Annotated in this window: 53 protein-coding genes and 1 riboswitch (2 of these 54 cut by a window edge); of the genes, 33 read left to right on the top strand and 20 right to left on the bottom strand. The window is 55.5% G+C overall.

Annotated features, from left to right (window positions below; translation table 11 throughout):
* Together thiB and sgrR are read right to left on the bottom strand one after the other, a co-directional pair.
* On the bottom strand, positions 1-59 hold the beginning of the coding sequence (gene thiB, locus IM299_RS11275; RefSeq protein WP_048960671.1) for a thiamine ABC transporter substrate binding subunit. 925 nt of this gene lie to the left of the window's left edge; the window shows 59 of its 984 coding nt (coding positions 1-59); its start codon is at positions 57-59; its stop codon lies beyond the left edge, outside the window.
* 31 nt (positions 60-90) lie between these two features.
* A riboswitch (TPP riboswitch) is annotated at positions 91-191 on the bottom strand.
* A 36-nt stretch (positions 192-227) separates the two neighbouring features.
* On the bottom strand, positions 228-1,883 hold the full coding sequence (sgrR, locus tag IM299_RS11270; RefSeq protein ID WP_048957875.1) for an HTH-type transcriptional regulator SgrR: 1,656 nt from the start codon (positions 1,881-1,883) through the stop codon (positions 228-230).
* Between the two features lie 88 nt (positions 1,884-1,971).
* On the opposite strand from sgrR, the gene sgrT reads away from it, so the two are divergent.
* The 3 genes from sgrT (at position 1,972) to IM299_RS11255 (ending at position 3,792) form a co-directional block, all read left to right on the top strand.
* Positions 1,972-2,124 carry a glucose uptake inhibitor SgrT gene (gene sgrT, locus IM299_RS11265; protein ID WP_045631150.1) on the top strand — a complete coding sequence of 51 codons (153 nt, stop codon included), beginning with the start codon at positions 1,972-1,974 and terminating at the stop codon, positions 2,122-2,124.
* A 120-nt stretch (positions 2,125-2,244) separates the two neighbouring features.
* Positions 2,245-3,423 carry a sugar efflux transporter gene (locus tag IM299_RS11260; protein WP_028015496.1) on the top strand — a complete coding sequence of 393 codons (1,179 nt, stop codon included), beginning with the start codon at positions 2,245-2,247 and terminating at the stop codon, positions 3,421-3,423.
* Between the two features lie 216 nt (positions 3,424-3,639).
* Positions 3,640-3,792, top strand: coding sequence for a Hok/Gef family protein (locus tag IM299_RS11255; RefSeq protein ID WP_010427008.1), 153 nt, complete (start codon positions 3,640-3,642; stop codon positions 3,790-3,792).
* 92 nt (positions 3,793-3,884) lie between these two features.
* On the opposite strand, the gene leuD is transcribed toward IM299_RS11255, so the two are convergent.
* The 5 genes from leuD to leuL form a co-directional block, all read right to left on the bottom strand.
* Complete coding sequence (leuD, locus tag IM299_RS11250) at positions 3,885-4,490, bottom strand: 3-isopropylmalate dehydratase small subunit (protein WP_028015497.1); 606 nt, start codon at positions 4,488-4,490, stop codon at positions 3,885-3,887.
* 10 nt (positions 4,491-4,500) lie between these two features.
* The gene (gene leuC, locus IM299_RS11245; RefSeq protein WP_028015498.1) at positions 4,501-5,901 is read right to left on the bottom strand and encodes a 3-isopropylmalate dehydratase large subunit; all 1,401 of its coding nucleotides are present in this window, start codon (positions 5,899-5,901) and stop codon (positions 4,501-4,503) included.
* A 2-nt stretch (positions 5,902-5,903) separates the two neighbouring features.
* Complete coding sequence (gene leuB, locus IM299_RS11240) at positions 5,904-6,995, bottom strand: 3-isopropylmalate dehydrogenase (protein WP_193357495.1); 1,092 nt, start codon at positions 6,993-6,995, stop codon at positions 5,904-5,906.
* Positions 6,995-8,566 carry a 2-isopropylmalate synthase gene (leuA, locus tag IM299_RS11235; protein WP_028015499.1) on the bottom strand — a complete coding sequence of 524 codons (1,572 nt, stop codon included), beginning with the start codon at positions 8,564-8,566 and terminating at the stop codon, positions 6,995-6,997. Before leuA ends, leuB begins: the two co-directional genes overlap by 1 nt.
* A 91-nt stretch (positions 8,567-8,657) precedes the next feature.
* Entirely contained in the window at positions 8,658-8,744 is an 87-nt protein-coding gene (leuL, locus tag IM299_RS23095) for a leu operon leader peptide (RefSeq protein WP_071993742.1), read from the bottom strand.
* Between the two features lie 609 nt (positions 8,745-9,353).
* Between leuL and leuO the strand changes: the two genes are divergently transcribed.
* The 23 genes from leuO (at position 9,354) to mutT (ending at position 36,532) form a co-directional block, all read left to right on the top strand.
* Positions 9,354-10,298 (top strand): transcriptional regulator LeuO, encoded by a 945-nt coding sequence (gene leuO / locus IM299_RS11225; protein WP_041911249.1) that lies wholly within the window; start codon positions 9,354-9,356, stop codon positions 10,296-10,298.
* 380 nt (positions 10,299-10,678) lie between these two features.
* Complete coding sequence (gene ilvI, locus IM299_RS11220; RefSeq protein WP_028015500.1) at positions 10,679-12,403, top strand: acetolactate synthase 3 large subunit; 1,725 nt, start codon at positions 10,679-10,681, stop codon at positions 12,401-12,403.
* Position 12,404: 1 nt separating this feature from the next.
* Positions 12,405-12,896, top strand: coding sequence for an acetolactate synthase small subunit (gene ilvN, locus IM299_RS11215; protein WP_045259452.1), 492 nt, complete (start codon positions 12,405-12,407; stop codon positions 12,894-12,896).
* 179 nt (positions 12,897-13,075) lie between these two features.
* A complete protein-coding gene (cra, locus tag IM299_RS11210) occupies positions 13,076-14,083 on the top strand; it encodes a catabolite repressor/activator (RefSeq protein WP_014168621.1) in 1,008 nt (335 codons plus the stop codon).
* A gap of 599 nt (positions 14,084-14,682) precedes the next feature.
* Positions 14,683-15,141, top strand: a complete 459-nt coding sequence (gene mraZ / locus IM299_RS11205; protein ID WP_014882537.1) for a division/cell wall cluster transcriptional repressor MraZ — start codon at positions 14,683-14,685, stop codon at positions 15,139-15,141.
* A gap of 2 nt (positions 15,142-15,143) precedes the next feature.
* Complete coding sequence (rsmH, locus tag IM299_RS11200; RefSeq protein ID WP_014882538.1) at positions 15,144-16,085, top strand: 16S rRNA (cytosine(1402)-N(4))-methyltransferase RsmH; 942 nt, start codon at positions 15,144-15,146, stop codon at positions 16,083-16,085.
* Positions 16,082-16,447, top strand: a complete 366-nt coding sequence (gene ftsL / locus IM299_RS11195; RefSeq protein WP_006173860.1) for a cell division protein FtsL — start codon at positions 16,082-16,084, stop codon at positions 16,445-16,447. Before rsmH ends, ftsL begins: the two co-directional genes overlap by 4 nt.
* Before the next feature lie 15 nt (positions 16,448-16,462).
* Complete coding sequence (locus IM299_RS11190) at positions 16,463-18,229, top strand: peptidoglycan glycosyltransferase FtsI (RefSeq protein ID WP_193357494.1); 1,767 nt, start codon at positions 16,463-16,465, stop codon at positions 18,227-18,229.
* Positions 18,216-19,703: a UDP-N-acetylmuramoyl-L-alanyl-D-glutamate--2,6-diaminopimelate ligase gene (murE, locus tag IM299_RS11185; RefSeq protein WP_048960679.1), complete on the top strand. Its 1,488-nt coding sequence runs from the start codon at positions 18,216-18,218 to the stop codon at positions 19,701-19,703. Before IM299_RS11190 ends, murE begins: the two co-directional genes overlap by 14 nt.
* Positions 19,700-21,058: a UDP-N-acetylmuramoyl-tripeptide--D-alanyl-D-alanine ligase gene (murF, locus tag IM299_RS11180; RefSeq protein ID WP_193357493.1), complete on the top strand. Its 1,359-nt coding sequence runs from the start codon at positions 19,700-19,702 to the stop codon at positions 21,056-21,058. Before murE ends, murF begins: the two co-directional genes overlap by 4 nt.
* Complete coding sequence (gene mraY, locus IM299_RS11175; protein ID WP_008501985.1) at positions 21,052-22,134, top strand: phospho-N-acetylmuramoyl-pentapeptide-transferase; 1,083 nt, start codon at positions 21,052-21,054, stop codon at positions 22,132-22,134. The genes murF and mraY overlap by 7 nt, the downstream gene beginning before the upstream one ends.
* A gap of 2 nt (positions 22,135-22,136) precedes the next feature.
* Positions 22,137-23,453 (top strand): UDP-N-acetylmuramoyl-L-alanine--D-glutamate ligase, encoded by a 1,317-nt coding sequence (gene murD, locus IM299_RS11170; protein ID WP_193357492.1) that lies wholly within the window; start codon positions 22,137-22,139, stop codon positions 23,451-23,453.
* Positions 23,453-24,697, top strand: a complete 1,245-nt coding sequence (ftsW, locus tag IM299_RS11165; protein ID WP_028015508.1) for a cell division protein FtsW — start codon at positions 23,453-23,455, stop codon at positions 24,695-24,697. Before murD ends, ftsW begins: the two co-directional genes overlap by 1 nt.
* Positions 24,694-25,758, top strand: coding sequence for an undecaprenyldiphospho-muramoylpentapeptide beta-N-acetylglucosaminyltransferase (gene murG / locus IM299_RS11160; RefSeq protein WP_028015509.1), 1,065 nt, complete (start codon positions 24,694-24,696; stop codon positions 25,756-25,758). The genes ftsW and murG overlap by 4 nt, the downstream gene beginning before the upstream one ends.
* Before the next feature lie 56 nt (positions 25,759-25,814).
* Entirely contained in the window at positions 25,815-27,290 is a 1,476-nt protein-coding gene (gene murC / locus IM299_RS11155) for a UDP-N-acetylmuramate--L-alanine ligase (RefSeq protein ID WP_047363459.1), read from the top strand.
* A complete protein-coding gene (locus tag IM299_RS11150; RefSeq protein ID WP_193357491.1) occupies positions 27,283-28,203 on the top strand; it encodes a D-alanine--D-alanine ligase in 921 nt (306 codons plus the stop codon). Before murC ends, IM299_RS11150 begins: the two co-directional genes overlap by 8 nt.
* A 1-nt stretch (position 28,204) precedes the next feature.
* On the top strand, positions 28,205-29,047 hold the full coding sequence (gene ftsQ, locus IM299_RS11145) for a cell division protein FtsQ (protein ID WP_045259458.1): 843 nt from the start codon (positions 28,205-28,207) through the stop codon (positions 29,045-29,047).
* Positions 29,044-30,300 carry a cell division protein FtsA gene (gene ftsA / locus IM299_RS11140; protein WP_006173845.1) on the top strand — a complete coding sequence of 419 codons (1,257 nt, stop codon included), beginning with the start codon at positions 29,044-29,046 and terminating at the stop codon, positions 30,298-30,300. Before ftsQ ends, ftsA begins: the two co-directional genes overlap by 4 nt.
* 63 nt (positions 30,301-30,363) lie before the next feature.
* Positions 30,364-31,515, top strand: coding sequence for a cell division protein FtsZ (ftsZ, locus tag IM299_RS11135; protein ID WP_008501978.1), 1,152 nt, complete (start codon positions 30,364-30,366; stop codon positions 31,513-31,515).
* A 101-nt stretch (positions 31,516-31,616) separates the two neighbouring features.
* A complete protein-coding gene (gene lpxC / locus IM299_RS11130) occupies positions 31,617-32,534 on the top strand; it encodes a UDP-3-O-acyl-N-acetylglucosamine deacetylase (RefSeq protein ID WP_006810110.1) in 918 nt (305 codons plus the stop codon).
* A gap of 280 nt (positions 32,535-32,814) precedes the next feature.
* Entirely contained in the window at positions 32,815-33,318 is a 504-nt protein-coding gene (gene secM, locus IM299_RS11125) for a secA translation cis-regulator SecM (RefSeq protein ID WP_041912065.1), read from the top strand.
* A gap of 58 nt (positions 33,319-33,376) precedes the next feature.
* Positions 33,377-36,082, top strand: a complete 2,706-nt coding sequence (gene secA, locus IM299_RS11120; protein ID WP_047367326.1) for a preprotein translocase subunit SecA — start codon at positions 33,377-33,379, stop codon at positions 36,080-36,082.
* Positions 36,083-36,139: 57 nt separating this feature from the next.
* Positions 36,140-36,532 (top strand): 8-oxo-dGTP diphosphatase MutT, encoded by a 393-nt coding sequence (gene mutT, locus IM299_RS11115; protein ID WP_047363465.1) that lies wholly within the window; start codon positions 36,140-36,142, stop codon positions 36,530-36,532.
* A 34-nt stretch (positions 36,533-36,566) separates the two neighbouring features.
* On the opposite strand, the gene yacG is transcribed toward mutT, so the two are convergent.
* Genes yacG through coaE form a run of 3 tightly spaced genes read right to left on the bottom strand, consistent with a single transcriptional unit; the run spans position 36,567 to position 38,134 of the window.
* Positions 36,567-36,761 (bottom strand): DNA gyrase inhibitor YacG, encoded by a 195-nt coding sequence (gene yacG / locus IM299_RS11110; RefSeq protein ID WP_028015516.1) that lies wholly within the window; start codon positions 36,759-36,761, stop codon positions 36,567-36,569.
* 9 nt (positions 36,762-36,770) lie between these two features.
* The gene (gene zapD / locus IM299_RS11105; RefSeq protein WP_193357490.1) at positions 36,771-37,514 is read right to left on the bottom strand and encodes a cell division protein ZapD; all 744 of its coding nucleotides are present in this window, start codon (positions 37,512-37,514) and stop codon (positions 36,771-36,773) included.
* Positions 37,514-38,134 carry a dephospho-CoA kinase gene (gene coaE / locus IM299_RS11100; RefSeq protein ID WP_028015518.1) on the bottom strand — a complete coding sequence of 207 codons (621 nt, stop codon included), beginning with the start codon at positions 38,132-38,134 and terminating at the stop codon, positions 37,514-37,516. The genes zapD and coaE overlap by 1 nt, the downstream gene beginning before the upstream one ends.
* 228 nt (positions 38,135-38,362) lie before the next feature.
* Here coaE and IM299_RS11095 point away from each other — a divergent pair, with 228 nt between their 5' ends.
* Positions 38,363-39,406: a GMP reductase gene (locus IM299_RS11095; RefSeq protein WP_193357489.1), complete on the top strand. Its 1,044-nt coding sequence runs from the start codon at positions 38,363-38,365 to the stop codon at positions 39,404-39,406.
* Between the two features lie 41 nt (positions 39,407-39,447).
* Here the strand turns inward: IM299_RS11095 and hofC are convergent, their stop codons facing one another.
* From hofC to nadC, 4 genes are all read right to left on the bottom strand, one after another.
* The gene (hofC, locus tag IM299_RS11090) at positions 39,448-40,632 is read right to left on the bottom strand and encodes a protein transport protein HofC (RefSeq protein WP_041911240.1); all 1,185 of its coding nucleotides are present in this window, start codon (positions 40,630-40,632) and stop codon (positions 39,448-39,450) included.
* The gene (gene gspE / locus IM299_RS11085; protein WP_041911239.1) at positions 40,622-42,004 is read right to left on the bottom strand and encodes a type II secretion system protein GspE; all 1,383 of its coding nucleotides are present in this window, start codon (positions 42,002-42,004) and stop codon (positions 40,622-40,624) included. Before gspE ends, hofC begins: the two co-directional genes overlap by 11 nt.
* Positions 42,005-42,014: 10 nt before the next feature.
* Positions 42,015-42,452 carry a prepilin peptidase-dependent pilin gene (ppdD, locus tag IM299_RS11080; RefSeq protein ID WP_045259464.1) on the bottom strand — a complete coding sequence of 146 codons (438 nt, stop codon included), beginning with the start codon at positions 42,450-42,452 and terminating at the stop codon, positions 42,015-42,017.
* 174 nt (positions 42,453-42,626) lie between these two features.
* Positions 42,627-43,520 (bottom strand): carboxylating nicotinate-nucleotide diphosphorylase, encoded by an 894-nt coding sequence (nadC, locus tag IM299_RS11075; RefSeq protein WP_045259465.1) that lies wholly within the window; start codon positions 43,518-43,520, stop codon positions 42,627-42,629.
* A gap of 87 nt (positions 43,521-43,607) precedes the next feature.
* On the opposite strand from nadC, the gene ampD reads away from it, so the two are divergent.
* A complete protein-coding gene (ampD, locus tag IM299_RS11070; RefSeq protein ID WP_193357488.1) occupies positions 43,608-44,159 on the top strand; it encodes a 1,6-anhydro-N-acetylmuramyl-L-alanine amidase AmpD in 552 nt (183 codons plus the stop codon).
* Between the two features lie 9 nt (positions 44,160-44,168).
* Positions 44,169-45,023 carry a beta-lactamase regulator AmpE gene (ampE, locus tag IM299_RS11065; protein WP_041911235.1) on the top strand — a complete coding sequence of 285 codons (855 nt, stop codon included), beginning with the start codon at positions 44,169-44,171 and terminating at the stop codon, positions 45,021-45,023.
* An 18-nt stretch (positions 45,024-45,041) separates the two neighbouring features.
* Here the strand turns inward: ampE and IM299_RS11060 are convergent, their stop codons facing one another.
* The 4 genes from IM299_RS11060 to IM299_RS11045 form a co-directional block, all read right to left on the bottom strand.
* The gene (locus tag IM299_RS11060; RefSeq protein ID WP_041911234.1) at positions 45,042-45,992 is read right to left on the bottom strand and encodes a family 43 glycosylhydrolase; all 951 of its coding nucleotides are present in this window, start codon (positions 45,990-45,992) and stop codon (positions 45,042-45,044) included.
* 10 nt (positions 45,993-46,002) lie between these two features.
* Positions 46,003-47,400 carry a glycoside-pentoside-hexuronide (GPH):cation symporter gene (locus IM299_RS11055; protein ID WP_045259469.1) on the bottom strand — a complete coding sequence of 466 codons (1,398 nt, stop codon included), beginning with the start codon at positions 47,398-47,400 and terminating at the stop codon, positions 46,003-46,005.
* 164 nt (positions 47,401-47,564) lie between these two features.
* Entirely contained in the window at positions 47,565-48,935 is a 1,371-nt protein-coding gene (gene aroP, locus IM299_RS11050) for an aromatic amino acid transporter AroP (RefSeq protein ID WP_028015528.1), read from the bottom strand.
* Positions 48,936-48,981: 46 nt separating this feature from the next.
* Positions 48,982-49,209, bottom strand: coding sequence for a hypothetical protein (locus tag IM299_RS11045; protein ID WP_071993741.1), 228 nt, complete (start codon positions 49,207-49,209; stop codon positions 48,982-48,984).
* Between the two features lie 263 nt (positions 49,210-49,472).
* On the opposite strand from IM299_RS11045, the gene pdhR reads away from it, so the two are divergent.
* From pdhR to lpdA, 4 genes are all read left to right on the top strand, one after another.
* Complete coding sequence (gene pdhR / locus IM299_RS11040) at positions 49,473-50,237, top strand: pyruvate dehydrogenase complex transcriptional repressor PdhR (protein ID WP_006173806.1); 765 nt, start codon at positions 49,473-49,475, stop codon at positions 50,235-50,237.
* Positions 50,238-50,360: 123 nt separating this feature from the next.
* Positions 50,361-53,024: a pyruvate dehydrogenase (acetyl-transferring), homodimeric type gene (aceE, locus tag IM299_RS11035; protein WP_193357487.1), complete on the top strand. Its 2,664-nt coding sequence runs from the start codon at positions 50,361-50,363 to the stop codon at positions 53,022-53,024.
* Between the two features lie 14 nt (positions 53,025-53,038).
* A complete protein-coding gene (gene aceF / locus IM299_RS11030) occupies positions 53,039-54,934 on the top strand; it encodes a pyruvate dehydrogenase complex dihydrolipoyllysine-residue acetyltransferase (protein ID WP_193357486.1) in 1,896 nt (631 codons plus the stop codon).
* Between the two features lie 175 nt (positions 54,935-55,109).
* Entirely contained in the window at positions 55,110-56,534 is a 1,425-nt protein-coding gene (gene lpdA / locus IM299_RS11025) for a dihydrolipoyl dehydrogenase (protein WP_023332094.1), read from the top strand.
* A 52-nt stretch (positions 56,535-56,586) separates the two neighbouring features.
* Here the strand turns inward: lpdA and IM299_RS11020 are convergent, their stop codons facing one another.
* Both IM299_RS11020 and IM299_RS11015 read right to left on the bottom strand, forming a co-directional pair.
* Positions 56,587-57,378 (bottom strand): DUF2950 family protein, encoded by a 792-nt coding sequence (locus IM299_RS11020; protein WP_193357485.1) that lies wholly within the window; start codon positions 57,376-57,378, stop codon positions 56,587-56,589.
* Positions 57,379-57,388: 10 nt separating this feature from the next.
* On the bottom strand, positions 57,389-57,671 hold the final stretch of the coding sequence (locus tag IM299_RS11015; protein ID WP_193357484.1) for a DUF3300 domain-containing protein. Its footprint extends 1,265 nt past the window's final position; only the last 283 of its 1,548 coding nucleotides appear in the window; its start codon lies beyond the right edge, outside the window — the gene reads right to left on this strand; it ends in the stop codon at positions 57,389-57,391.

Below are 57,671 nucleotides of genomic sequence, written 5' to 3'. Positions count from 1 at the left end.
GGCTTAGCAAAAACAGGCAGCGCAACCAGCGCCAGCAGAGGAAGAACGTTTTTTAACACTTTGCACCTCAGGGTTGAGTGGCAAAGGATTTTGAGAAACAGCCTCAAATCCCTTCGCCGGCGTTATCCGGATCAGGTTCGACGGGTATTATCTCAGCGCACATCTGTGATGCAGCACCCCGTTGAGAACGGCGCTATTGTAATGATTTGGTGAATATTACGAAAGCGTTATGGCTCCGGCGGCGCAAACCACGCGGATTTAAAATCAAACCAGCCCAGGGTGTTCATCCGCAGGCCGCGCATGCTGCGCTGTCCCTGGATCAGCAGCCAGTGGTGGATCAACGGTACGATCGTCTGCCCGGCCAGCAGCTCCTGGCACCACGCGGCCAGATCCATCTCTCCTGCCCGCCACTTCGCGGCGTCCTGCTGCCAGTCCCGGCTGATGCAGTGCTGAATGAGAGGCACTTCATACAGGTGTGAAAAGAGCGAGAAATCAAGCGGCAGCGTAAAGTTGGCGCTGTTGAGCCAGATATCGCTGACGACATCCCCCCGGTGCCATTCATCATAATCGACTTCCTGTATCGCCAGCGTCACGCCTTCGGCCGCGAGCAGCTTGCTCATGATCCTCGCGATAAACCGGTGCTCAATGTGATCGCGATAGTAGCTGAGGGTGATGGTTTCCAGCCCGGCGGGTTTTTCACTGCGCACCGGCTGTGCATGGTGCCAGCGCGGAAGCAGGCCATAGGCCGGGAACCACCAGGTCTGGTATTGTTCTTCAGCGTGATAAATCAGGTTAGCCGGGGCCAGAATATGGCTGATCCACTTGCGGACATCGTGATTCGCCCCGCGATGGCTGCGGCTGTCAAAAAGAAGATAGTAGCAGCCCTCCTCCAGGCGACTCTCGAACGCCTTTTCGCTGGTTGTGGGCCCCTCCAGGGTGAGGCCTGCGCTCAGCTCTTCGTTGAGATCCGGTAACACCCAGACGTTCACTTCGTCGATCAGCGCCCGATAGCCAAAATAGTCATCAAAGGCGCGGATCTTCAGCTGATTGCTGTTATTGCGCGTAACGGAGTAGGGGCCTGTACCGATCGGCTGGCTGGAAAAATTGTTCAGGGATCGCCACTCGGCAGGCAGGATCATCGAGGGCACGTAGCCCAGAAGCCACGGCAGCCAGTTGTCTGGCTGGGACAGTTCAATATCCAGCGTCCAGGCCGTTGGGGAGTGGATCCGCGTGATATGCGAATAGAGCGGCAGCGTGCGGGCGCGCTCTAAAGAGGCGATAACGTCACGCATCTCCAGCTCGCGGCCATGGTGGAAGTGAATGCCCGGGCGTAAAAAGAAACGCCAGTGCAGGGGGGAAAGCTGCTGCCAGTGGTGGGCGATATCCGCTTCCAGTTCCCCGTTTTCCTCATTTATTTTCGTCAAGCCGCTGAATATCTGCCGTGCCATATGAGTTTCTGAGCGACGCAGCGCCGTACCGGGCAGCAGATTTTTCATTGGGCGGTAGTAAAGCACCCGCAGAATGTGGCGGCCCTGGCGAAAGCTGCGTCCCAGGTGCGAGACCAGCATCTGGCGCACGGCGGCTTTGTCGCCCACCAGCTGGACCAGCTGATCGATGCGGTCCTGCTCCAGCAGATCCTCCGCCCGCTGCTGCTGCAACGCCAGGCCGGTATACAGGAAGGTCAAGCGTGAGCGCTTGCCGCGTCCCGCCTCGGCCTCCCAGCTTAGCCAGCCCTGCTGCTGCATAGTGTTGAGTAACGTGCGCATATGGCGGCGAGAGCAGTTGAGGAGTTCTGCCAGCTCGTTAAGCGTGGTCTCCTGCGATTGACCCTCGCAGCACTGCCACAGACGAATGAATTGTTGTTGCAGTCGACCGGATGGCATAAAAGAGGAACTCCTGACAAAAAATCAGCAATTTATTAATCCCTATATTAAGCCAATAATGCTTCCCGATGAAGTGAGGAGGTAAATTATGAAGAGGTCTACCGCACGTCAGTTTTATCAGCAGTACTTTTCAGCGACAAAGGGAGTGTCCTGGCTGGCCCGCCAGTGTGCAGAGCAGCGGCTGAGAATCCTGGAAGATCTGATGCAGTGGGACGTTACGAAACCGACCTCTTCTCGCTAACTCGCCTCGATCATGTGTGACTGAGTATTGGTGTTTATCACCCGCCAGCAAAATGTTTTTGCTGGCTTTTTTCGTTTATTCTTTCACCCAATTTCGATTCGCTTTCACAAGGACTTGCGCATGCTGTGGTTGATGACGATGGGGCGCCGCCTGAATGGCGTGTACGCTGCTTTTATGCTGGTGGCCTTCATGATGGGCGTGGCCGGTGCGCTACAGGCACCGACGCTGAGCCTGTTTCTCAGCCGCGAGGTGGGGGCGCAGCCGTTTTGGGTGGGCCTGTTTTATACCGTTAACGCGATTGCCGGGATCCTCGTTAGCCTGGGTCTGGCGAAACGATCCGACAGCCAGGGCGATCGCCGCAGGCTGATCCTCTTTTGCTGCGCCATGGCCGTGGGCAACGCGCTGCTTTTTGCCTTTAACCGTCATTACCTGACACTCATCACCTGCGGCGTGCTGCTGGCCTCTCTGGCGAACACCGCCATGCCGCAGCTGTTCGCGCTGGCCCGTGAATACGCCGACAGCTCGGCGCGAGAGGTGGTGATGTTCAGCTCGGTGATGCGCGCACAGCTCTCGCTGGCGTGGGTCATCGGCCCGCCGCTGGCCTTCATGCTGGCGCTGAACTATGGCTTTACGGTCATGTTTTCTATCGCGGCAGGCATTTTTATTATCAGTCTGGCTCTGATTGCCTTTGCGCTGCCGTCTGTCGCCCGGGTTGAGCAGACGACGGATAAGCCCATCACTCAGGTGAGCGGCTGGCAGGATAAAAACGTGCGGATGCTGTTTATCGCCTCCACGCTGATGTGGACCTGCAACACCATGTACATTATTGATATGCCGCTGTGGATCAGCAGCGATCTAGGCCTACCGGACAAGCTTGCGGGGATCTTAATGGGGACTGCCGCCGGGCTGGAAATTCCGGCGATGATTCTGGCGGGGTATTACGTTAAGCGCTTCGGAAAGCGTCGGATGATGATCGTTGCCGTGGCGGCTGGGGTGCTGTTCTACGCGGGGCTGCTCCTTTTCCATTCGCGTGAAGCGTTGCTGGCGCTGCAGCTGTTTAATGCCGTGTTTATTGGCATCGTTGCCGGGATCGGCATGCTCTGGTTCCAGGATCTCATGCCCGGCCGCGCCGGCTCTGCGACTACGCTTTTTACCAACAGTATTTCGACGGGCGTTATTCTGGCGGGAGTGATTCAGGGCGCGCTGGCGCAAAGTTATGGTCATGCCTCGGTTTACTGGATGATTGCGGCGATTTCGGTGGTAACGCTTGGGCTGACCTGCCGGGTCAAGGATGTTTGATTCTGGAAGGCGGCTTCACGAAATGAAACGATTTTCTGACAGATACAGAGAAGGCGCATAGAGTGCGTGACGGGTGCTTGAGGCTGTTTGCCTCAGGCTTTCGCAAGAGGCAAACAGTGGAGAGTCCCACATCAAAAAACTGATGGGGGGACCAACTTCACAACCAACATTGCGAGGTTAGTCTCTTCATTGCCGAAAAGCAATAAGGAGGCTGGAATGCCAAAACGTACTCTGCTGTTAGGTTTGTTTCTGATCTGTACGACGCTATTGATCTTCACCTGGATGGTGCGTGATTCGCTGTGTGAGTTGCACTTCAGACAGGAGAAAACAGAGCTGGCGGCAGTGTTGGCTTACGAAGCAAAACGTTAGCGGTATTGGCGGGGGAAGTGTCCCCGCCTCTCCAGAGTGGTTGAGCCTCAACGCACCCTTATCAATGGCCCGCGCCCTGCGGGCCATTGCCTTTAGCCCATAAATGCAGGCTGTTTTTTCTCGTACGCTGAGATGGCGTCCTCGTGCTGGAGCGTCAGGCCAATGCTGTCCAGACCGTTCAACATGCAGTGGCGACGGAAGGCATCAATGCTGAAGCTGTAGGTCTTATCCCCGGCTTTCACCACTTCCGCTTCCAGATCCACCTCAAACGCCATCCCCGGATTTGCCTTAACCAGCGCGAACAGTTCATCGACCTGCTCGTCGCTCAGCGTCACCGGCAGCAACTGGTTGTTGAAGCTGTTGCCGTAGAAGATATCCGCGAAGCTCGGGGCGATAACCACCTTAAAGCCGTAGTCGGTCAGCGCCCAGGGCGCATGCTCACGCGAGGAGCCGCAGCCGAAGTTTTCCCGCGCCAGAAGAATGGATGCACCTTTGTATTCCGGGAAGTTCAGGACGAACTCCGGGTTTGGCACTTCGCCTTTGTCGTCCAGAAAACGCCAGTCGTTGAACAGGTGTGCGCCAAAACCGGTGCGGGTTACTTTCTGCAAAAACTGCTTCGGAATGATCGCGTCCGTATCGACGTTAGCGGCGTCCAGCGGGACAACACGGCCCGTATGTTGGGTAAATTTCTCTGCCATGATTGTCTCCTTATTTCAGGCTGCGAATATCGGCGAAATGGCCGGTGACTGCCGCAGCGGCGGCCATTGCCGGGCTGACCAGGTGGGTGCGTCCACCCCGGCCCTGACGGCCTTCAAAGTTACGGTTGCTGGTGGAGGCGCAGCGCTCACCCGGATTCAGGCGGTCGTTGTTCATCGCCAGACACATGGAGCAGCCCGGCAGGCGCCATTCGAAGCCTGCTTCGATAAAGATCTTATCCAGTCCTTCCGCTTCCGCCTGGGCTTTCACCGGACCGGAGCCTGGAACCACCAGCGCCTGCACGCCCGGCGCCACTTTGCGACCTTTGGCAATCTCTGCCGCCGCGCGTAAATCCTCGATACGGGAGTTGGTGCAGGAGCCGATAAACACCTTATCAATGTTCACGTCGGTCAGCGGTACGCCGGGTTTCAGCCCCATATAGGCCAGCGCTTTTTCCGCGCTGGCGCGTTCGACCGGATCGGCGAAGGAAGCCGGGTCAGGAATGCTGTCGTTGACGGAGATGACCTGGCCAGGATTGGTACCCCAGGTGACTTGCGGCGCAATCTCTTCTGCCTGCAGCGTGACAACGGTATCAAAGGTGGCACCGTCGTCAGTTTTCAGGGTTTTCCAGTACGCGACCGCGTCGTCAAAATCCTGACCTTTCGGCGCGTGCAGACGGCCTTTCACATAGTTGAAGGTGGTTTCGTCCGGTGCGACCAGGCCTGCTTTAGCACCCATCTCAATCGCCATGTTGCACAGGGTCATACGGCCTTCCATGCTCAGCGCCTGAATGGCTTCACCGCAGAACTCCACCACGTGACCGGTACCGCCTGCACTGCCGGTTTTGCCGATAATCGCCAGCACGATATCTTTCGCAGTGATACCCGGCGCGGCTTTGCCCTTCACCTCAATCTTCATGGTTTTGGCGCGGCCCTGTTTCAGAGTTTGCGTCGCCAGAACGTGCTCAACTTCCGATGTGCCGATGCCGAACGCCAGCGCGCCAAACGCGCCGTGGGTCGCGGTATGGGAGTCGCCGCAGACGATGGTCATGCCCGGCAGCGTAATACCCTGCTCAGGTCCCATCACGTGGACGATGCCCTGATACGGGTGGTTCAGGTCGTACAGCTCCACGCCAAATTCGTTGCAGTTCTTGATCAGCTCCTGCATCTGGATGCGCGCCATCTCGCCGGAAGCATTGATGTCTTTGGTCTGGGTGGAGACGTTGTGATCCATCGTGGCAAAGGTTTTACCCGGCTGGCGCACCGGACGTTTGTGCGCGCGCAGGCCGTCGAAGGCCTGTGGAGAGGTCACTTCGTGCACCAGGTGGCGGTCAATGTACAGCAGCGGGGTTTCGTTTGGCGCCTCGTAGACAACGTGCGCATCAAACAATTTTTCATATAACGTCTTGGCCATGATTACACCCCTTCAGCGACATAGCGGGCAATGATGTCGCCCATTTCATCAGTACTGACTGCTGCCGTGCCGCGCGCTAAGTCACCGGTACGGACGCCTTCTTCTAACGCCCGGTTAATGGCGTTTTCAATTGCGGTTGCTGCGTCGCCTGCATCGAGGCTGTAGCGCAGCAGCAGGGCCAGGGAGAGGATCTGCGCAATCGGGTTCGCTATGTTCTTGCCTGCGATATCCGGCGCGGAACCGCCCGCCGGTTCGTACAGGCCAAAGCCTTCTTCATTCAGGCTGGCGGATGGCAGCATGCCCATAGAGCCGGTGATCATCGCGCACTCGTCAGACAAAATATCGCCGAACAGGTTGGAGCAGAGCAGCACGTCAAACTGGGACGGATCCTTAATCAGCTGCATGGTCGCGTTGTCGATGTACATATGCGACAGCTCAATGTCCGGGTACTGCTTAGCGACTTCATTGACGATCTCGCGCCACAAAATGGACGACTGCAGCACGTTCGCTTTATCAATGGAGGTCACCTTATGGCGGCGCTTGCGTGCAGATTCAAAGGCGATATGGGCGATACGTTCAATTTCGAAACGGTGGTACACCTCGGTATCAAACGCTTTCTCGTGCTGACCGCTGCCTTCGCGACCTTTTGGCTGGCCGAAGTAGATCCCGCCCGTCAGCTCACGCACGCACAGGATGTCGAAACCGTTGGCCGCGATATCCGCGCGCAGCGGACAAAACTCTTCCAGCCCCTGATACAGCTTAGCCGGACGCAGGTTACTGAACAGTTTAAAATGTTTACGCAGCGGCAGCAGCGCGCCGCGCTCTGGCTGCTCTGCCGGCGGCAGGTGTTCCCATTTTGGGCCACCGACGGAGCCAAACAGCACGGCATCGGCATTTTCGCAGCCTTCAACGGTGGTTTTCGGCAATGGCGTTCCGTGATTATCAATCGCAATACCGCCCACGTCGTAGTGGCTGGTGGTAATTTTCATCGCAAAACGCGAGCGAACGGCTTCCAGTACTTTCAGCGCCTGTGCCATCACTTCCGGACCAATACCGTCACCCGGCAACACAGCAATATGGTAGTTCTTCGACATTACACGGTTTCCTTGTTGTTCTCTTTATTCTGAGCTTTGCGTTGCAACTCTTTTTCGACTTCAGCGGCGCGCCAGATGTTGTTCAGGACGTGCACCATCGCTTTCGCGGAGGATTCGACAATATCCGTCGCCAGGCCCACACCGTGGAAACGGCGGCCATTATAGTTGACGACGATATCCACCTGACCCAGCGCGTCTTTACCGTGCCCTTTCGCCGTCAGGTCGTATTTCACCAGCTCTACGTCGTACTCGGTAACGCGGTTGATCGCCTGATAGATGGCATCCACAGGGCCGTTACCGTTGGCGGCTTCCGCTTTGATTTCATCACCGCAGGCCAACTTGACCGAGGCGGTAGCGATGTCGCTGGAGCCGGATTGCACGTTGAAGTAGTCCAGACGGAAGTGCTCTGGCTCTTCCTGCTGTTTGTTGATGAAGGCCAGCGCTTCCAGGTCGTAATCGAATACCTGGCCTTTCTTGTCGGCCAGCTTCAGGAACGCGTCGTACAGCTGATCCATGTTGTAATCGCTGTCCTGATAGCCCATCTCTTCCATCCGGTGTTTCACTGCCGCACGACCGGAACGGGAGGTCAGGTTTAGCTGAACCTGGTTCAGGCCGATGGATTCCGGAGTCATGATTTCGTAGTTTTCACGGTTTTTCAGCACGCCGTCCTGGTGAATACCGGAGGAGTGGGCGAACGCGCCGGTTCCAACAATCGCCTTGTTAGCCGGGATCGGCATGTTGCAAATCTGGCTGACGGTCTGACTGGTGCGCCAGATTTCATTGTGATTGATGCGGGTGTGCACGTTCATGATGTCTTTGCGCACCTTGATCGCCATGATCACTTCTTCCAGTGAACAGTTGCCCGCGCGTTCACCGATACCGTTCATTGCACCTTCTACCTGACGTGCACCGGCGTGCACCGCAGCGATGGCATTGCCTACGGCCAGGCCCAAATCATCATGGGTATGTACGGAGATGATTGCTTTATCAATGTTAGGTACGCGCTCATACAGGCCGGTAATGATGTTGGAGAACTCAAACGGCATGGTATAGCCGACGGTGTCCGGGATGTTGATGGTTTTAGCGCCCGCGTTGATGGCGGCTTCGACTACGCGCGCCAGGTCTTCAATCGGCGTACGGCCCGCATCTTCACAGGAGAATTCAACGTCATCGGTGTAGTTGCGTGCGCGCTTAACCATGTATACCGCGCGTTCAATGACCTCATCCAGCGTGCTGCGCAACTTGGTTGCGATGTGCATTGGTGAGGTTGCAATAAAGGTATGAATACGGAAGGCTTCGGCCACCTTCAGCGACTCAGCCGCAACGTCGATGTCTTTCTCTACGCAGCGCGCCAGACCGCACACGCGGCTGTTTTTAATGGTGCGGGCGATAGTCTGTACGGATTCAAAATCACCCGGAGAGGAGACGGGGAAACCGACCTCCATCACGTCGACGCCCATACGCTCGAGAGCCAGCGCAATCTGCAGTTTCTCTTTTACACTCAGGCTTGCCTGTAATGCCTGTTCACCGTCACGTAAAGTAGTATCGAAAATAATGACTTGCTGGCTCATGGGTTAGGTCCTTGTCAGTCTTAGGGCGCCTTGCTACGAGCATAAAAAAACCCGCGCAGTGGCGCGGGTTTTTAGTCTTACTGGTGACGATTCAACGCTGAATTTCGCCCGCCAGTCTACCGCGCACAGTGGATGCGTTTAGTAGTAGTAGACCGATGAAACGAATGGTGCGTGTCATGAATCGTGCTCCGTTAAATTCAATATGCTTTTAGTGGTACTGGATACAGCTGGGCATGTCAACCCCTGATGGTAAAAACGGCCCCAGAAGGCTAAACAGAGAGGGTGTGTTGTTTAGCTTATTGTGCTGGGTTTTTGATTTTTAACTTAACTAATTGTCTATTTTTGGACTTAAAAAACATTTGCAGAAACGAATAAACATAACGGGTATTTTTCAGGTGACGCAGTCCTCACAAATGCTTTCTCTTTAAACCGTTTTACTATCATCGAGTTATTTTTTTTTGAGAGAACTTTTTCTCCCTTCAAATAGAATCATTGATAACAGATTGTTAACTTAATTCTGCTCAATGTCGATAACAGTTTAATTATACTTAAGTCATCCTTAACTGGATGGTTATTGTATATTGATTTGGTTTATGGTTTCATTCAAACACTAAAGTTAAGCATATCCTTTGTGCCGTTTTGTATTATAGCATTATTAGATAATCTTTATATATTCCGATTTTTAAACAATTTTCTTTCGCTGGTCGTATCTGCATGGTAAATCATATTTTCCGAAATTATTACAGTGCGTTGGCGAAGGGAGTGTAGCGTGACAGTGGAGTCAGAAGTGCCAGAAAATAATATTAAACAACCACAGATTACTGATGGAATTAAACCACAGTTACGCACGGTGGATCTTAATCTACTGACGGTGTTTGATGCTGTCATGCAGGAGCAGAATATCACGCGTGCGGCACAAGCCCTGGGGATGTCACAGCCTGCCGTAAGTAATGCCGTTGCCAGGCTTAAGGTTATGTTCAACGACGAATTGTTTGTTCGTTATGGAAGAGGGATCCAGCCTACAGCGCGGGCTTTCCAGCTTTTCGGCTCCATCCGCCAGGCGCTGCAGCTGGTGCAAAATGAGCTGCCGGGCTCGGGTTTTGAACCCTTAAGCAGTGAGCGAGTATTCCATCTCTGCGTCTGCAGTCCATTAGATAATTATCTGACATCAATTATTTATAATAAAGTTGAAGAGATCGCACCTAATATTAATCTCGTCTTTAAATCGTCCTTAAATCAAAACACCGAACACCAGTTACGTTACCAGGAAATCGAATTCGTCCTGGGTTATGAAGAATTCCGCCGTCCTGAATTTTCCTGTGTACCGCTGTTTAAAGATGAAATGGTGCTGGTTGCCAGCAAAAAACATCCACGACTGAATGCGCCGTTACGTGAAAGTGACGTTTATAGCGAACAGCATGCCGTTGTTGCGCTCGACAGATATGCCTCCTTTAGCCTGCCCTGGTACGACACTGCGGAGAAACAGGCGAGCGTGGCTTATCAGGGGATGGCCATGGTCAGCGTATTAAACGTCGTTTCCCAGACGCAGCTGGTGGCAATTGCCCCACGCTGGCTGGCAGAAGAGTTCTCTGGCGCGTTAAATCTGCAAATTTTGCCTCTGCCGCTCAAGCTAAATAGCCGCACCTGCTATCTCTCCTGGCATGAAGCTGCTGGACGGGATAAAGGACATCAGTGGATGGAAGAGCTACTTATTAGCATCTGCCGTCGGTAATCGAGTCAGGATAAATTGCATCTTTGCATGTGATTTATCCTGGTTTTGTTTCTTTTATTAATATTTTGTTCTGTTGTGTATTTTATCTGGTGGCTGCCAGGCCCGTAAAAATAGATGATTTTCTACATCGCCGCGCTTTTCAGCGATGATTTATCATCTCATCCCCTAATTTCAGATGAATTAACCATATCCTCTGACAATGTCTGTTTTTTCTGCTTTCGCGGCCTCTTCTCTCTCCTGGTTTGCGAATTGCCTGCCTCATAACGAGCGGTTAAGGTAAGTATCACTCTGCAAAATAGAAGACGGGTTCATCCCGATCGCAAGACGGTGCGGAAATGAATTCGGCGGTCCGTCTATAACAAAATGCCTGGAGGCAAAGCATGGAGATGTTGTCTGGCGCGGAAATGGTCGTCCGGTCGCTGATCGATCAGGGCGTAAAGCAAGTGTTCGGCTATCCTGGCGGCGCGGTCCTCGATATTTATGACGCATTGCATACGGTAGGGGGTATTGACCATGTGCTGGTACGCCATGAGCAGGCGGCGGTACATATGGCCGATGGCCTGGCGCGTGCGACGGGTGAAGTGGGCGTGGTCCTGGTCACGTCGGGGCCCGGTGCGACAAACGCCATTACCGGCATTGCGACCGCGTACATGGACTCTATTCCGCTGGTGATCCTTTCCGGACAGGTCGCGACATCACTGATTGGCTATGATGCGTTTCAGGAGTGCGACATGGTCGGGATTTCGCGTCCCGTCGTGAAGCACAGCTTCCTGGTCAAGCAAACCGAAGACATTCCGGGCATTCTGAAGAAGGCGTTCTGGCTGGCGGCAAGCGGGCGCCCGGGGCCGGTGGTGGTCGATCTCCCTAAAGATATCCTGAACCCGGCAAACAAGCTGCCCTATGTCTGGCCGGAATCGGTGAGCATGCGCTCTTACAACCCAACAACGCAGGGTCACAAAGGTCAGATCAAACGCGCGCTGCAAACGCTGCTGGCCGCTAAAAAACCGGTGGTCTATGTCGGTGGCGGGGCCGTCAATTCAGCGTGTGAGGCACAGCTTCGTGAACTGGTTGAAAAGCTCAATCTTCCTGTTGCGTCATCGCTGATGGGACTCGGAGCGTTTCCCGCCACCCACCGTCAGGCGCTCGGCATGTTGGGTATGCACGGTACCTATGAAGCCAACATGACGATGCATCATTCTGACGTCATCTTTGCCGTCGGCGTGCGTTTTGACGATCGTACGACCAACAATCTGGCGAAGTATTGCCCGAATGCCACCGTGCTGCACATTGATATCGATCCGACGTCAATTTCAAAAACGGTGTCTGCTGATGTACCTATCGTCGGCGACGCGCGACAGGTCCTTGAACAAATGCTGGATCTGCTGGCGCTGGAAAACACAGCGCAACCGCTGGATGAAATCCGTGACTGGTGGCAGCAAATTGAGCAATGGCGCGCGCGGCAGTGTCTGAAATATGACACCCAAAGCGAGCATATTAAGCCGCAGGCGGTCATCGAAACGGTATGGCGACTGACGAAAGGCGACGCGTATGTGACCTCTGACGTGGGCCAGCATCAAATGTTTGCCGCCCTCTATTATCCGTTTGATAAACCGCGTCACTGGATCAACTCGGGAGGTTTAGGCACGATGGGCTTTGGCCTGCCTGCCGCGCTGGGCGTGAAGCTGGCGCTGCCAAATGAAACCGTCGTCTGCGTGACCGGAGACGGCAGTATTCAGATGAACATTCAGGAACTTTCCACCGCGCTGCAATATGAGCTGCCGGTACTGGTGCTCAACCTTAATAACGGCTATCTCGGTATGGTGAAGCAGTGGCAGGATATGATCTACTCGGGCCGCCACTCTCAGTCATATATGAAATCGCTGCCGGATTTTGTTCGTCTTGCTGAAGCTTACGGTCATATAGGGATGCGGGTGACCGATCCGGCTGAACTGGAAACGAAGCTCGCCGAAGCGCTTGAGCACGTTAAAAACAACCGCCTCGTCTTTATGGATGTCATCGTTGATGGAACCGAGCACGTTTATCCGATGCATATTCGCGGCGGCGGTATGGACGAGATGTGGTTAAGCAAAACGGAGAGAACCTGATATGCGCCGGATATTATCGGTATTACTGGAAAACGAGTCTGGCGCACTGTCGCGCGTCATTGGGCTTTTTGCGCAGCGTGGCTATAACATTGAAAGCCTGACCGTGGCGCCAACGGACGATCCGACGCTGTCGCGTATGACGATTCAGACCGTTGGCGATGCCAAGGTAATTGAGCAGATCGAGAAACAGCTGCATAAGCTGGTCGATGTGCTGCGCGTAAGCGAGCTGGGGCAGGGCGCTTACGTTGAGCGTGAGGTCATGCTGGTAAAAATACAGGCCAGCGGTTACGGGCGCGAAGAGGTCAAACGCAATGCGGATATCTTCCGCGGGCAGATCATCGACGTCACGCCTTCTCTTTATACGGTTCAACTGGTCGGAACCAGTGACAAGCTGGACGCTTTCCTGGCATCCGTGCGGGATGTAGCAAAAATTGTTGAGGTGGCGAGATCGGGGATCGTTGGTCTGTCACGCGGCGAGAAAATCATGCGGTAGTTGTTAAAAAGGTTCGCCTCTTTCAGCCCGGTCACCAAAGCCGGGCTTTTTTTTGCGTAATCAGCCGACAACGCAGATAAAAGCGGTTGCCGCGAAGGCTTTTCTGCGTTTAGATGTTAAAAGATTTAACCATAACCTTGACAGGGCCATGGACTCTTTTCTTTTTTTAAGGGGCAATTGTGAAACTGGATGAAATCGCCCGGCTAGCCGGCGTGTCACGAACAACGGCCAGCTATGTGATTAACGGCAAAGCAAAGCAGTACCGCGTCAGCGATAAGACCGTTGAAAAAGTTATGGCGGTGGTTCGTGAGCATAACTACCATCCGAATGCTGTCGCTGCCGGCCTGCGTGCCGGGCGCACCCGCTCTATTGGTCTGGTGATCCCGGATCTGGAAAACACCAGCTATACCCGTATCGCCAACTATCTCGAACGTCAGGCCCGCCAGCGCGGTTACCAGCTGCTGATAGCCTGTTCTGAAGACCAGCCCGATAACGAGATGCGCTGCATTGAACATCTGCTCCAGCGTCAGGTCGATGCCATCATCGTCTCGACCTCCTTACCGCCGGAGCATCCGTTTTACCAGCGCTGGGCGAACGATCCGTTCCCCATCGTGGCGCTGGACCGCGCGCTCGATCGTGAGCATTTCACAAGCGTAGTGGGTGCCGATCAGGATGACGCGGAAATGCTGGCCGCTGAGCTGAGAACCTTCCCCGCTGAAACGGTGCTGTATCTTGGCGCGCTGCCCGAGCTTTCCGTAAGCTTCCTGCGTGAGCAAGGGTTCAGAACCGCCTGGAAAGACGATCCACGTGAAGTCCACTATCTCTATGCCAACAGCTATGAACGCGAAGCCGCTGCGCAGCTGTTCGAAAAATGGCTGGAGACGCACCCGATGCCCCAGGCGCTGTTCACCACGTCATTTGCCCTTCTGCAGGGGGTAATGGATGTCACCTTGCGTCGTGAAGGCAAGCTTCCCTCTGACCTGGCGATCGCCACGTTTGGGGATAACGAGCTTCTCGATTTCCTTCAGTGCCCGGTGCTGGCGGTGGCCCAGCGTCACCGAGATGTAGCGGAACGCGTCCTGGAGATTGTTCTGGCGAGCCTGGATGAGCCGCGCAAACCGAAGCCGGGTCTGACGCGTATCAAACGTAATCTCTATCATCGCGGAATTTTGAGCCGCCATAAATGAAATGACGGGGCGGCGAAAAACCGCCCCTTTTTACTGGAATAAATCGCCGAGTTAATTCCCGCAGTGAAATTAGGATAATTCTTGAGAGTTCCTAATCTACTATTTTTCTTAATTCATTTTGCCGTTTAAAAGGGTCCTTAAAGAATCATGAAGCGATTTTTAAAACCCTCTCTTTGTATTACTTTGTTACAAACCCTCTTCGGTCGATGAATATTCAGACGTTTTTCCTTCCCCTCGACCGGCCAGCAACGCAACCGCCGCTTCCACCGACCGATTGAGTGAATCTGGCGCTGTTATCCCCTGACAATCTGTCATAAAATGCTGCCCGCGTCGCAAACTGACACTTTATATTTATCTGCGATGATATTGAGTGAGCCTTAACGCTAGTGTGCATATTCGGTTTTTTTCTTACAAATATTCATAACGTTAATTTGCCTCGCCAGTTGTGCAGTTATTAACCAGGACTGTTTATCTCTGTAAATAGAGGGCTTTCGGGTCTCTACAGGGAGAGTCCTGGCTTGACAAGCTTTTCCCTCGCTCCGTAAACTCCTTTAGGTGGGAATTTGTGGGTTAAAGTGGTGAGGAGGGGTGAGACTGGCATGTTCCGTGGAGCTACGTTAGTCAATCTCGACAGCAAAGGGCGTTTATCGGTCCCAACCCGATACCGCGACCAGCTGATTGAGAATGCTTCGGGTCAAATGGTTTGCACCATTGACATCAACTCCCCCTGCCTGCTGCTTTACCCCTTACCTGAATGGGAAATCATTGAGCAAAAGCTGTCGCGACTGTCGAGCATGAACCCGCAAGAGCGCCGCGTGCAGCGGCTGTTATTGGGACATGCCAGTGAGTGTCAGATGGATAGCGCCGGGCGATTACTGATTGCGCCCGTGCTGCGGCAACATGCCGGTCTGACCAAAGAAGTGATGCTGGTCGGGCAGTTCAACAAGTTTGAACTGTGGGACGAAACGACCTGGTATCAACAGGTCAAGGAAGATATCGACGCTGAGCAGTCTGATTCCGCAACTTTATCGGAACGGCTGCAGGACTTGTCTCTATAAATATGATGGAAAATTATAAACATAAAACGGTGTTACTGGACGAGGCCGTGAACGGCCTGAATATTCGTCCGGATGGCATCTACATTGATGGCACGTTTGGTCGCGGTGGTCACTCGCGTTTGATCCTCTCCCAGCTTGGAGAGGAAGGGCGACTGCTGGCAATCGATCGCGATCCGCAGGCGATTGCCGTGGCACAGACCATCAATGACCCACGCTTTTCCATCGTGCATGGACCTTTTTCTGCGCTCGCGGATTACGTGGCCGAGCGCGGTCTCACGGGCAAGATCGACGGGATTCTTCTCGATCTTGGCGTATCTTCACCCCAGCTTGATGATGCAGAACGCGGCTTCTCCTTTATGCGCGACGGTCCGCTGGACATGCGTATGGACCCGACGCGCGGACAGTCGGCCGCCGAATGGCTGCAGACCGCTGACGAAGCAGATATTGCCTGGGTGATCAAAACCTTCGGCGAAGAACGCTTTGGCAAGCGCATTGCGCGCGCCATCGTTGAGCGCAACCGCGTTGAGCCAATGACCCGCACCAAAGAGCTGGCGGAAGTGATTGCGGCGGCGACGCCGGTGAAGGATAAGCACAAACATCCCGCGACCCGTACCTTCCAGGCGGTTCGCATCTGGGTAAACAGTGAACTGGAGGAAATAGAGCTGGCGCTAAAAAGCTCGCTCGACGTGCTGGCCCCGGGTGGGCGGTTATCCATCATCAGCTTCCATTCGCTGGAAGACCGCATTGTAAAACGCTTCATGCGTGAACAGAGCCGCGGTCCTCAGGTTCCAGCGGGGCTGCCGATGACGGAAGAACAACTCAGGAAGCTGGGGGGCCGTCAGTTGCGAGCATTAGGCAAGTTGATGCCGGGCGAAGAAGAGGTGGCAGAGAATCCACGTGCCCGTAGTTCAGTGCTGCGAGTTGCAGAGAGGACGAACGCATGATCGGCAGAGTGACAGAAACCCTAAGCAAAGTTAAGGGATCGTTAGGAAGCAACGAGCGCCATGCCTTGCCTGGCGTGATCGGCGACGATCTTTTGCGATTCGGGAAACTGCCACTCTGCCTGTTCATTTGCATCATTGTTACGGCAGTTACGGTGGTGACCACAGCTCACCATACACGTTTATTGACTGCGCAACGCGAGCAGCTGGTGCTGGAACGCGATGCGCTGGATATTGAATGGCGAAATCTGATCCTTGAAGAAAACGCGCTCGGCGATCACAGCCGGGTTGAACGGATCGCAACGGAAAAGCTGCAACTGCAGCATGTTGATCCTTCCCAGGAAAATATCGTAGTACAAAAATAAGGGAACACGCGACGCATGAAAGCAGCGGCAAAAACGCTTAAACCAAAACGTCACGAAGAACAGGCCAACTTCATCAGTTGGCGTTTTGCGTTGCTTTGCGGCTGCATTTTACTGGCGCTGGGTTTCCTGCTGGGACGCGTGGCGTGGTTGCAAATCATCGCCCCTGACATGCTGGTACGCCAGGGAGATATGCGCTCCCTTCGCGTTCAGGAAGTGTCGACTTCTCGCGGAATGATCACTGACCGTTCAGGTCGCCCGCTGGCGGTGAGCGTGCCGGTGAAAGCGATTTGGGCCGACCCGAAAGAGCTGCACGACGCTGGTGGCATCACGCTTGATAACCGCTGGAAAGCGCTTTCAGATGCGCTCAAAATGCCGCTGGATCAGCTAGCCTCCCGCGTCAACGCGAACCCGAAAGGGCGTTTTATCTATCTGGCGCGCCAGGTTAACCCTGACATGGCGGACTACATTCGAAAATTGAAGCTGCCGGGCATTCATCTGCGCGAAGAATCCCGTCGTTACTATCCGTCCGGCGAAGTAACCGCTCACCTCATCGGCTTCACCAACGTCGACAGCCAGGGGATTGAAGGCGTTGAAAAAAGCTTCGATAAGTGGCTCACCGGCCAGCCTGGCGAGCGAATTGTGCGTAAGGACCGCTACGGGCGCGTCATTGAAGATATCTCCTCTACAGACAGCCAGGCGGCGCACAACCTGGCTCTGAGTATCGACGAGCGCCTGCAGGCGCTGGTCTACCGCGAGCTGAACAACGCCGTGGCGTTTAACAAGGCAGAATCCGGCAGCGCCGTGCTGGTGGATGTCAGCACCGGAGAAGTGCTGGCTATGGCCAACAGTCCTTCCTACAACCCGAACAACTTTACCGGCACCGCAAAAGATGCGATGCGTAACCGGGCGATTACCGACGTGTTCGAACCCGGCTCCACGGTGAAGCCGATGGTGGTGATGACGGCGCTTCAGCGCGGTATCGTCAATGAAAACACGGTCCTGAACACGATCCCTTACCGTATTAACGGCCACGAGATTAAAGACGTGGCGCGCTACAGCGAATTGACCCTGACCGGGGTGTTACAGAAGTCGAGTAACGTCGGTGTTTCAAAGCTGGCGTTAGCGATGCCGTCCTCAGCGTTAGTAGAGACTTACTCACGTTTTGGACTTGGAAAGGCGACCAATTTGGGGTTGGTCGGAGAACGCAGTGGCTTATATCCTCAAAAACAACGGTGGTCTGACATAGAGAGGGCCACCTTCTCTTTCGGCTACGGGCTAATGGTAACCCCGTTACAGTTAGCGCGAGTCTACGCAACGATTGGCAGCTACGGCGTCTATCGCCCTCTGTCCATCACCAAAGTTGATCCACCGGTTCCGGGCGAGCGTATCTTCCCGGAATCCATCGTTCGTACCGTTGTGCACATGATGGAAAGCGTGGCGCTGCCGGGCGGCGGCGGCGTGAAGGCGGCCATCAAAGGCTATCGCATCGCCATTAAAACCGGTACGGCGAAAAAGGTGGGGCCAGACGGCCGCTACATCAACAAATACATTGCCTATACCGCAGGCGTTGCGCCTGCTAGCAATCCGCGTTTTGCGCTGGTGGTCGTGATTAACGATCCACAGGCGGGTAAATACTACGGCGGCGCCGTTTCCGCGCCTGTGTTTGGCGCCATCATGGGTGGCGTGTTACGCACCATGAACGTTGAACCAGATGCGCTGGCGACGGGCGAAAAAAGTGAATTTGTAATTAATCAAGGCGAGGGTACAGGTGGCAGATCGTAATTTGCGCGACCTTCTCGCTCCGTGGGTGCCAAATGCACCGGAGCGAGCACTGCGAGAGATGGTACTGGACAGCCGCGTGGCTGCTTCTGGCGATCTTTTTGTGGCAGTGGTTGGTCATCAGGCGGACGGGCGTCGTTATATCCCGCAGGCGATTGCGCAAGGTGTGGCTGCCATTATTGCTGAGGCAAAAGACGAGGCAACCGACGGTGAGATCCGTGAAATGCACGGGGTGCCGGTTATCTATCTCAGCCAGTTGAATGAGCGTCTCTCTGCACTGGCAGGACGCTTTTATCACGAACCTTCCGACCAACTGCGTCTGGTTGGCGTGACGGGCACGAACGGAAAAACCACCACCACGCAGCTGATGGCGCAGTGGGCTCAGCTGCTGGGTGAAACCGGCGCGGTGATGGGGACCGTGGGTAACGGCCTGCTGGGCAAAGTGAGCCCGACGGAAAACACCACCGGTTCGGCGGTTGACGTACAGCACGTGCTTGCCGGTCTGGCAGGGCAGGGGGCAACCTTTGCCGCGATGGAGGTTTCTTCGCACGGCCTGGTACAGCACCGCGTCGCGGCACTGAAGTTTGCTGCTTCAGTGTTCACCAACCTGAGCCGCGATCACCTTGATTATCATGGTGATATGGAACACTACGAAGCCGCCAAATGGCTGCTGTTCTCTACTCACCATTATGGCCAGGCCATCATCAACGCCGACGACGAAGTGGGCCGCCGCTGGCTTGCGAAGCTGCCAGACGCGGTAGCGGTGTCGATGGAAGACCATATCAATCCGAACTGCCATGGCCGCTGGCTGAAGGCCGTTGACGTTAACTATCACGACAGTGGCGCGACGATCCGCTTTGCCTCTTCCTGGGGTGACGGTGAAATTGAAAGCCGCCTGATGGGGGCGTTCAACGTCAGCAACCTGCTGCTGGCGCTGGCAACGCTACTGGCGCTGGGTTATCCGATGGCGGAACTGCTGAAAACGTCAGCGCGTCTACAGCCGGTTTGCGGCCGTATGGAAGTGTTTAGCGCGCCGGGCAAACCGACCGTGGTTGTCGATTATGCCCACACGCCGGATGCGCTGGAAAAAGCGCTGGAAGCGGCACGCCTGCACTGCACCGGTAAACTCTGGTGCGTCTTCGGCTGCGGTGGCGATCGCGACAAAGGTAAACGTCCCCTGATGGGCGCCATTGCGGAGCAGTTCGCGGACATTCCTGTGGTCACCGATGACAATCCGCGTACCGAAGAGCCGCGCGCCATCATTAACGACATTCTGGCGGGTATGCTGGACGCCGGTCGCGCCCGTGTGGTGGAAGGCCGCGCGGAAGCCGTGACAAACACCATCATGCAGGCAAAAGAAAATGATGTCGTTCTGCTGGCCGGTAAAGGCCATGAAGACTATCAGATTGTTGGCAATCGTCGTCTGGACTACTCCGACCGCGTAACGGCAGCGCGTCTGCTGGGAGTCGTCGCATGATTAGCATCACCTTAAGCCAGGCCGCTGCGGTACTGCACGGCGAGCTGCTGGGCCAGGATCTGACCATTGACGCGGTCACCACCGACACCCGCAAAGTGACCGCGGGCTGTCTGTTTGTGGCGCTGAAAGGCGAACGTTTTGACGCGCATGATTTTGCCGGACAGGCCAAAGAAAACGGCGCTGGCGCGCTGCTGGTCAGCCGCAGGCTGGATATCGATTTACCGCAGATTGTGGTGAACGATACGCGTCTCGCGTTCGGTGAACTGGCCGCCTGGGTTCGTCATCAGGTGCCTGCTCGCGTTGTCGCGCTGACCGGGTCATCGGGCAAAACGTCAGTGAAAGAGATGACGGCGGCCATCCTCAGCCAGTGCGGTAATACGCTTTATACCGCAGGCAACCTCAATAATGACATCGGCGTGCCGATGACATTACTTCGCCTGACCAAAGAGCATGAATTTGCGGTGATCGAGTTAGGGGCAAACCACCAGGGCGAAATCGCCTGGACCGTGAGCCTGACTCGCCCGGAAGCGGCGCTGGTGAATAACCTTGCGGCAGCGCATCTGGAAGGTTTTGGCTCGCTGGAAGGCGTGGCGAAAGCGAAAGGCGAAATCTACACCGGTCTGCCTGCTGACGGCATTGCCATTCTCAATGCCGACAACAACGACTGGCTGAACTGGCAGAGCATCATTGGCTCGCGTAAAACCTGGCGCTTCTCGCCGAACGCGGCCAACAGTGACTTTACCGCGACCAATATCCATGTGACGTCGCACGGTACAGAATTCACGCTTGCTACCCCAACGGGTGACGTAGACGTGCTGTTACCGCTGCCGGGACGCCATAACATCGCCAATGCGCTGGCGGCAGCGGCCTTGTCGACGGCGGTGGGAGCGTCACACGAGGCGATTAAAACCGGGCTGGCGAATTTGAAAGCCGTGCCGGGACGCCTGTACCCGATCCCGCTTGCAGAAAACAAATTGCTGCTTGATGACTCCTACAACGCGAACGTCGGCTCAATGACGGCGGCAGTGCAGGTGCTATCTGAAATGCCGGGCTACCGCGTCATGGTGGTTGGCGACATGGCGGAGCTGGGCGATGAAAGCGAAGCCTGTCATACCCAGGTGGGTGAAGCGGCGAAAGCGGCGGGACTGGACTGCGTGCTGAGCGCAGGAAAACTGAGCCAGGCGATTAGCCATGCCAGCGGCGTTGGCGAACATTTTGCCGACAAAGCCGCGTTGATTGAGCGCCTTAAGGCATTAATTACAGAAAAAAAAATTGTGACAGTGTTAGTGAAAGGTTCACGTAGTGCCGCCATGGAAGAGGTTGTGCACGCATTACAGGAGAACGGGACATGTTAGTTTGGCTGGCCGAACATTTGGTCAAATATTATTCAGGCTTTAACGTCTTTTCTTATCTGACGTTTCGCGCCATCGTCAGCCTGCTGACTGCGCTGTTCATCTCGTTGTGGATGGGCCCGCGCATGATTGCCCGTCTGCAAAAACTCTCTTTCGGCCAGGTCGTACGTAACGACGGTCCGGAGTCGCACTTCAGCAAGCGCGGTACGCCGACGATGGGCGGGATCATGATCCTGACCGCGATCGTCGTTTCCGTACTGCTGTGGGCCTATCCGTCTAACCCGTACGTCTGGTGCGTGCTGACCGTACTGGTGGGCTACGGCATTATCGGGTTTGTGGATGATTACCGTAAAGTCGTCCGCAAAGACACGAAGGGCCTGATTGCCCGCTGGAAGTATTTCTGGATGTCAGTGATCGCGCTGGGCGTGGCCTTCGCACTGTATCTTGCCGGGAAAGACACGCCAGCGACCGAGCTGGTCGTGCCGTTCTTTAAAGACGTGATGCCGCAGCTGGGTCTGTTCTACATTCTGCTGGCGTACTTTGTGATTGTCGGCACCGGTAACGCCGTTAACCTGACCGACGGTCTGGATGGCCTGGCAATCATGCCTACCGTCTTCGTGGCGGCCGGTTTTGCGCTGGTGGCCTGGGCGACCGGTAACATGAACTTTGCGAACTACCTGCACATTCCTTATCTGCGTCACGCGGGTGAGCTGGTGATCGTCTGTACGGCGATAGTCGGCGCGGGGCTGGGCTTCCTCTGGTTCAACACCTATCCGGCGCAGGTCTTTATGGGTGACGTCGGTTCTCTGGCGCTGGGCGGCGCGCTCGGCATTATCGCCGTGCTGCTGCGTCAGGAGTTCCTGCTGGTGATCATGGGCGGCGTGTTTGTGGTTGAAACCCTGTCGGTGATTTTGCAGGTCGGCTCCTTCAAGCTGCGCGGTCAGCGCATCTTCCGTATGGCGCCGATCCACCACCACTATGAACTGAAAGGCTGGCCGGAGCCGCGCGTGATTGTGCGCTTCTGGATTATTTCGCTGATGCTGGTGCTGATTGGCCTGGCAACGCTGAAGGTACGTTAATCATGGCAGATTACCAGGGTAAAAAAGTCGTTATCATCGGGTTAGGCCTCACTGGCCTCTCCTGCGTGGACTTTTTCCTTGCGCGCGGCGTGACGCCGCGCGTGATGGATACGCGTGTCTCTCCGCCGGGTCTGGACAAGCTGCCGGAACAGGTTGAACGCCACCTTGGTGGTCTGAATGATGACTGGCTGCTGGCAGCCGATCTGATTGTCGCCAGCCCGGGTATCGCGCTGGCGCACCCTTCACTGAGCGCTGCTGCGGATGCGGGCGTTGAGATTGTCGGCGATATTGAACTGTTCTGCCGCGAAGTGCAGGCGCCGGTTATCGCGATCACCGGTTCTAACGGCAAAAGCACCGTCACTACCCTGGTGGGTGAAATGGCGAAAGCCGCAGGCATGAACGTAGGGGTAGGCGGCAATATCGGTCTGCCCGCGCTGATGCTGCTGGACAAAGGCTGCGAGCTGTACGTTCTGGAACTTTCCAGCTTCCAGCTTGAAACCACCTCCAGCCTGCATGCGGCGGCGGCAACGATCCTCAACGTGACGGAAGATCATATGGATCGGTACCCATTTGGTCTGCAGCAGTATCGCGCGGCCAAGCTGCGTGTTTACGAAAATGCCAAAGTTTGCGTGGTTAACGCCGACGACGCGCTGACCATGCCGGTGCGCGGCGCGGACGAGCGCTGCATCAGCTTTGGTATCACCATGGGTGATTATCATCTGAACCGCCAACTGGGCGAAACCTGGCTGCGCGTGAAAGGTGAAAAAGTGCTGAACGTGAAGGAGATGAAGCTTTCCGGCCAGCACAACTACACCAATGCCCTGGCGGCGCTGGCGCTGGCAGATGCCGTAGGGCTGCCGCGCTCTTCCAGCCTGAAAGCGTTGACCACATTTTCCGGCCTGGCACACCGTTTCCAGCTGGCGCTGGAGCATAACGGCGTGCGCTGGATTAACGACTCCAAAGCGACCAACGTGGGAAGCACAGAGGCCGCGCTGAACGGTCTGCACGTTGACGGCACCCTGCATCTTCTGTTGGGTGGCGACGGCAAATCTGCTGATTTCTCCTCCCTGAAACAGTACCTCACCGGCGATAACATCCGCCTGTACTGCTTTGGCCGTGACGGCAGCGAGCTGGCTGAACTACGCCCGGAAGTTGCTGAGCAAACTGAAACGATGGAACAGGCGATGCGCCTGATTGCCCCGCGCGTGCAGCCTGGCGACATGGTTCTGCTCTCCCCGGCGTGCGCCAGCCTCGATCAGTTTAAGAATTTCGAACAGCGTGGCGATGTCTTTACCCGCCTTGCGAAGGAGTTAGGCTGATGCGTTTATCTCTCCCTCGCCTGAAAATGCCGCGCCTGCCAGGATTTGGAATTCTGGTGTGGCTGTTTGCGGCGCTGAAAGGCTGGGTGATGGCTTCCCGGGATAAAGATTCCGATAGCCTGATTATGTACGACCGCACCCTGTTCTGGCTGACGCTGGGGCTGGCGGCGATCGGCTTTATCATGGTGACCTCAGCCTCCATGCCTGTCGGACAACGCCTGGCAAACGATCCCTTCCTGTTCGCCAAGCGTGACGGGCTGTACATCATTCTGGCGTTCTGCCTGGCGCTGGTAACGCTTCGTCTGCCGATGGCGTTCTGGCAGCGCCACAGTACCGCGATGCTGATCGCCTCCATTATCATGCTGCTGATCGTGCTGGTTGTCGGGAGCTCCGTTAACGGGGCATCACGCTGGATCGCCTTCGGCCCGCTGCGTATTCAGCCTGCGGAGTTCACCAAGCTTTCGTTATTCTGCTACCTGGCAAACTACCTGGTGCGAAAAGTCGATGAGGTGCGTAACAACCTTCGCGGCTTCTTAAAGCCGATGGGCGTCATTCTGGTGCTGGCGATCCTGCTGCTGGCGCAGCCTGACCTCGGGACCGTTGTCGTACTGTTTGTCACCACGCTGGCGATGCTGTTTCTGGCAGGGGCCAAGCTGTGGCAGTTCATCGCCATTATCGGAATGGGAATATCAGCAGTGGTGCTGCTGATCCTCGCCGAGCCTTACCGTATCCGCCGCGTGACCTCGTTCTGGAACCCATGGGAAGATCCGTTCGGTAGCGGTTACCAGCTGACGCAGTCGCTGATGGCGTTTGGCCGCGGTGAAGTCTGGGGGCAAGGTCTGGGCAACTCGGTACAGAAACTGGAGTATTTACCGGAGGCGCACACCGACTTCATCTTCTCCATTATTGGGGAAGAACTGGGTTATATCGGTGTGGTATTAGCGCTTTTAATGGTATTCTTCGTCGCTTTCCGCGCCATGTCGATTGGCCGAAAAGCGCTGGAGATCGATCACCGCTTCTCAGGCTTCTTAGCCTGCTCAATTGGTATCTGGTTTAGCTTCCAGGCGCTGGTTAACGTCGGGGCCGCAGCGGGTATGCTGCCGACCAAAGGTCTGACGTTGCCGCTGATCAGCTATGGTGGTTCGAGCCTGTTGATCATGTCGACGGCCATTATGTTTTTGTTACGCATAGATTATGAGACGCGTCTGGAGAAAGCCCAGGCGTTTACACGAGGTTCACGATGAATCAACCGAAGCGGTTAATGGTGATGGCAGGCGGTACCGGTGGACACGTGTTCCCGGGGCTGGCGGTTGCGCACCATTTAATGGAGCAGGGCTGGCAGGTACGCTGGCTGGGAACCGCAGACCGCATGGAAGCCGACCTGGTACCGAAGCACGGTATTGAGATCGACTTTATTCGTATTTCCGGCCTGCGAGGCAAAGGCCTCAAGGCCATGCTGCTTGCGCCGGTGCGTATTTTTAATGCCTGGCGTCAGGCGCGCACCATCATGAAGCGCTTTAAGCCCGATGTGGTGCTGGGTATGGGCGGCTATGTTTCTGGTCCCGGCGGGCTGGCCGCGTGGTCGTTAGGCATTCCCGTTGTTCTGCACGAGCAGAACGGTATTGCCGGTCTGACCAACAAGTGGCTGGCGAAAATCGCCACCAAAGTGATGCAGGCGTTTCCCGGCGCGTTTCCGAAAGCGGACGTGGTGGGTAACCCGGTGCGCGTCGACGTGCTGGCGCTGCCTCTACCGGATGCCCGCCTGGCGGGACGCGAAGGCCCGGTTCGTGTTTTGGTCGTTGGTGGTTCTCAGGGTGCGCGCATTCTGAATCAGACAATGCCGCAGGTGGCGGCAAAGCTGGGTGATGCCGTGACTATCTGGCACCAAAGCGGTAAAGGCGCTCAGCAGACCGTTGAGCAGGCGTACGCTGATGAAGGCCAGCCGCAGCATAAAGTGACGGAATTTATTGACGATATGGCCGCAGCCTATGCCTGGGCCGATGTCGTGGTCTGCCGCTCTGGCGCGCTGACGGTGAGCGAAATCGCCGCCGCCGGCTTGCCAGCGCTGTTCGTGCCGTTCCAGCACAAAGACCGACAGCAGTACTGGAACGCGCTGCCGCTTGAGAAAGCCGGCGCGGCGAAAATTTTTGAGCAGCCACACTTTACCGCCGATGCGGTCGCCACCACCCTGGCGGGCTGGAACAGAGACGCACTGCTGGAGATGGCACAGCGCGCGCGCGCTGCCGCTATCCCGGATGCGACAGAACGGGTGGCAAAAGAAGTGAGCCTGGCAGCCCAGGCTTAACCCTCGCAGCGCGTGTTGCGCTGCACGAATTTTAAGTAGTCGATGGCGTTTAGAGAATGAATACACAACAACTGGCAAAACTGCGTTCAATCGTGCCCGAGATGCGTCGCGTCCGGCACATTCACTTTGTTGGCATCGGTGGTGCCGGCATGGGCGGTATTGCCGAAGTGTTAGCTAACGAAGGCTATCAGATCAGCGGGTCTGACCTGGCGCCAAACCCTGTCACGCAGCAGCTGGCGTCGCTTGGGGCGACTATCTATTTCAACCATCGCCCGGAAAACGTGCGCGATGCAAGCGTGGTGGTGGTATCGAGCGCCATCTCCTCTGACAATCCGGAAATCGTTGCCGCGCACGAAGCGCGCATTCCGGTGATCCGCCGCGCAGAAATGCTGGCGGAACTGATGCGGTTCCGTCACGGCATTGCGATTGCCGGTACCCACGGTAAAACCACGACCACGGCGATGGTTTCCAGCATTTATGCGGAAGCGGGTCTCGATCCGACGTTTGTCAACGGCGGTCTGGTGAAAGCCGCAGGCGTCCATGCGCGTCTGGGCCACAGCCGTTATCTGATTGCGGAAGCGGATGAGAGCGACGCGTCGTTCCTGCACCTGCAGCCGATGGTGGCGATTGTCACCAATATCGAAGCTGACCATATGGATACCTACCAGGGCGACTTCGAAAACTTAAAGCAGACCTTCATCAACTTCCTGCACAACCTGCCGTTTTATGGCCGCGCGGTGATGTGCGTGGACGACCCGGTGATCCGCGAGCTGCTGCCGCGCGTCGGTCGTCAAATCACCACCTACGGCTTCAGCGAAGACGCTGACGTCCGCGTGGAAGAGTACAAACAGATTGGTGCGCAGGGGCATTTCACTCTGGCGCGTCAGGACAAAGAGCTGCTGCACGTCACGCTGAATGCGCCAGGGCGCCATAACGCACTTAACGCCGCAGCGGCAGTGGCTGTTGCGACGGAAGAAGGTATTGATGACGAGGCGATCCTGCGCGCGCTGGAAAGCTTCCAGGGGACGGGGCGTCGCTTCGACTTCCTCGGCGAGTTCCCGCTGGAAGCGGTGAATGGTAAGCCAGGTACCGCGATGCTGGTGGACGACTACGGTCACCATCCGACGGAAGTGGACGCGACCATCAAAGCCGCACGCGCGGGCTGGCCGGAGAAGAATCTGGTGATGATTTTCCAGCCGCACCGCTTCACGCGTACCCGCGATCTTTATGACGATTTCGCCAGTGTGCTGTCACAGGTAGATACCCTGCTGATGCTGGATGTTTACGCCGCCGGCGAAACGCCAATTCCAGGCGCAGACAGCCGTTCCCTGTGTCGTACCATCCGCGGGCGCGGTAAAGTTGACCCTATTCTGGTTTCTGACCCGGCACAGGTGGCGGAAATTCTGGCACCGGTCCTGACCGGTAACGATCTCATCCTGATTCAGGGTGCGGGAAATATCGGCAAGATCGCCCGTACCTTAGCTGAAATCAAACTGAAGCCGCAAACCCAGGAGGATGAGCATCATGGCTGATAAGATTGCAGTCCTCTCTGGCGGCAACTCCGCCGAGCGCGAGGTTTCTCTGAATTCCGGCGTTGCCGTGCTGGCGGGCCTGCGTGAAGGTGGCGTAAACGCACATATTGTCGATCCAAAAGAGGTCGACGTGACGCAATTAAAAGCGATGGGCTTCGATAAGGTCTTTATCGCGTTACATGGTCGTGGCGGTGAAGACGGAACCCTGCAAGGGCTTCTGGAGCTGATCGGCCTGCCTTACACCGGCAGCGGCGTGATGGCATCCGCCATCTCTATGGATAAACTGCGCAGTAAGTTACTCTGGCAGGGAGCGGGTTTACCCGTTGCGCCGTGGGTGGCGCTGACGCGCGGCGAATTTGAATTGGGCCTGTCGGACAGCGTTAATACACGCATTGCGTCACTGGGCTTACCGGTTATTGTAAAGCCGAGCAGGGAAGGGTCGAGCGTCGGGATGTCAAAGGTCGATAAAGCTGAAGATTTAACATCTGCTTTAACGCTGGCATTTCAACACGATGAAGAAGTTCTGATTGAAAAATGGCTCAGCGGGCCGGAATTTACCGTCGCGATGCTTGGCGAAGAAATTTTACCGTCAATTCGCATCCAACCCGCCGGAGTCTTCTATGATTATGAGGCGAAGTATCTCTCTGATGAGACGCAATATTTCTGCCCTTGTGGTCTTGAAGCAGAGCGCGAAGCCGAATTACAGTCCCTGGTGCTTAAAGCCTGGAATGTTTTGGGCTGCAGCGGCTGGGGACGCATTGATGTGATGCAGGACAATGACGGGCAGTTTTATCTGCTGGAAGCCAATACCTCACCGGGAATGACCAGCCACAGCCTTGTGCCGATGGCGGCGCGTCAGGCGGGAATGAGCTTCTCGCAGTTAGTCGTACGTATTCTGGACCAGGCGGGCTGATATGTCTCAGGCTGCATTGAACACGCGCAACCGCGATGACGAAGAAGAATACACTTCTTCACGCCGGAGTAATGGAACGCGTCTTGCAGGAATAATTTTCCTGCTCGGGGTGCTGTGCACCGTGTTTATCAGCGGCTGGATGGTGCTGGGCTGGATGGAAGACGCACAGCGGTTGCCGCTGTCAAAGCTGGTGGTGACCGGTGAGCGTCACTACACGCGTAACGATGATATTCGCCAGTCTATTCTGGCGCTGGGATCGCCCGGCACCTTTATGACGCAGGACGTCAATATTATCCAGAGCCAGATTGAACGTCTGCCCTGGATAAAACAGGCGAGTGTCAGAAAACAATGGCCTGATGAATTGAAGATTCATCTGGTTGAATATGTGCCCATTGCGCGTTGGAATGATCAGCACATGGTTGACGTAGATGGAAATTCCTTCAGCGTCCCGAGCGATCGTGTCAACAAGCAAAATTTACCGATGTTGTATGGCCCTGAAGGCAGCGAAAACGAAGTATTGCAGGGTTTTCGTGAAATGGGGCAGGTGCTGGCGAAGGACAGGTTTACGTTAAAAGATGCTGCGATGACGGCGCGCCGCTCCTGGCAGCTGACGTTGACGAACGGCATTAAGCTCAACCTGGGACGCGGCGACACAATGAAACGTCTTGCGCGTTTTGTAGAACTTTACCCGGTTTTACAACAGCAGGCGCAGGCGGACGGCAAACGGATAAGCTACGTTGATTTGCGCTATGACTCAGGCGCAGCAGTCGGTTGGGAGCCGGCTCCGGTCGAGGAACCTAATCAGCAACAGAATCAGGCACAGGTACAGGCAGAACAACAATGATCAAGGCGACGGACAGAAAACTGGTAGTTGGACTGGAGATTGGCACCGCGAAGGTTGCCGCTTTAGTAGGGGAAGTTCTGCCCGACGGTATGGTCAATATCATTGGCGTGGGCAGTTGCCCGTCCCGTGGTATGGATAAAGGTGGGGTAAACGACCTTGAGTCGGTGGTGAAATGCGTACAGCGCGCCATCGACCAGGCTGAATTAATGGCAGATTGCCAGATTTCTTCTGTCTATCTGGCCCTTTCTGGCAAGCACATTAGCTGCCAGAACGAAATCGGTATGGTGCCGATTTCTGAAGAAGAAGTGACGCAGGAAGACGTTGAAAACGTTGTGCATACGGCGAAGTCCGTGCGCGTTCGCGATGAGCATCGCGTGCTGCACGTGATCCCGCAGGAATATGCGATTGACTATCAGGAAGGGATCAAGAACCCGGTTGGTCTGTCTGGCGTTCGTATGCAGGCAAAAGTGCACCTGATCACATGTCACAACGATATGGCGAAGAACATCGTAAAAGCCGTTGAACGTTGTGGCCTGAAAGTTGACCAACTTATTTTCGCCGGTCTGGCGGCAAGTTATTCCGTGCTGACCGAAGACGAACGTGAACTGGGTGTCTGTGTGGTGGATATCGGTGGTGGTACAATGGACATGGCCGTGTATACCGGCGGTGCGCTGCGCCACACCAAAGTGATCCCTTACGCAGGGAACGTTGTGACCAGCGATATTGCTTACGCTTTTGGTACGCCACCGAGCGATGCAGAAGCGATTAAAGTACGCCACGGCTGTGCGCTGGGGTCTATCGTTGGTAAAGATGAGAGCGTTGAGGTGCCGAGCGTGGGCGGCCGTCCGCCGCGTAGCCTGCAGCGCCAGACGTTGGCAGAGGTAATTGAGCCGCGCTATACCGAGCTGCTCAACCTGGTCAACGAAGAGATTTTACAGCTTCAGGAACAGCTTCGTCAGCAGGGTGTTAAGCATCATCTTGCGGCGGGGATTGTATTAACCGGCGGTGCAGCGCAAATTGAAGGTCTTGCGGCCTGCGCTCAGCGCGTGTTCCATACGCAGGTGCGTATTGGTGCGCCGCTGAATATTACCGGTTTAACGGATTATGCTCAGGAGCCGTACTATTCAACGGCTGTGGGCCTGCTCCACTACGGGAAGGAATCTCATCTCAGTGGTGAAGCAGAAGTGGAAAAACGCGTCTCAGTGGGGTCCTGGGTCAAACGACTGAACAACTGGCTGCGAAAAGAGTTTTAATTTTTTAAAGAGACCGGAGAGAATTAGCGGTCTCGGGCGACAGGCACAACGGAGAGAGAAATTATGTTTGAACCTATGGAACTGACCAACGACGCGGTGATTAAAGTCATCGGCGTCGGTGGCGGCGGCGGTAACGCCGTAGAGCATATGGTGCGTGAACGCATTGAAGGTGTTGAATTCTTCGCAGTTAACACCGATGCGCAGGCACTGCGTAAAACGGCAGTTGGCCAGACTATCCAGATCGGCGGTGGCATCACCAAAGGGCTGGGCGCTGGGGCTAACCCGGAAGTCGGTCGCAACGCGGCTGAAGAAGATCGTGAAGCCCTGCGTGCTGCACTGGAAGGTGCGGACATGGTCTTCATCGCAGCAGGCATGGGCGGCGGTACCGGTACCGGTGCAGCACCTGTTGTCGCTGAAGTAGCTAAAGATTTAGGTATCCTGACCGTTGCTGTCGTGACCAAGCCTTTCAACTTCGAAGGCAAAAAGCGTATGGCCTTCGCGGAACAGGGTATCACCGAGCTGTCCAAGCATGTGGACTCGCTGATCACCATCCCGAACGACAAGCTGCTGAAAGTTCTGGGTCGTGGTATCTCCCTGCTTGACGCCTTCGGCGCAGCAAACGACGTGCTGAAAGGCGCGGTCCAGGGTATCGCAGAACTGATTACCCGTCCTGGCCTGATGAACGTTGACTTTGCAGACGTTCGCACCGTGATGTCCGAAATGGGCTACGCGATGATGGGCTCTGGCGTGGCGAGCGGCGAAGACCGTGCGGAAGAAGCGGCTGAAATGGCTATCTCTTCTCCACTGCTGGAAGATATCGATCTGTCCGGTGCGCGCGGCGTGCTGGTCAACATTACCGCTGGCTTTGACCTGCGTCTGGATGAGTTCGAAACCGTGGGTAATACCATCCGCGCGTTCGCTTCTGACAACGCGACCGTGGTAATTGGTACTTCCCTTGACCCGGAAATGAACGACGAGCTGCGTGTTACCGTTGTTGCGACCGGTATCGGTATGGACAAGCGTCCTGAGATCACCCTCGTGACCAACAAGCAGACTCAGCAACCGGTAATGGATCGTTACCAGCAGCACGGTATGTCTCCTCTGACTCAGGAGCAAAAACCGGCCGCGAAAGTGGTGAACGACCCAACGCCGCAAACGGCAAAAGAGCCAGATTATCTGGACATCCCGGCGTTCCTGCGTAAGCAAGCTGACTAAGAATTGGCTGGAATTTGGGGATTTGCGCTCTTTGTGCTAAACTGGCCCACCGTTAGTGATATACACTCTCGGTTGGATAGTTAATTTGGCGAGATTATACGATGATCAAACAAAGGACACTTAAACGTATCGTTCAGGCGACGGGTGTCGGTTTACATACCGGCAAGAAAGTCACACTGACGTTACGCCCTGCGCCGGCCAATACCGGGGTCATCTATCGTCGCACCGACTTGAATCCACCGGTAGATTTTCCGGCCGATGCCAAATCTGTGCGTGATACAATGCTCTGTACTTGTCTGGTGAACGAGCATGACGTGCGGATTTCTACCGTAGAGCACCTGAACGCCGCCCTGGCGGGGCTGGGTATCGACAACATTATTGTTGAAGTCGATGCGCCAGAAATCCCGATTATGGATGGTAGTGCTGCGCCGTTCGTTTATCTGTTGCTGGATGCCGGCATCGAAGAGCTGAACTGTGCGAAGAAATTTGTTCGCATCAAAGAGACCGTTCGCGTCGAAGATGGCGACAAGTGGGCTGAATTCAAACCGTACAATGGTTTCTCGCTGGACTTTACCATCGACTTTAACCATCCGGCGATTGACTCCAGCACTCAGCGCTACGCGATGAACTTCTCTGCTGATGCGTTTATGCGCCAGATCAGCCGCGCTCGTACGTTTGGCTTCATGCGTGATATCGAATATCTGCAGTCCCGCGGCCTGTGCCTGGGCGGCAGCTTCGATTGTGCCATCGTTGTTGACGATTATCGCGTACTGAACGAAGACGGCCTGCGTTTTGAAGATGAATTCGTTCGTCACAAAATGCTGGATGCGATCGGCGACCTGTTCATGTGTGGTCACAACATCATTGGTGCATTTACCGCGTTCAAATCCGGTCATGCACTGAACAACAAATTGTTGCAGGCCGTCCTGGCAAAACAGGAAGCCTGGGAATATGTGACCTTTGAAGACGAAGCGGAACTGCCGCTGGCGTTCAAAGCACCGACTATGGTCCTGGCGTAACGGTTAACGCCGTTTCGTAAGAAAAGCGACTGGTTCACCTGGTACTCTCTCCGACCAGGGAAGCCAGTCGTTTTTATTTCTGCCCTTCTTTGATTTGCCCCTCTACTCCCTGGCCATTGTTGGGTGCCGAATAACGGTGTGTTCGCTGCATTATTGACCGTTTTTACCTGCTGCAAGGTGTCATTCCTGCTGCTGCGTATTGGCTTTAGTGGTAATATCTGGGCGCTAAAAAAGAATAACTGAACTCAGCCTGCACTGGCGGGCGATTGTGGTGGAGCAAGTGAGCGGAATATTGACGCGCTGGCGACAATTTGGCAGACGTTACTTCTGGCCGCATCTCTTATTAGGGATGGTCGCGGCGAGTTTCGGCTTGCCTGCGCTCAGCAACAGTGCGGAAGCGGCGACGCCAGCACGTTCCACGACAACTAAACACGATCTCTCGACGCGGGTTAACTTTACTAATCTCGCGTGGCTTGAAGCCAGCCGTCGTCCTAATTTCTCCGTTGATTACTGGCAGCAGCACGCCATCCGCACGGTTATTCGTCATCTGTCGTTCGCGATGGCGCCGCAGACGATGCCTGTTGCTGAAGAGTCGCTGCCGGTTCAGGCTCAGCATCTTGCCCTGCTCGATACGCTTAATGCGCTTCTGACGCAGGATAACCAGCCGCCCGTGACCGTGAGTCAGACGGCGCAAACCTCGTTTGTTCCTCCTGTATCATTCTCCGTTTCGACATGGATTAGCCAGGTTCACGGCATCCGTGCCGGGCCTCAACGCCTCAGCTAAATTAACCTTTTTCAATACCTTAATTTATCTGCCCGTCTGGGGCGTTTGAGAATTTATTATGCTAATCAAATTATTAACCAAAGTTTTTGGTAGTCGTAACGATCGTACCCTGCGCCGTATGCGCAAAGCTGTTGCCGTCATCAACGGTATGGAACCGGCGATGGAGAAGCTCTCTGATGATGAGCTGAAAGCGAAAACGGCGGAATTCCGTGCGCGTCTGGAAAAAGGTGAAACCTTAGAAAGCCTGATCCCGGAAGCTTTCGCCGTTGTGCGTGAAGCGAGTAAACGTGTGTTCGGCATGCGTCACTTCGACGTTCAATTGCTGGGCGGTATGGTGCTTAACGAACGCTGCATCGCGGAAATGCGTACCGGTGAAGGTAAAACCCTGACCGCAACGCTGCCGGCTTACCTGAATGCACTTACCGGTAAAGGCGTTCACGTCGTTACCGTCAACGACTATCTGGCCCAGCGTGATGCCGAAAACAACCGTCCGCTGTTCGAATTCCTCGGCATGACCGTCGGCATCAACATGTCCGGACTGCCGGCACCCGCCAAGCGCGAAGCCTACAACGCGGACATCACCTACGGCACCAACAACGAATACGGCTTCGACTACCTGCGCGACAACATGGCGTTCAGCCCGGAAGAGCGCGTCCAGCGTAAGCTGCACTATGCGCTGGTGGATGAGGTTGACTCCATTCTGATCGATGAAGCGCGTACCCCGCTGATCATCTCCGGCCCGGCCGAAGACAGCTCTGACATGTACCGTAAAGTCGACAAAATCATTCCACACCTGCTGCGTCAGGAGAAAGAAGACTCCGATACCTTCCAGGGGGAAGGTCACTTCTCCGTGGATGAAAAAGCGCGCCAGGTGAACCTGACCGAACGCGGTCTGGTGAAAATCGAAGAGCTGCTGGTGGCTGAAGGCATTATGGAAGAGGGCGAGTCCCTGTATTCCCCGAGCAACATCATGCTGATGCACCACGTGACCGCCGCGCTGCGCGCCCACGCGCTGTTCACCCGCGACGTTGACTACATCGTGAAAGACGGCGAAGTCATCATTGTCGATGAACACACCGGCCGTACCATGCAGGGTCGTCGCTGGTCTGATGGTCTGCATCAGGCCGTTGAAGCGAAAGAAGGCGTGGATATCCAGAACGAAAACCAGACGCTGGCATCCATCACCTTCCAGAACTACTTCCGTCTGTATGAGAAGCTGGCGGGGATGACCGGTACCGCAGATACCGAAGCGTTTGAATTCAGCTCCATCTACAAGCTGGATACCGTGGTGGTGCCAACCAACCGTCCGATGATCCGTAAGGATATGCCGGACCTGGTGTACATGACCGAAGCGGAAAAAATTCAGGCGATCATCGAAGATATTCGCGACCGTACTGCCAATGGTCAGCCGGTTCTGGTGGGGACCATCTCCATCGAGAAATCCGAGGTGGTTTCCAATGAGCTGACCAAAGCAGGCATCAAGCACAACGTTCTGAACGCCAAGTTCCACGCTAAAGAAGCGGACATTGTTGCTCAGGCGGGCTATCCGGGAGCCGTGACCATCGCCACCAACATGGCGGGTCGTGGTACCGATATTATGCTCGGCGGTAGCTGGCAGGCTGAAGTCGCTGAGCTGGAAAACCCAACGCCAGAGCAGATCGAGCAGATCAAAGCCGACTGGCAGGTGCGTCACGACGCGGTGCTGGCATCCGGTGGTCTGCACATCATCGGTACCGAGCGTCACGAATCTCGTCGTATCGACAACCAGCTGCGTGGCCGTGCGGGCCGTCAGGGTGATGCCGGTTCTTCCCGCTTCTACCTCTCTATGGAAGATGCGCTGATGCGTATTTTCGCCTCCGACCGCGTGTCCGGCATGATGCGTAAGCTGGGCATGAAGCCTGGTGAAGCCATTGAGCACCCATGGGTGACTAAAGCGATCGCTAACGCCCAGCGTAAAGTGGAAAGCCGCAACTTCGATATTCGTAAGCAGCTGCTGGAATATGATGACGTGGCCAACGATCAGCGTCGCGCGATCTACACCCAGCGTAACGAACTGCTGGACGTGTCCGACGTGAGCGAAACCATCAACAGCATCCGCGAAGATGTGTTCAAAGCCACCATCGACGCGCATATTCCACCGCAGTCTCTGGAAGAGATGTGGGACGTTGAAGGCCTGCAGGAACGTCTGAAAAACGACTTCGATCTCGATCTGCCAATTAAAGAGTGGCTGGACAAAGAGCCTGAGCTGCATGAAGAGACCCTGCGCGAACGTATCTTTGAAACCGCGCTGGAGGTTTATAAGCGTAAGGAAGAAGTGGTTGGCGCTGAGATGATGCGTCACTTCGAGAAAGGGGTGATGCTGCAAACGCTGGACTCCCTGTGGAAAGAGCACCTGGCGGCGATGGACTACCTGCGTCAGGGTATCCACCTGCGCGGCTATGCGCAGAAAGATCCGAAGCAGGAGTACAAGCGTGAATCCTTCTCCATGTTTGCCTCTATGCTGGAGTCACTGAAGTACGAAGTGATCAGCACCCTGAGCAAGGTTCAGGTGCGCATGCCGGAAGAAGTGGAAGCGATGGAGCAGCAGCGCCGTGAAGAAGCTGAGCGTCTGGCGCAGATGCAGCAGCTGAGCCACCAGACTGACGAAAGCGAAGCCGCAGCAGCGATCGCCGCGCAGACCGGCGATCGTAAAGTCGGTCGTAACGATCCGTGTCCGTGTGGTTCCGGTAAAAAATACAAGGCGTGCCACGGCCGCCTGAGCTAAGAACATAACTAACTGAAAAGGCGCAGATATCTGCGCCTTTTTTATGGAAGTGACGCTATGAAAATACTGCAAATTGCCGTCGGGATTATTCGCAACCCGCAAAACCAAATCTTCATCACCCAGCGCGCTGCTGACGCCCATATGGCGAACAAGTGGGAGTTTCCTGGCGGGAAAATCGAATCAGGAGAAACGCCGGAAGAGGCGCTGGTGCGTGAGCTTCAGGAAGAGGTGGGGATTATCCCGCTTGGCGCCACGCTGTTCGATAAGCTGGAGTATCAGTTTCCCGACAGGCACATCACGCTGTGGTTCTGGCTGGTGGAAAGCTGGGAAGGTGAGCCCTGGGGAAAAGAGGGACAGCCGGGTAACTGGGTGGAACTCCAGGTCAGTGATGCCGACAAATTCCCGCCAGCCAATGAGCCTGTGATCCGCCGCTTAGCGACAAACATGTAGGCCTGCCGAACGAATCGCCAGCAGGCTTTGAACGTTACTGCTGGCTTTCGCTCCAGTCATCGCTATCCGAGAGGTCGCCTTCGCTCGGAATTCGTTTCTCTTCCGCCGCCCATTCGCCCAGATCAATGAGCTGACAGCGCTTGCAGCAGAACGGGCGAAACGGACTCACTTCTCCCCAGACGACAGTTTTCCCACAGGTTGGGCAGTTTACGGTGGTGACGTCAGACATTGGCACTCCTTAACAACAGGCCAGTTCAAAATCGAGGCGTTCCGGCACGGTGCCATTTTCACTGTCCAGCGGCATAAAGCGGATCGCGAAACGGCTTTTATGCCCGGAAATTTGCGGATAAAGCTGCTCGCCAAGAGACAAATTTAGACGCAGAAGATCGGCGTCGTCGCCGTTGTCCTGATAAAAACCGTTGAGACTGGTTTGCTTGCGGAACGGGGCAGAGTTACGCACAAGCTCGAGGATCAGCGATAGCGTCTGATTCATCGGCTCCAGGCTACCCAGCCAGCTGTTTACCTGGCGATCGCGCTGTTCCTGCGGCATATGCAGCCACATATGCAGCGTTGGCAGATCAAAGCTACAGCAACCGCCCGGTATGCTCAGGCGCTGGCGCACCAGCGCTATCAAACGGTCTTCTCGTAAATATTGCCCAACGCGCGGCGCGGCCATCAGCGTCGTGCTGCTATTTTTCAACTGCTGGCGTAAGGCGTCAATTCGACTTTGATCCACGCCCGGTACTTCGGCCCAGGCCTGTAATTTACGCTGCTGGCGCTCCAGCTCTTTCAACAGCTCCGTGCGGACATCGCCACGTTCAATCACATCCAGCAGATCGCCTACGTTGCGAAAGAAGTGCAACGCCGTGGCATGATCGTTAACAGGCAGATGTTGTGAAAGCTGTTGGATGAGAAATTCAATGCGCAGCCAGGTACGCATTTTTTCATTAAGCGGGTGCTCAAAAAGGATGTGAGTCGACATTATGGTTTTTCCTGTGCAACGGCCTGCGCGGCGAAGGTTAGATACTGCTCGTGCAGGCGGGCAACATCCGATGCAATGGCATCTGGTGCGCCGTTATTATCAATAACATCATCCGCAACGGCAAGGCGCTGAGCGCGAGTGGCCTGAGCGGCAAGAATTTGTTCAGCATGTTCACGCGAGACGTGGTCGCGCGTCATGGTTCGCTGGATTTGCGTCTCGGGTGTGACATCAATCACCAATACCCGATTGGCTTTTTTATGCAGCTGATTTTCTACCAGGAGCGGAACCACCCACAGGACATAGGGCGAGCGGGCTGCGGCTATCTGACGCTGAGTTTCCTGGTGGATAATGGGGTGGAGCAGGGCATTAAGCCAGGCTTTTTCCGCAGAATCGGAAAAAATATATTCGCGAAGCTGACGGCGGTTCAGTGTGCCATCGGCATTGATGATTGCTTGACCGAAATGGTCGGCGATGGCCTTTAGCGCGGGTGTATTGGGCTCTACCACCTGACGGGCAATAATATCAGCATCAATAATCGCGATGCCGAGACGAGAAAACGCGTCCGCAACGGTACTTTTGCCACTACCGATGCCGCCGGTTACTGCGACGATATACCCCATTAAATCAAATCCTGGGAATTATTCATTATGGAAATCAGTTGCTTAAAAAACAAACGTGCGACAGTAATTGTTTGATTCTCTTTACCGGCTTTTTACCAGGTAAATTTATAGGATTGTAGCGTAAAAAAAGAGAATTTCGCAGTCTTGCGGAGCAGGTATTAGTGCGTATGATAGCGTCACTGGAGTTGTGCTTTTAACATATTTGCCTCTAACCCCAGGAATCCGCACATGCGTATCGAAGAAGATCTGAAGTTAGGTTTCAAAGACGTTCTTATCCGCCCTAAACGCTCTACACTGAAAAGTCGCTCAGACGTTGAACTCGAACGTCAATTCACCTTTAAACACTCCGGTCAGACGTGGTCTGGCGTGCCAATCATTGCTGCCAACATGGATACAGTCGGTACCTTTGAGATGGCAACGGCGCTGGCTCAGTTCGATATTCTTTCTGCAGTCCACAAGCACTACACTCCTGAAGAGTGGAATGCGTTTGTTGCGTCCGCCTCTGCTGACGTGGTGAAGCACGTGATGGTTTCCACCGGTACTTCCGATGCCGATTTCGAGAAAACCAAACAGATCCTGAATGCCAACCCGGCGCTTAGCTTCGTTTGTATTGATGTGGCGAACGGTTACTCCGAGCACTTCGTGCAGTTCGTCAGCAAGGCGCGCGAAGCCTGGCCGACCAAAACCATCATCGCGGGTAACGTGGTGACCGGTGAAATGTGTGAAGAGCTGATCCTTTCCGGTGCCGACATCGTGAAAGTGGGCATTGGCCCGGGCTCCGTATGCACCACGCGCGTGAAGACCGGAGTTGGTTATCCGCAGCTTTCCGCGGTCATTGAATGTGCCGACGCGGCGCACGGTCTGGGCGGCCAGATCATCAGCGACGGCGGTTGCACCATGCCGGGCGATGTCGCAAAGGCCTTTGGCGGCGGCGCGGACTTCGTGATGCTCGGCGGTATGCTGGCAGGCCACGAAGAGAGCGGCGGCACCGTGGTGGAAGAGAACGGCGAGAAATTCATGCTGTTTTACGGTATGAGTTCTGAATCCGCGATGACCCGTCACGTCGGTGGCGTGGCAAAATACCGTGCGGCAGAAGGCAAAACCGTGAAGCTGCCTCTGCGCGGCCCGGTTGAAAACACCGCGCGCGACATCCTGGGCGGCCTGCGCTCAGCCTGTACCTACGTGGGTGCATCCCGCCTGAAAGAGCTGACGAAACGCACAACGTTTATTCGCGTTCAGGAGCAGGAAAACCGCGTTTTCAATAGCCTGTAATGGCTTTCGCTGGCGCATGCTTGTGCGCCAGCGCTACTGCACTACCCCGCGCTCATCGCATCACCCAGATGGAAAATCGGCAGATACATTGCCACCACCAGCGTGCCGATGATAACCCCCGTAACAACCAGGAGCAGTGGCTCCAGAAGCGCCGCCAGGTTGTCTGCCCGTTGAAAGGTCTGTTCCGTGTGATGGCGAGCAAGGTTTGCCAGCATGACGTCCAGCGAACCTGACATCTCACCGGTTCGTAAAAGCTGAATACAGAGCGGGGTAAACATTGCCGCCTTCTGAAAAGATGACCAGACGGGGAGACCTTTTTCAATGTTCTCGCGTATGCTGCGGAGTATTCCCTGCCAGTACCGGCTTTCAACAGTCTCTTCTGCACTTTCAAGCCCCTGTAAGAATGCAATGCCCGCCTGCTGCGTGAGCGACAGCACGGTGAAGATCTGCCCCAGTTTTTGCCCTTTCGCCAGCGCGCCCATTACGGGAAAACTCAGCAGAATACGCTGCCAGCGAGGATGGTGTCGCAGAGGCCAGGCTGCGGTTACGGGAACAAGCAGCATCGCGAACAGCGCAAGGGCATATGACTGCATAAACGCGGCTATCCCCATAACAATTCGCGTCAGCGCCGGAAGCGGGGTATTAAAGGTTTTGTAGATCGCGGCAAATTCGGGCAAAACCAGGGTGACCATTGCCAGCACGACGAGCACGGCCAGCGTCAGGACGATCGCCGGGTAGCGCAGCGCTTTTTTCACCTTCGCGCTGAGCTGCTGCTGCGCTTTTTGCTGCTCTGCAAGCTCTCGGCAGCACGCTTCAAGCTTCCCCGTTAGCTCTCCGGTTTTCACCATTGAGATATGCAGTGGGCTAAAGACCGCTGGCCACCGTTTGAGCGCCTCAGAAAAAGGACAGCCTTCACTGAGTTCATCGGCAACGTTTTGCAGTAGCCCCCGCCACGGTTCTACTGGATGTTGGTCTGCCAGCATTTGCAGACTATGCGCGAGCGTCAGCCCGGCCTGCAGGAGCGTTGCGAGCTGACGAAACATCTCGTAGCAGTGATGTGGACGCCAGCGGTGCCTTTGAGCGCATCGGGTCAGGGCCAGAGGATGGAGGTCGTTACGCATCAGCCTGGTGAAGGCTGCGTTGCGGTCGGTGGCCCAGAGAACCCCGTTTCGGGGTTCTCCTTCAGCGGAGATTGCTCGCCAGCGCCAGAGTTGATTAGCAGCCATCGGGCATACCCAGAACACGCACTAACTCTTCAAGCGTGGTCATCCCTTGTTCAACGGCCATGCAGCCGTGTTCAAACAGCGAGATGAGTCCAGCCTGTCGGGCGCTGGCTTCAATCACCTCGGTGCCTGCCCCGCTGGCAATAGCCTGGCGCAGGGGATTATCGATCGCAAGTACTTCAAAAATAGCCACTCGCCCGTAAAAACCATGATAACAACGATCGCAGCCTGCAGGCTGCCAGCGAGGAAGTTGCCGCGGCCAAATCGAGCGCGGCAGGTCCGTATGCTCCCCTGTTTTCTGTCGGCAGTGCGGGCAAAGGCGCCGAACCAGCCGCTGGGCAATTACCATCGAGAGCGCGGAAGAGATCATCCAGCGCGCCACGCCCATCTGCTCCAGACGAATGAGGGTTTCCGTCGTCGAGTTGGTGTGCAGCGTCGACAATACAAGATGCCCGGTCTGCGCGGCTTTAATGGCAATTTCTGCCGTTTCACCATCGCGAATTTCCCCGACCATAATGATGTCTGGATCCTGACGGAGCAGCGCTCTCAGTACGTTCTGGAATGTTAAGCCCGCGCGGGGATTAACCTGCGTCTGATTTAACCCCGCAAGCGGGATCTCGATGGGATCCTCCACGCTGCAGATGTTGACGTCAGGGGTGTTACGCGCCTGCAGCGCGCTGTAGAGCGTTACGGTTTTGCCGCTGCCCGTCGGGCCGGTGACCAGAATTAGCCCCTGAGGCTGGTGGAGTACCTCATTAAAACAGGCCAGCTGTTTAGCGCTCATGCCAAGCGCGTTCGGTTCCAGCGCCTGCTGAACCTGATGTAGCAAACGCAGCACAATTTTCTCACCGCCGTTGCAGGGAAGCGTGGCGATACGAAACGAGACCGGCTCGTTTGTCAGCTCAATCGTAAACTGACCGTCCTGAGGTAAGCGCCGTTCCGCAATATCCAGATTACCCAGCACTTTTAACCGGGCGCTGAGCATCGTCGCCAGCGCGGCGGAAAGGGGAGGCTGCGGATAAAGTACCCCGTCGATACGTAAGCGGATCTGGCACGCGTGCTCCATTGGTTCGATATGGATGTCAGACGCGCGCTGGTTTACTGCCTGCTGCAGCGTATGGTTGAGGATGTCCACCGCGGAGTGGGGTTGCGAAACGACGGGCAGATGCGATTGCGCGGTTAACTGCCGGTGCTTTTCCATGCGTTCAGCGCTCCAGCATTCGATATCAATCCGCTTCTGGGTCGCGAAGCGCAGGGCCTCCATCAGTTCAGGCGCGGGGGTTCCCACGACGGCGATGCTAATCATGTCGCTGTCGCTGGTGAGCAGCAGGGCATGGTGGCGAAGACAAAGCGCCACGAGTTGATCGGTGTTCATTATCCGCTCCTTAGTTAGTGTCGAAGCGGAAGACGTCTTCGCAGGCCTGCTTAAGCGCGCTGTCAGCACTGATATTGCAGTCACGCGTCCAGCCCGTCATACCGTTGCCGTTGCTCCACTGCGGCGTCATGGTTACCGTCAGCCCGTTCAGGCTCTCCTGGCCTGTTAAGGTCACGATCCCTTTCGCCACGCTCATTCCTGAAACGTAACGCGTCGTGGCAGGAGAGGGAATACCGTTACTGCCGGCATCGCAGCTTTCCACGCCGCCGCGATCGAGCGCGCAAAGCTCAATGGCAGTGCGATAGGGAACGAAAGTTTGCAGCATATCGGTGAGAGCTGCTTTACGCAGGTAGTTCTGATAGGCGGGAACGCCGATGGCGCTCAGAATCGCAATAATGCCAATGACCACCATCAGCTCAATGAGTGTGAATCCTTGTTGTCTGTCCATATCTGCTCCTTATGCAAAGTGGCGCTAGTTTGTCAGCGGGACAGGGCAGAAACGAGGGGCAAAAAAGAGAACGAGAAAGGAGCTTCAGAGAATTCATTCCGTGTTGCAGAGAAGGACAATGGATTTGCGAGCGAGGCTGAAATCCCCCTCTCCGGGCAGAGAGGGGAGCGTGCGTTATTTGAAGCGCATTGAGAGATCGAGGGCGCGAACGTGCTTGGTCAGCGCGCCAACGGAGATGTAATCCACGCCGGTTTCGGCGAACTCACGGATCGTCTCGAAAGTGACGTTTCCGGAGACTTCAAGCTGGGCCCGGCCGTTGGTCAGTTTCACCGCCTCGCGCATCTGCTCCGTCTCGAAGTTATCGAGCATGATGATATCGGCCCCGGCCTTAATCGCCTGCTCCAGCTCTTCCAGGCTTTCAACTTCCACCTCAACCGGCACATCCGGATGCAGCCAGAAGGCCTTTTCCACCGCCTGACGCACGGAGCCAGAAGCAATAATGTGGTTCTCTTTAATCAGGAAAGCATCGGATAAGCCCAGACGATGGTTTGCGCCGCCGCCGCAGAGCACCGCGTACTTCAGCGCAGTGCGCAGGCCCGGCAGCGTTTTGCGGGTATCAAGCAGCTGGGTACGGGTGCCGGCCAGCAGGTCAACGTAGCGGCGCACTTCACTGGCGACGCCAGAGAGCGTTTGGACAAAATTGAGCGCGGTACGCTCGCCGGTCAGTAATACGCGGGAAGGACCGTCCAGCTCGAACAGCGGCTGATTGGCGGTCACTGCATCACCATCATCAACGTGCCATGTCACCTGTACATCGTCACCCGCCAGCTGAGTAAAGACCTCTTCAACCCAACGCTTGCCGCAGAAAACGCCCTCCTCACGGGTGATAATGACCGCGTGCGAGCGTGTCTCTTTTGGCAACAATTGTGCGGTAATATCTTTATCGGCGTTAACGTCACCCCCCAGGTCTTCTTTCAACGCATGGGCGACGCTTGCCGGAATATCCATATTAATACGTTCCAGAAGCGCTTCACGTCGGTGGTCGGGGTTGTAGCGGCGAGGCGGCATGATAAAACTCCAAATTGGTAACGAATCATAATATTGAAACATGCTACTCTGAACCGAGTCATTGCACCATACAGAAGGAGTTCCAGCATGTTGTTAGAAAACGGATGGCTGGTGGATGCGCGGCATGTGCCCTCGCCGCACCACGACTGCCGCCCGGAGGATGAAAAGCCCACACTGCTGGTGGTTCATAATATTAGCCTCCCGCCGGGTGAGTTTGGCGGCCCGTGGATCGATGCGTTATTCACGGGAACGATAGATCCCAATGCTCATCCCTTCTTCGCTGAGATTGCGCATCTGCGCGTGTCGGCTCACTGCCTGATTCGGCGTGATGGTGAGGTGGTTCAGTATGTTCCTTTTGATAAGCGCGCCTGGCATGCCGGGGTATCGATGTATCACGGGCGCGAACGGTGCAACGATTTCTCGATTGGGATTGAGCTGGAAGGCACGGATACTACCCCCTACACCGATGCCCAGTATCAGCAGCTGGTTGCTATTACCCACACGCTTATCGGACTCTACCCGGCAATCACCGACAATATTACCGGGCACAGCGATATCGCTCCGGCGAGAAAAACCGATCCCGGCCCGGCATTTGACTGGCCGCGGTTTCGCGCCATGCTTGCCGCGTCGTCAGAATAAGGAGATACCATGACGTTGTTTACCATGCTGCTGGTTATCATCGCTGAACGCCTGTTCAAGCTCGGCGAGCACTGGCAACTGGATCACCGGCTGGAGGTGTTATTCCGCCGCATCAAGCACTTTTCCATGCTGCGCACGCTGCTGATGATGGCGGGCGTCATGCTGATTACCTTCCTGCTGCTGCGCTCGCTGTACGGACTCTTTTTCAACGTGCCGCTGCTGGTGGTGTGGATCCTGCTCGGCGTGCTGTGCATTGGTGCGGGCAAGGTGCGTTTGCACTATCACGCCTACCTGAAAGCCGCCTCCCGTGACGATGCCCACGCGCGCGGCGCGATGGCGAGCGAGCTGACGATGATCCACGGCGTGCCGCCGGACTGCGACGAGCGCGAGTTCCTGCGCGAGCTGCAAAACGCGCTGCTGTGGATTAACTTCCGCTACTACCTTGCTCCGCTGTTCTGGTTTGTGGTGGGCGGCCCGTGGGGGCCGGTACTGCTGATGGGCTATTCGTTCCTGCGCGCCTGGCAGACCTGGCTTGCCCGTTATCTGACGCCGCATGAGCGTTTGCTGTCCGGCATTGATGCCATCCTGCACGTGCTCGACTGGCTCCCGGTGCGTCTGGTGGGCGTGGTGTACGCCTTAATTGGCCACGGTGAAAAAGCGCTGCCCGCATGGTTCGCTTCTCTTGGGGACCGCCATACGTCCCAGTACCAGGTGTTGACGCGCCTGGCGCAGTTCTCGCTGGCGCGCGAACCGCATACCGACAAGATCGAAACGCCAAAAGCCGCCGTCTCCATGGCGAAGAAAACCTCGTTTGTGGTGGTGGTGATTGTGGCGCTGCTGACGATTTACGGCACGCTGGTGTAACCCAGCGCGCCGCAGACGCTATAACGTATCCGCAGGCGGGATGCCGAAATCAGGCATCCCGTTTTCGTCCCAGCGGACAAGCTTCAGGCGAGTATGACGGTTCGGATCGTAAAGCGGATCGCCTTCAATTTCGGTGTAATTTCTTGCGTGGTACACCAATACATCTTCCCCTTCCGGCGTTTGCGTAAAGCTGTTGTGGCCAGGCCCGTACTGGCGGTTCTCGTAGCTGGTGACGAAAACCGGGCGAGGGGATTTGTGCCAGTTTGCCGGGTTTTGCGGATCGGCGTTCAGGTCTATCCACAGTAACCCCATGCAGTAGTTCTCATCGGTGGCGCTGGCGGAGTAGCTGATAAACAGCTTATCGCTGTGAACCAGCACCGCCGGACCTTCGTTGACCCAGAAACCACGGCATTCCCAGTCGTATTCTGGTTTGCTGAGCATCACCGGCTCGCCTTTCAGCGTCCACGGGTTCTCCATTTCACACAGATAGAGGTTAGAGTTGCCGGAAATATCCGGGGCTTTTTGCGCCCACAGGTACCAGCGTTTGCCCTGATGAACAAAGGTGGTGGCGTCCAGGGCGAAGGTGTCGAACGGGGTGTTGATTTGCCCTTTCTCGATCCAGGTACCGCTGAGCGGATCGCGGTCCGCACACTCAATCGCAAACATGCGGTGCTGGAACATCCCGAGTGCGTCGAGCGCCTGGGTGTGCGTCGCGGCAAAATAGATGTACCACTTTCCATCAATGTGGTGCAGTTCCGGTGCCCAAATCAGCTGGCTCATCGGGCCGGTCTCGGGTTTGCGCCAGACCACTACCTCTTCAGCGCCTCGTAGTCCTTCCAGCGAGTCCGCGCGGCGGATCGCCAGCCTGTCGTACTGCGGCACGGAGGCAATAAAATAGTACTGTCCCTCATGGCGTAAAATGTACGGGTCGGCGCGTTGTTCGATAAACGGGTTTGGCCAGTTATGCATGCGGCTTTCCTTATTTAGTCTCAGCGGCTTTGAGTTCCTGATAGTCGTTCAGTTCGCGGTAGTTGGTGCGACGCTTTTCCAGATCGGCCTGGATCTGCTTCATGGTTTCGCGGTCCACCTTCAGCAGACGTACCACCCCAGCGGTAATTAAGTATCCAATGCCCGGAATGACGGTAAAGAGCAGCACGATCCCGTTGATGGCGTCCGCGCTTTGCGCTTTTGCGCCCGCGTCATAACCGTACCAGGAGAGCAGGAAGCCGACCATCGCCCCGGCAATCGCCAGGCCCAGTTTCAGGAAGAAGATGTTACCCGAGAAGCTGATCCCGGTGATGCGCTTCCCGGTTTTCCATTCGCCGTAGTCGTCCACGTCGGCCATCAGCGACCAGTGCAGCGGAGACGGGATCTGGTGCAGGATGTTAAGCAGGAAATAGAGCACCACGATGGTAACGGTGGCTTTCGGGTCGAAGAAATAGAAGGCGCAGGAGAATGCCGCCAGCACGATATTGGTCCAGAAGAAGACCTTCAGCTTACACCAGCGGTCGGTCAGCACTTTCGCCAGCACGCTGCCAAGCATCATGCCGACAACGCCCAGGCTGATAAACAGCGTGGCGAAGTGTGTGCTCTGGCCCATCACCCAGGTGACGTAATACATGGTCGCCGCCATGCGGATAAAGCCCGGGCAGACGTTGCACAGCGTCAGCAGCAGAATGCGCACCCACTGATCGTTTTTCCACACGTCTTTCAGGTCGTTTTTCAGCTCGTCGTTGGTCTGCACTGCCGGACGCACGCGCTCGCGCACGGTGGCGAAGCAGAACAGGAACATACAGGTACCAATCAGCGCCAGGACGGTCATTGCCATCTGGTAGCCTTTGGCTTTGTTATCCCCGCCAAACCAGTCGGCCATCGGCAGCAGCGTTAAGGAGAGCAGCAGCGTGGCGATGCCGACCAGCACGAAGCGATACGACTGGCAGGCCACGCGCTCTTTTGGATCGTTGGTGATCACTCCACCTAACGAGCAGTAAGGGATGTTGATGGCCGTATAGGTTAACGAGAGCAGGAAGTAGGTGACAAACGCATAGATAACTTTGCTGTTATAGCTCCACTCCGGGGTGGTGAACATCAGAATGCTGAACAGCGCGTAGGGGAACGCAATCCACAGCAGCCATGGACGAAACCGGCCATATTTACTGCGGGTACGGTCGGCAATCGCCCCCATGATCGGGTCCGTTACGGCGTCAATCACGCGGACGGACAGCAGCAGCACGCCGACCAGCGCAGGCGCCAGACCAAAAATATCCGTATAGAAATAGTTAACAAACAGCATGATGGCGCCGAAGATGATGTTGCATCCCGCGTCGCCCATCCCATAGCCGATCTTTTCTTTTACTGACAGTTTGTTGTTATCCATCGACAGCTCTCCGGTTTACGGTATGGGGAGAATTATTCGCTGGCAAAGGAATATATGCGTTGCAGTATCAGGGCGGTGATATGGATAAATGTGCTGTTGGCGTGAAAGTGTGAAGGAGGTAACAACGCGCGGCACCCGCAAAAGCAGGTGCCGCGGCGAGAGGTTTAGTGCGCCTTCATGGCATTACGGCTTTTCTGGCTGAAGAGATAGCCAACGCCAAGGATCGCAATCCAGACCGGGATCAGGTAGACGGAAATCGCCATGCCCGGCGTGATCAGCATGATCACCAGCACGGCCGCCATAAACAGCAGGCAAATCCAGTTACCCAGCGGATAGAGCAGGGCAGGGAAGCGCGTGGTGACGCCCTGCTGCTGTTTCGCGCGGCGGAACTTCATGTGCGCCAGGCTGATCATCGCCCAGTTGATAACCAGAGCGGAGACTACCAGCGCCATCAGCAGGCCAAACGCCGATTCCGGTGCCATGTAGTTAATCAGCACGCACAGCGCGGTCACGATGGCTGAAACAATGATGGTATTCACCGGCACGCCGCGTTTATCCACGTTGAGCAGCATCTTCGGCGCGTTGCCCTGCTGGGCCAGGCCGAACAGCATACGGCTGTTGCAGTATACGCAGCTGTTGTAAACGGAGAGCGCTGCGGTCAGCACCACGATGTTCAGGGCGTTGGCGACAAAGGTATCGCCCAGCTCGTGGAAGATGAGAACAAACGGGCTGGTGTCAGCGGTCACGCGCGTCCACGGCAGCAGGGAGAGCAGCACGGCCAGTGAGCCCACATAGAAGATCAGAATACGGTAGATAACCTGATTTGTGGCTTTCGGGATGCTTTGCTCCGGGTTATCGGCTTCGGCGGCGGTAATACCCACCAGCTCCAGGCCGCCGAAGGAGAACATAATGATTGCCATCATCATCACCAGACCGGTCATGCCGTGAGGCAGGAAGCCGCCCTGTTCCCAGAGGTTACGCACGGTAGCCTGCGGGCCGCCGTTGCCGCTGAACAGCAGCCAGCCACCGAAGATGATCATCGCCACAACGGCAATGACTTTGATAATGGCAAACCAGAACTCCATCTCGCCGAATACTTTTACGTTGGTCAGGTTAATGGCGTTGATAATCACGAAGAAGGCTGCAGCAGACGCCCAGGTGGGGATCTCCGGATACCAGAACTGAATGTACTTCCCGACGGCGGTCAGCTCGGCCATAGCAACCAGAACGTACAGCACCCAGTAGTTCCAGCCGGAGGCGAAGCCCGCAAAGCTGCCCCAGTATTTATAGGCAAAGTGGCTGAACGAGCCTGCGACCGGCTCTTCAACGACCATTTCGCCAAGCTGGCGCATGATCAGAAAAGCAATGAAACCCGCAATCGCGTAACCCAAAATAATACCCGGACCGGCTGACTGGATAACGGATGCGCTGCCCAGAAACAGGCCGGTACCAATCGCACCGCCCAGTGCGATGAGCTGTATATGGCGGTTTTTAAGTCCGCGCTTTAGCTGATCGCCGTGCTGTTGAGCTTCCATTTGAAACCTCGTGTGTGGTTGTTATGTTCACGCTGTGCGTGTGTAATTATGAAAGTCCATATTCTGTATTTATTTCTTTACGGTTAAACAAACCGAAAAAAGCGGAGATGACTTCCGTACGCGCCAGAATAGTGGTAAGCGCCTGCGAATGCACCTGCTTTATGAAGGGATGCTGACGACTTGAATAAAAAGAAAGCATTTGTAAATCGGCCCGCTTATTCTTCCTAACCCAACCTATAGAATAGAAATGCTTCTTAAGTGGGCGAATTTTCATTATTTGCCATGTTGAATCGCTTCAGATTGCAAAACCCCTCGTTTCATTATGGTTAAAACTCCCTCTTTGGGAGTAATCAACTCATTTGTGCAAAGTTACATTTCTGAAACGTTATTTCTGTAAGGTTGTTAAAATGTGCAGGGTTTACTGATTTCAATCAAAACCAATATGGACAGAAGGTGAATACTTTGTTACTTTAGCGATACGAACTAGAAATTGGTAAGACCAATTGACTCCGGGCAAAAAGGCGTAAGACAGGGAATATGGCCTACAGCAAAATTCGCCAACCAAAACTATCTGATGTGATTGAGCAGCAGCTGGAGTTTTTAATCCTCGAAGGGACTCTGCGCCCGGGTGAGAAACTTCCGCCAGAACGCGAGCTGGCAAAACAGTTCGACGTTTCACGTCCCTCTCTGCGTGAGGCGATTCAACGCCTCGAAGCAAAGGGCTTGCTGCTTCGTCGCCAGGGCGGCGGAACCTTTGTGCAAAACAGCCTGTGGCAGAGCTTCAGCGATCCGCTGGTAGAACTTCTCTCTGACCACCCAGAATCCCAGTTTGACCTGCTTGAGACCCGTCACGCGCTTGAAGGTATTGCGGCCTATTACGCCGCCCTTCGCAGCACTGATGAAGATCGCGTGCGTATCCGCGAACTGCATCAGGCCATTGAACGGGCACAGCAGTCCGGCGATTTAGACGCCGAGTCCAGCGCCGTTGTCCAGTATCAAATCGCCGTCACCGAAGCGGCACACAACGTGGTGCTCCTCCATCTGCTACGCTGCATGGAGCCGATGCTGGCCCAGAACGTTCGTCAGAATTTTGAATTGTTGTATGCCCGTCGGGAGATGCTCCCGCTGGTAAGCAACCATCGCACCCGAGTATTCGAGGCGATAATGGCCGGGGAGCCGGAGCAGGCGCGCGAAGCGTCGCACCGTCACCTGGCTTTCATTGAGGAAATCTTGCTGGACCGCAGCCGTGAACAATCGCGTCGCGAACGTTCATTACGCCGCATACAGCAACGAAAGGATTAAGCGCCAGGTACTTTTAGAGCGCGGCAACTAAACGCAGAACCTGTCTTATTGTGTTCTTGCCCAAGAGCACAATGGGACAGGTTCCAGACAAATCAACGTATTAGATAGATAAGGAATACCCCCATGTCAGAACGTCTCCAAAATGACGTGGATCCGATCGAAACTCGCGACTGGCTACAGGCGATCGAATCGGTCATCCGTGAAGAAGGTGTTGAGCGCGCTCAGTATCTGATTGATCAGCTGCTTTCTGAAGCCCGCAAAGGCGGCGTGAAGGTTGCTTCAGGTGCAGGGGCTAGCAACTACGTAAACACGATTGCCGTAGAAGACGAACCGGAATACCCGGGCAATCTGGATCTGGAACGTCGTATCCGTTCTGCAATCCGCTGGAACGCCATCATGACCGTTCTGCGCGCATCCAAGAAAGACCTGGAACTGGGTGGCCACATGGCGTCCTTCCAGTCTTCTGCGACCATTTACGAAGTGTGCTTCAACCACTTCTTCCGTGCAGCGAACGAGAAAGACGGCGGCGATCTGGTGTACTTCCAGGGCCACATCTCTCCGGGCATCTATGCACGTGCATTCCTGGAAGGTCGTCTGACTGAAGAGCAGATGAACAACTTCCGTCAGGAAGTTCACGGTAAAGGTCTGTCTTCTTATCCACACCCTAAACTGATGCCTGAATTCTGGCAGTTCCCGACCGTATCTATGGGTCTGGGCCCAATCGGTGCGATCTACCAGGCTAAATTCCTGAAGTATCTGGAACACCGTGGTCTGAAAGATACCTCTGAGCAGACCGTTTACGCCTTCCTGGGCGACGGCGAAATGGATGAGCCAGAATCTAAAGGTGCGATCACCATCGCAACCCGTGAGAAGCTGGACAACCTGTGCTTCATCATCAACTGTAACCTGCAGCGTCTGGATGGTCCGGTAACTGGTAACGGCAAGATCATCAACGAACTGGAAGGCATCTTCGCAGGTGCTGGCTGGAACGTGATCAAAGTCATGTGGGGTTCCCGTTGGGACGAACTGCTGCGTAAAGACACCAGCGGTAAACTGATCCAGCTGATGAACGAAACCGTTGACGGCGACTACCAGACCTTCAAATCCAAAGACGGTGCCTACGTGCGTGAGCACTTCTTCGGCAAATATCCAGAAACCGCAGCGCTGGTTGCCGACTGGACTGATGAGCAGATCTGGGCCCTGAACCGCGGTGGTCACGATCCGAAGAAAATCTACGCTGCACTGAAAAAAGCGCGTGAAACCAAAGGTAAAGCGACTGTAATCCTGGCCCACACCATCAAAGGTTACGGCATGGGTGATACCGCAGAAGGTAAAAACATCGCTCACCAGGTTAAGAAAATGAACATGGACGGCGTGCGCTATATCCGCGACCGTTTCAACGTTCCAGTGACCGATGAGCAGGTAGAAAAACTGTCTTACATCACCTTCCCGGAAGGCTCTGAAGAGCACAAGTACCTGCACGAACGTCGTCAGGCGCTGAAAGGCTACCTGCCAGCTCGTCAGCCTAACTTCACCGAGAAGCTGGAACTGCCAGCGCTGGAAGACTTCTCTCAGCTGCTGGAAGAGCAGAACAAAGAGATCTCTACCACTATCGCTTTCGTTCGTGCCCTGAACGTGATGCTGAAGAACAAGTCGATCAAAGATCGCCTGGTGCCAATCATCGCCGACGAAGCGCGTACTTTCGGTATGGAAGGTCTGTTCCGTCAGATCGGTATCTACAGCCCGAACGGCCAGCAGTACACCCCGCAGGACCGTGAGCAGGTTGCATACTACAAAGAAGACGAGAAAGGTCAGATCCTGCAGGAAGGTATCAACGAGCTGGGCGCAGGCGCATCCTGGCTGGCTGCTGCGACTTCATACAGCACCAACAACCTGCCGATGATTCCGTTCTACATTTACTACTCCATGTTCGGGTTCCAGCGTATCGGTGACCTGTGCTGGCAGGCAGGCGACCAGCAGGCTCGCGGCTTCCTGATCGGTGGTACTTCTGGTCGTACGACTCTGAACGGTGAAGGTCTGCAGCACGAAGATGGCCACAGCCACATTCAGTCTCTGACTATTCCTAACTGTATCTCTTACGACCCGTCTTACGCGTACGAAGTTGCTGTCATCATGCATGACGGTCTGCAGCGCATGTACGGTGAAGCGCAAGAGAACATTTACTACTACATCACCACCCTGAACGAAAACTACCACATGCCGGCAATGCCAGCAGGTGCCGAGGAAGGTATCCGTAAAGGTATCTACAAACTCGAAACCATTGAAGGTAGCAAAGGTAAAGTTCAGCTGCTGGGCTCCGGTTCTATCCTGCGTCACGTGCGTGAAGCAGCGCAGATCCTGGCGAAAGACTACGGCGTGGGTTCCGACGTGTACTCTGTGACTTCCTTCACCGAACTGGCGCGTGATGGCCAGGATTGTGAGCGCTGGAACATGCTGCACCCAATGGAAACCCCACGCGTTCCGTACATCGCTCAGGTGATGAACGACGCGCCAGCGGTGGCGTCCACTGACTATATGAAACTGTTCGCTGAGCAGGTTCGTACTTACGTTCCAGCTGATGATTATCGCGTTCTGGGTACTGACGGCTTCGGTCGTTCTGACAGCCGCGAAAACCTGCGTCACCACTTCGAAGTTGATGCTTCTTACGTGGTTGTAGCAGCACTGGGCGAACTGGCTAAACGTGGCGAAATCGATAAGAAAGTGGTTGCGGACGCAATTACCAAATTCAACATCGATGCAGAAAAAGTTAACCCGCGTCTGGCGTAAGAGGTAAAAGAATAATGGCTATCGAAATCAATGTACCGGACATCGGGGCTGATGAAGTTGAAATCACCGAGATCCTGGTCAAAGTGGGCGACAAAGTTGAAGCTGAACAGTCGCTGATCACCGTAGAAGGCGATAAAGCCTCTATGGAAGTCCCGTCTCCTCAGGCTGGCATCGTTAAAGAGATCAAAGTCTCTGTTGGCGATAAAACCGAGACTGGCAAACTGATCATGATTTTCGATTCCGCCGACGGTGCAGCAGCTGCTGCACCTGCGCAGGAAGAGAAGAAAGAAGCTCCGGCAACTGCTGCTCCAGCAGCTGCCGCAGCAGCGAAAGAAGTGAACGTGCCTGACATCGGCGGTGACGAAGTTGAAGTCACTGAAATCCTGGTGAAAGTGGGCGATACCGTTGCGGCCGAGCAGTCACTGATCACCGTAGAAGGCGACAAAGCCTCTATGGAAGTGCCGGCTCCGTTCGCCGGTACCGTAAAAGAGATCAAGATCAACACCGGCGACAAAGTGTCTACCGGGTCGCTTATCATGATCTTCGAAGTGGCGGGTGCTGCACCTGCTGCCGCGCCTGCACAGGCCGCTGCTCCGGCTCCGGCCGCTGCACCAGCCGCTGCTGGCGGTGCGAAAGACGTTAACGTACCGGACATCGGCGGTGACGAAGTTGAAGTCACCGAAGTGATGGTAAAAGTGGGCGACAAAGTTGCCGCTGAACAGTCACTGATCACCGTTGAAGGCGACAAGGCTTCTATGGAAGTCCCTGCGCCATTCGCGGGTACCGTTAAAGAGATCAAAATCAGCACTGGCGACAAAGTGTCTACCGGCTCTCTGATCATGGTCTTCGAAGTGGAAGGCGCTGCGCCTGCCGCAGCTCCGGCTGCCGCGGCTGCTCCAGCACCGGCTGCTGCACCGGCTCAGGCTGCTAAACCAGCCGCTGCCCCTGCTGCAAAAGCAGAAAAATCAGAGTTCGCTGAAAACGACGCTTACGTCCACGCGACTCCGCTGATTCGTCGCCTGGCGCGCGAATTCGGCGTGAACCTGGCGAAAGTGAAAGGGACCGGCCGTAAGGGTCGTATCCTGCGCGAAGACGTTCAGGCTTACGTGAAAGACGCGGTGAAACGCGCCGAAGCTGCACCTGCGGCAGCCGCTGGCGGCGGTATCCCGGGCATGCTGCCATGGCCGAAAGTGGACTTCAGCAAGTTCGGCGAAATTGAAGAAGTGGAACTGGGCCGCATCCAGAAAATCTCTGGTGCTAACCTGAGCCGTAACTGGGTAATGATCCCGCACGTTACGCACTTCGACAAAACCGATATCACCGATCTGGAAGCGTTCCGTAAACAGCAGAACGCCGAAGCTGAGAAGCGTAAACTGGACGTGAAATTCACCCCAGTGGTCTTCATCATGAAAGCGGTTGCTGCGGCTCTGGAGCAGATGCCACGCTTCAACAGCTCCCTGTCCGAAGACGGTCAGAAGCTGACGCTGAAGAAATACATCAACATCGGTGTTGCGGTTGATACGCCAAATGGTCTGGTTGTTCCGGTCTTCAAAGACGTGAACAAGAAGAGCATCACTGAGCTGTCCCGTGAACTGACCACCATCTCCAAAAAAGCGCGTGATGGTAAGCTGACTGCCGGCGAAATGCAGGGCGGCTGCTTCACTATCTCCAGCATCGGCGGCCTGGGTACCACCCACTTCGCACCGATTGTTAACGCGCCGGAAGTGGCTATCCTCGGTGTGTCCAAGTCCGCGATGGAGCCGGTGTGGAATGGCAAAGAGTTCGTGCCGCGTCTGATGATGCCAATCTCTCTGTCCTTCGACCACCGCGTGATCGACGGGGCTGATGGTGCGCGTTTCATCACCATCATCAACAACATGCTGAGCGACATTCGCCGCCTGGTGATGTAATCGAAAAGCCGGCCAGTCGGCCGGCTTTTTTCTGATAATCTCATGGTGTTTATGAGGTTATTGGCGAAAGCGACAATTCGTGAGCCGTTTGTTGTTTCAAAATTGTTAACAATTTTGTAAACTGCGGGCGGATAGAACGACCCGGTGGACGACGGGTATAAACTAAGAGGTCATGATGAGCACAGAAATCAAAACTCAGGTCGTAGTACTTGGGGCAGGCCCGGCAGGTTACTCCGCAGCATTTCGTGCAGCGGATTTAGGTCTGGAAACCGTCATCGTAGAGCGTTACAGCACCCTCGGCGGTGTTTGTCTGAACGTCGGCTGTATCCCTTCTAAAGCGCTGCTGCACGTAGCGAAAGTTATCGAAGAAGCCAAAGCGCTGGCTGAACACGGTATCGTCTTCGGCGAGCCAAAAACCGATATCGACAAAATTCGTACCTGGAAAGAGAAAGTTATCACTCAGCTGACCGGCGGTCTGGCGGGTATGGCGAAAGGCCGTAAGGTCAAAGTGGTAAACGGTCTGGGTAAATTCACCGGTGCGAACACCCTGGAAGTGGAAGGCGAAAACGGCAAAACCGTTATCAACTTCGACAACGCGATCATCGCGGCAGGCTCTCGCCCAATCGAACTGCCATTCATTCCACATGAAGATCCACGCGTGTGGGATTCCACTGATGCCCTGGAGCTGAAAACCGTTCCTAAGCGTCTGCTGGTTATGGGCGGCGGTATCATCGGTCTGGAAATGGGTACCGTGTACCATGCGCTGGGTTCAGACATTGACGTGGTTGAAATGTTCGACCAGGTTATCCCGGCTGCTGACAAAGACATCGTTAAAGTCTTCACCAAGCGCATCAGCAAGAAATTCAACCTGATGCTGGAAACCAAAGTGACTGCCGTTGAAGCGAAAGAAGACGGTATTTACGTTTCCATGGAAGGCAAAAAAGCCCCATCCGAACCACAGCGTTACGACGCCGTGCTGGTGGCTATCGGCCGTGTGCCGAACGGTAAAAACCTCGACGCGGGCAAAGCTGGCGTGGAAGTGGACGACCGTGGCTTCATCCGCGTTGACAAACAGCTGCGTACCAACGTGCCGCACATCTTTGCTATCGGCGACATCGTCGGTCAGCCAATGCTGGCGCACAAAGGCGTTCACGAAGGTCACGTTGCCGCTGAAGTTATCGCCGGCATGAAGCACTACTTCGATCCGAAAGTGATCCCGTCTATCGCGTACACCGAGCCAGAAGTTGCATGGGTCGGTCTGACCGAGAAAGAAGCGAAAGAGAAAGGCATCAGCTACGAAACCGCCACCTTCCCGTGGGCTGCTTCTGGCCGTGCTATCGCGTCCGACTGCGCAGACGGTATGACCAAACTGATCTTCGACAAAGAGACTCACCGCGTTATCGGTGGTGCGATTGTCGGTACCAACGGCGGTGAGCTGCTGGGTGAAATCGGTCTGGCTATCGAAATGGGCTGTGATGCGGAAGACATCGCGCTGACCATCCACGCGCACCCGACGCTGCACGAGTCCGTGGGCCTGGCGGCAGAAGTGTTTGAAGGTAGCATTACGGACCTGCCAAACGCGAAAGCGAAGAAGAAATAAGTTTCTTCAGATAAAAAAAGCGGCCTGAGGCCGCTTTTTTTATGCGCGGCGTTCAGGGGGCTACAGGCTGCCAGGTGTTATCAGGTGCGTATGAGGCCAGCGCTCGGGCCTTCTGCTCCGAATCGCTGCCAAGATCGGACTGGTACACCTTGTCGTCCTGGTTTATCACAAAGCTCATGACGCCTGTCTGACCATAGCTGACAGGCCACGCCACCATCGCGAAACCGTTATTATCTGGCAGGATGCGGAAGCGATAGCCATGGTAACCCGCGCCTGGCTCTTTAGGGCTAAATGCCGGACCAAGCGGGCTTGGCGCTTCGCCGGGCGAGACGGGCCAGTACAGACCGTCCTTTTTCCCCTCAGAACTGACAATCTTCTGCGCGTATTTCTGGTTCATCGCGAAATAGCTCTGCTGAGCGGCCACGTAAGCATGCAGGGCTTCGATGGCGGCAAGTTCGTTGCGCCCAATTTCGCGGGTCAGGATCTCCTCGGCGCCTTCTTTGATGTCAAACTGCCAGCCGGAGGCGGTTTTGATCACCGGAATGGGAAGTTGCCAGCCGCTGTCTCCGACAACCAGATGCGCTTTATCGCCTTCGACAATGGTGTTATGACGGACTTTCCAGTCGCGCAGAAAGCGATCGACTGCGTCAGGATCAACGCCTTCAGGGGGCAGGAAGTCGCGCCAGTTCTCACCGAGCAGGTTGCTCATCGCGCTTTCGTTTTGCTCGCGGATGGCGCTTTCCAGCGCATTGGTAGCCTGTTCTGGTGAGCTGAAGGATTGCTGCGCCATGACGGTCGCCGAGACCATGAACAACACCATTCCACTGAGTAATTTACGTTTCATGTCGGCTCCCTTAGCGATGACGGAATTCACGGTGTTCAGCACGTCCAGCCGCTGCCGGGCGTAGCTGCTGCTGACGAGAGGCGAGGTGTCTGCTTTGCGCCCCACGCTGCTGCTGCGCCTGCCAGTTGGCGGAACGGCTGTCGTTGCCGCTCAGTGCATTGGCCCGGAGCTGACTGTTTCGCTGCTGGAAGGGACGTTGCTGAGAGGGCTGAACCCGTTTCTCTTGTCTCTGCGCGGTGGTCTGGCGGTTTTCTCGCTGCTGCGTGGTGGCCCGCTTCGCCGTCTGCGGTTTG

Source organism: Enterobacter cloacae complex sp. P47BA (genome assembly GCF_014930485.1).
Lineage (GTDB): Bacteria > Pseudomonadota > Gammaproteobacteria > Enterobacterales > Enterobacteriaceae > Enterobacter > Enterobacter bugandensis.
Note: the sequence above shows the minus strand (reverse complement) of the source record. Positions and strands in the feature narration are given on the sequence as shown.

Bases quoted from the DNA above. Each gene is read 5' to 3' on its own strand.
- zapD (WP_193357490.1), bottom strand. From the start codon at position 37,514: ATGTCGACTCACATCCTTTTTGAGCACCCGCTTAATGAAAAAATGCGT.
- ftsQ (WP_045259458.1), top strand. From the start codon at position 28,205: ATGTCTCAGGCTGCATTGAACACGCGCAACCGCGATGACGAAGAAGAA.
- IM299_RS11020 (WP_193357485.1), bottom strand. From the start codon at position 57,378: ATGAAACGTAAATTACTCAGTGGAATGGTGTTGTTCATGGTCTCGGCG.
- murD (WP_193357492.1), top strand. From the start codon at position 22,137: ATGGCAGATTACCAGGGTAAAAAAGTCGTTATCATCGGGTTAGGCCTC.
- murG (WP_028015509.1), top strand. From the start codon at position 24,694: ATGAATCAACCGAAGCGGTTAATGGTGATGGCAGGCGGTACCGGTGGA.
- gspE (WP_041911239.1), bottom strand. From the start codon at position 42,004: ATGAACACCGATCAACTCGTGGCGCTTTGTCTTCGCCACCATGCCCTG.
- IM299_RS11055 (WP_045259469.1), bottom strand. From the start codon at position 47,400: ATGGATAACAACAAACTGTCAGTAAAAGAAAAGATCGGCTATGGGATG.
- rsmH (WP_014882538.1), top strand. From the start codon at position 15,144: ATGATGGAAAATTATAAACATAAAACGGTGTTACTGGACGAGGCCGTG.
- lpdA (WP_023332094.1), top strand. From the start codon at position 55,110: ATGAGCACAGAAATCAAAACTCAGGTCGTAGTACTTGGGGCAGGCCCG.
- ampE (WP_041911235.1), top strand. From the start codon at position 44,169: ATGACGTTGTTTACCATGCTGCTGGTTATCATCGCTGAACGCCTGTTC.
- ftsZ (WP_008501978.1), top strand. From the start codon at position 30,364: ATGTTTGAACCTATGGAACTGACCAACGACGCGGTGATTAAAGTCATC.
- sgrT (WP_045631150.1), top strand. From the start codon at position 1,972: ATGAAGAGGTCTACCGCACGTCAGTTTTATCAGCAGTACTTTTCAGCG.
- ilvN (WP_045259452.1), top strand. From the start codon at position 12,405: ATGCGCCGGATATTATCGGTATTACTGGAAAACGAGTCTGGCGCACTG.
- ampD (WP_193357488.1), top strand. From the start codon at position 43,608: ATGTTGTTAGAAAACGGATGGCTGGTGGATGCGCGGCATGTGCCCTCG.
- aceE (WP_193357487.1), top strand. From the start codon at position 50,361: ATGTCAGAACGTCTCCAAAATGACGTGGATCCGATCGAAACTCGCGAC.
- murF (WP_193357493.1), top strand. From the start codon at position 19,700: ATGATTAGCATCACCTTAAGCCAGGCCGCTGCGGTACTGCACGGCGAG.
- ftsL (WP_006173860.1), top strand. From the start codon at position 16,082: ATGATCGGCAGAGTGACAGAAACCCTAAGCAAAGTTAAGGGATCGTTA.
- aceF (WP_193357486.1), top strand. From the start codon at position 53,039: ATGGCTATCGAAATCAATGTACCGGACATCGGGGCTGATGAAGTTGAA.
- secA (WP_047367326.1), top strand. From the start codon at position 33,377: ATGCTAATCAAATTATTAACCAAAGTTTTTGGTAGTCGTAACGATCGT.
- leuD (WP_028015497.1), bottom strand. From the start codon at position 4,490: ATGGCAGAGAAATTTACCCAACATACGGGCCGTGTTGTCCCGCTGGAC.
- IM299_RS11150 (WP_193357491.1), top strand. From the start codon at position 27,283: ATGGCTGATAAGATTGCAGTCCTCTCTGGCGGCAACTCCGCCGAGCGC.
- lpxC (WP_006810110.1), top strand. From the start codon at position 31,617: ATGATCAAACAAAGGACACTTAAACGTATCGTTCAGGCGACGGGTGTC.
- mraZ (WP_014882537.1), top strand. From the start codon at position 14,683: ATGTTCCGTGGAGCTACGTTAGTCAATCTCGACAGCAAAGGGCGTTTA.
- IM299_RS11095 (WP_193357489.1), top strand. From the start codon at position 38,363: ATGCGTATCGAAGAAGATCTGAAGTTAGGTTTCAAAGACGTTCTTATC.
- sgrR (WP_048957875.1), bottom strand. From the start codon at position 1,883: ATGCCATCCGGTCGACTGCAACAACAATTCATTCGTCTGTGGCAGTGC.
- pdhR (WP_006173806.1), top strand. From the start codon at position 49,473: ATGGCCTACAGCAAAATTCGCCAACCAAAACTATCTGATGTGATTGAG.
- IM299_RS11190 (WP_193357494.1), top strand. From the start codon at position 16,463: ATGAAAGCAGCGGCAAAAACGCTTAAACCAAAACGTCACGAAGAACAG.
- murC (WP_047363459.1), top strand. From the start codon at position 25,815: ATGAATACACAACAACTGGCAAAACTGCGTTCAATCGTGCCCGAGATG.
- leuL (WP_071993742.1), bottom strand. From the start codon at position 8,744: ATGACACGCACCATTCGTTTCATCGGTCTACTACTACTAAACGCATCC.
- leuB (WP_193357495.1), bottom strand. From the start codon at position 6,995: ATGTCGAAGAACTACCATATTGCTGTGTTGCCGGGTGACGGTATTGGT.
- mutT (WP_047363465.1), top strand. From the start codon at position 36,140: ATGAAAATACTGCAAATTGCCGTCGGGATTATTCGCAACCCGCAAAAC.
- coaE (WP_028015518.1), bottom strand. From the start codon at position 38,134: ATGGGGTATATCGTCGCAGTAACCGGCGGCATCGGTAGTGGCAAAAGT.
- mraY (WP_008501985.1), top strand. From the start codon at position 21,052: ATGTTAGTTTGGCTGGCCGAACATTTGGTCAAATATTATTCAGGCTTT.
- ilvI (WP_028015500.1), top strand. From the start codon at position 10,679: ATGGAGATGTTGTCTGGCGCGGAAATGGTCGTCCGGTCGCTGATCGAT.
- IM299_RS11060 (WP_041911234.1), bottom strand. From the start codon at position 45,992: ATGCATAACTGGCCAAACCCGTTTATCGAACAACGCGCCGACCCGTAC.
- ftsA (WP_006173845.1), top strand. From the start codon at position 29,044: ATGATCAAGGCGACGGACAGAAAACTGGTAGTTGGACTGGAGATTGGC.
- ftsW (WP_028015508.1), top strand. From the start codon at position 23,453: ATGCGTTTATCTCTCCCTCGCCTGAAAATGCCGCGCCTGCCAGGATTT.
- leuA (WP_028015499.1), bottom strand. From the start codon at position 8,566: ATGAGCCAGCAAGTCATTATTTTCGATACTACTTTACGTGACGGTGAA.
- ppdD (WP_045259464.1), bottom strand. From the start codon at position 42,452: ATGGACAGACAACAAGGATTCACACTCATTGAGCTGATGGTGGTCATT.
- aroP (WP_028015528.1), bottom strand. From the start codon at position 48,935: ATGGAAGCTCAACAGCACGGCGATCAGCTAAAGCGCGGACTTAAAAAC.
- IM299_RS11255 (WP_010427008.1), top strand. From the start codon at position 3,640: ATGCCAAAACGTACTCTGCTGTTAGGTTTGTTTCTGATCTGTACGACG.
- IM299_RS11045 (WP_071993741.1), bottom strand. From the start codon at position 49,209: ATGAAAATTCGCCCACTTAAGAAGCATTTCTATTCTATAGGTTGGGTT.
- hofC (WP_041911240.1), bottom strand. From the start codon at position 40,632: ATGGCTGCTAATCAACTCTGGCGCTGGCGAGCAATCTCCGCTGAAGGA.
- yacG (WP_028015516.1), bottom strand. From the start codon at position 36,761: ATGTCTGACGTCACCACCGTAAACTGCCCAACCTGTGGGAAAACTGTC.
- leuC (WP_028015498.1), bottom strand. From the start codon at position 5,901: ATGGCCAAGACGTTATATGAAAAATTGTTTGATGCGCACGTTGTCTAC.
- nadC (WP_045259465.1), bottom strand. From the start codon at position 43,520: ATGCCGCCTCGCCGCTACAACCCCGACCACCGACGTGAAGCGCTTCTG.
- IM299_RS11260 (WP_028015496.1), top strand. From the start codon at position 2,245: ATGCTGTGGTTGATGACGATGGGGCGCCGCCTGAATGGCGTGTACGCT.